Source organism: Acidaminococcus fermentans (assembly GCF_009696675.1).
Lineage (GTDB): Bacteria > Bacillota > Negativicutes > Acidaminococcales > Acidaminococcaceae > Acidaminococcus.
Window position 1 is genome coordinate 230,151 of record NZ_VULN01000001.1, and the last position, 48,258, is coordinate 278,408.

The 48,258-nt window shown below is 52.1% G+C and carries 42 protein-coding genes, 4 tRNA genes, 1 other RNA gene and 1 pseudogene (1 of these 48 cut by a window edge); 11 read left to right on the forward strand and 37 right to left on the reverse strand.

Annotation, left to right across the window (positions count from 1 at the left end; genetic code table 11):
• The 4 genes in view from FX155_RS00985 to FX155_RS01000 are tightly spaced (at most 16 nt apart) and all read right to left on the reverse strand, a layout consistent with a single transcriptional unit that may run on beyond the window.
• On the reverse strand, window positions 1-301 hold the beginning of the coding sequence (locus FX155_RS00985) for a TrmH family RNA methyltransferase (protein ID WP_154487384.1). Its footprint begins 482 nt before the window's first position; only the first 301 of its 783 coding nucleotides appear in the window; the start codon lies at window positions 299-301; its stop codon lies off the left edge, out of view.
• The gene (locus FX155_RS00990; protein ID WP_022487264.1) at window positions 298-957 is read right to left on the reverse strand and encodes a potassium channel family protein; all 660 of its coding nucleotides are present in this window, start codon (window positions 955-957) and stop codon (window positions 298-300) included. The genes FX155_RS00985 and FX155_RS00990 overlap by 4 nt, the downstream gene beginning before the upstream one ends.
• Window positions 958-973: 16 nt before the next feature.
• Window positions 974-2,302, reverse strand: coding sequence for a TrkH family potassium uptake protein (locus FX155_RS00995; protein ID WP_154487386.1), 1,329 nt, complete (start codon window positions 2,300-2,302; stop codon window positions 974-976).
• 12 nt (window positions 2,303-2,314) lie between these two features.
• The gene (locus FX155_RS01000; RefSeq protein WP_154487388.1) at window positions 2,315-3,328 is read right to left on the reverse strand and encodes an alpha-hydroxy-acid oxidizing protein; all 1,014 of its coding nucleotides are present in this window, start codon (window positions 3,326-3,328) and stop codon (window positions 2,315-2,317) included.
• A 231-nt stretch (window positions 3,329-3,559) separates the two neighbouring features.
• Between FX155_RS01000 and FX155_RS01005 the strand changes: the two genes are divergently transcribed.
• The 5 genes from FX155_RS01005 to FX155_RS01020 all read left to right on the forward strand — a co-directional run bounded on the left by FX155_RS01005 (window position 3,560) and on the right by FX155_RS01020 (window position 7,134).
• The gene (locus tag FX155_RS01005; protein ID WP_154487390.1) at window positions 3,560-4,711 is read left to right on the forward strand and encodes a sodium ion-translocating decarboxylase subunit beta; all 1,152 of its coding nucleotides are present in this window, start codon (window positions 3,560-3,562) and stop codon (window positions 4,709-4,711) included.
• A gap of 13 nt (window positions 4,712-4,724) precedes the next feature.
• Window positions 4,725-4,847, forward strand: coding sequence for a hypothetical protein (locus FX155_RS11610; protein WP_268234256.1), 123 nt, complete (start codon window positions 4,725-4,727; stop codon window positions 4,845-4,847).
• A 511-nt stretch (window positions 4,848-5,358) separates the two neighbouring features.
• A complete protein-coding gene (locus tag FX155_RS01010; protein WP_229778385.1) occupies window positions 5,359-5,670 on the forward strand; it encodes a DUF4258 domain-containing protein in 312 nt (103 codons plus the stop codon).
• Window positions 5,671-5,676: 6 nt separating this feature from the next.
• Entirely contained in the window at window positions 5,677-5,904 is a 228-nt protein-coding gene (locus tag FX155_RS01015) for a type II toxin-antitoxin system MqsA family antitoxin (RefSeq protein ID WP_022486611.1), read from the forward strand.
• Between the two features lie 456 nt (window positions 5,905-6,360).
• On the forward strand, window positions 6,361-7,134 hold the full coding sequence (locus FX155_RS01020) for an alpha/beta hydrolase family protein (protein ID WP_154487392.1): 774 nt from the start codon (window positions 6,361-6,363) through the stop codon (window positions 7,132-7,134).
• A 6-nt stretch (window positions 7,135-7,140) separates the two neighbouring features.
• On the opposite strand, the gene ftsY is transcribed toward FX155_RS01020, so the two are convergent.
• From ftsY to FX155_RS01055, 7 genes are all read right to left on the reverse strand, one after another.
• Window positions 7,141-8,064, reverse strand: a complete 924-nt coding sequence (ftsY, locus tag FX155_RS01025) for a signal recognition particle-docking protein FtsY (protein ID WP_022487720.1) — start codon at window positions 8,062-8,064, stop codon at window positions 7,141-7,143.
• Window positions 8,061-11,624, reverse strand: coding sequence for a chromosome segregation protein SMC (gene smc, locus FX155_RS01030; RefSeq protein ID WP_326831097.1), 3,564 nt, complete (start codon window positions 11,622-11,624; stop codon window positions 8,061-8,063). Before smc ends, ftsY begins: the two co-directional genes overlap by 4 nt.
• A 12-nt stretch (window positions 11,625-11,636) precedes the next feature.
• Window positions 11,637-12,188: a bifunctional pyr operon transcriptional regulator/uracil phosphoribosyltransferase PyrR gene (gene pyrR, locus FX155_RS01035; protein ID WP_022487722.1), complete on the reverse strand. Its 552-nt coding sequence runs from the start codon at window positions 12,186-12,188 to the stop codon at window positions 11,637-11,639.
• A 15-nt stretch (window positions 12,189-12,203) separates the two neighbouring features.
• Window positions 12,204-13,196, reverse strand: coding sequence for an RluA family pseudouridine synthase (locus FX155_RS01040; protein WP_229778386.1), 993 nt, complete (start codon window positions 13,194-13,196; stop codon window positions 12,204-12,206).
• Window positions 13,118-13,597 (reverse strand): signal peptidase II, encoded by a 480-nt coding sequence (gene lspA, locus FX155_RS01045; RefSeq protein WP_022487724.1) that lies wholly within the window; start codon window positions 13,595-13,597, stop codon window positions 13,118-13,120. The genes FX155_RS01040 and lspA overlap by 79 nt, the downstream gene beginning before the upstream one ends.
• A gap of 38 nt (window positions 13,598-13,635) precedes the next feature.
• A non-coding RNA gene (ssrS, locus tag FX155_RS01050) (6S RNA) lies at window positions 13,636-13,818 on the reverse strand.
• Window positions 13,819-13,868: 50 nt separating this feature from the next.
• Window positions 13,869-14,516, reverse strand: coding sequence for an HAD family hydrolase (locus FX155_RS01055; protein ID WP_022487725.1), 648 nt, complete (start codon window positions 14,514-14,516; stop codon window positions 13,869-13,871).
• Between the two features lie 198 nt (window positions 14,517-14,714).
• On the opposite strand from FX155_RS01055, the gene FX155_RS01060 reads away from it, so the two are divergent.
• A complete protein-coding gene (locus tag FX155_RS01060) occupies window positions 14,715-15,269 on the forward strand; it encodes a hypothetical protein (protein WP_154487394.1) in 555 nt (184 codons plus the stop codon).
• A gap of 49 nt (window positions 15,270-15,318) precedes the next feature.
• Here FX155_RS01060 and FX155_RS01065 read toward each other — a convergent pair.
• The 5 genes from FX155_RS01065 to FX155_RS01085 all read right to left on the reverse strand — a co-directional run bounded on the left by FX155_RS01065 (window position 15,319) and on the right by FX155_RS01085 (window position 16,190).
• Window positions 15,319-15,402 (reverse strand) — tRNA-Leu (locus tag FX155_RS01065).
• Between the two features lie 17 nt (window positions 15,403-15,419).
• Window positions 15,420-15,495 (reverse strand) — tRNA-Lys (locus FX155_RS01070).
• Window positions 15,496-15,498: 3 nt separating this feature from the next.
• Window positions 15,499-15,574 (reverse strand) — tRNA-Gln (locus FX155_RS01075).
• Between the two features lie 19 nt (window positions 15,575-15,593).
• Window positions 15,594-15,669 (reverse strand) — tRNA-His (locus FX155_RS01080).
• Between the two features lie 92 nt (window positions 15,670-15,761).
• The gene (locus tag FX155_RS01085) at window positions 15,762-16,190 is read right to left on the reverse strand and encodes a HutP family protein (RefSeq protein WP_022487727.1); all 429 of its coding nucleotides are present in this window, start codon (window positions 16,188-16,190) and stop codon (window positions 15,762-15,764) included.
• Between the two features lie 187 nt (window positions 16,191-16,377).
• Here FX155_RS01085 and FX155_RS01090 point away from each other — a divergent pair, with 187 nt between their 5' ends.
• Window positions 16,378-16,608, forward strand: coding sequence for a hypothetical protein (locus FX155_RS01090; protein WP_022487728.1), 231 nt, complete (start codon window positions 16,378-16,380; stop codon window positions 16,606-16,608).
• Between the two features lie 114 nt (window positions 16,609-16,722).
• Here FX155_RS01090 and FX155_RS01095 read toward each other — a convergent pair whose 3' ends face one another.
• The 5 genes from FX155_RS01095 to cdaA form a co-directional block, all read right to left on the reverse strand.
• Window positions 16,723-17,922, reverse strand: a complete 1,200-nt coding sequence (locus FX155_RS01095; RefSeq protein WP_154487396.1) for an NADP-dependent isocitrate dehydrogenase — start codon at window positions 17,920-17,922, stop codon at window positions 16,723-16,725.
• 187 nt (window positions 17,923-18,109) lie between these two features.
• Window positions 18,110-19,039: a manganese-dependent inorganic pyrophosphatase gene (locus tag FX155_RS01100; protein WP_022487730.1), complete on the reverse strand. Its 930-nt coding sequence runs from the start codon at window positions 19,037-19,039 to the stop codon at window positions 18,110-18,112.
• 447 nt (window positions 19,040-19,486) lie between these two features.
• A complete protein-coding gene (locus FX155_RS01105; protein WP_154487398.1) occupies window positions 19,487-21,121 on the reverse strand; it encodes an NAD(P)/FAD-dependent oxidoreductase in 1,635 nt (544 codons plus the stop codon).
• Window positions 21,087-22,058: a YbbR-like domain-containing protein gene (locus tag FX155_RS01110; RefSeq protein WP_154487400.1), complete on the reverse strand. Its 972-nt coding sequence runs from the start codon at window positions 22,056-22,058 to the stop codon at window positions 21,087-21,089. Before FX155_RS01110 ends, FX155_RS01105 begins: the two co-directional genes overlap by 35 nt.
• The gene (cdaA, locus tag FX155_RS01115; RefSeq protein ID WP_022487733.1) at window positions 22,045-22,914 is read right to left on the reverse strand and encodes a diadenylate cyclase CdaA; all 870 of its coding nucleotides are present in this window, start codon (window positions 22,912-22,914) and stop codon (window positions 22,045-22,047) included. The genes FX155_RS01110 and cdaA overlap by 14 nt, the downstream gene beginning before the upstream one ends.
• Before the next feature lie 162 nt (window positions 22,915-23,076).
• Here cdaA and FX155_RS01120 point away from each other — a divergent pair, with 162 nt between their 5' ends.
• Window positions 23,077-24,333, forward strand: coding sequence for a M20 metallopeptidase family protein (locus FX155_RS01120; protein WP_154487402.1), 1,257 nt, complete (start codon window positions 23,077-23,079; stop codon window positions 24,331-24,333).
• A gap of 37 nt (window positions 24,334-24,370) precedes the next feature.
• On the opposite strand, the gene argH is transcribed toward FX155_RS01120, so the two are convergent.
• The 5 genes from argH to argB are packed head-to-tail and all read right to left on the reverse strand — an operon-like array spanning window position 24,371 to window position 30,102.
• Window positions 24,371-25,789 (reverse strand): argininosuccinate lyase, encoded by a 1,419-nt coding sequence (gene argH / locus FX155_RS01125; RefSeq protein ID WP_154487404.1) that lies wholly within the window; start codon window positions 25,787-25,789, stop codon window positions 24,371-24,373.
• A complete protein-coding gene (locus tag FX155_RS01130) occupies window positions 25,789-27,009 on the reverse strand; it encodes an argininosuccinate synthase (protein ID WP_154487406.1) in 1,221 nt (406 codons plus the stop codon). The genes argH and FX155_RS01130 overlap by 1 nt, the downstream gene beginning before the upstream one ends.
• A gap of 36 nt (window positions 27,010-27,045) precedes the next feature.
• Window positions 27,046-27,987, reverse strand: a complete 942-nt coding sequence (gene argF, locus FX155_RS01135) for an ornithine carbamoyltransferase (RefSeq protein ID WP_154487408.1) — start codon at window positions 27,985-27,987, stop codon at window positions 27,046-27,048.
• Window positions 27,988-28,005: 18 nt separating this feature from the next.
• Entirely contained in the window at window positions 28,006-29,196 is a 1,191-nt protein-coding gene (locus FX155_RS01140) for an aspartate aminotransferase family protein (RefSeq protein ID WP_154487410.1), read from the reverse strand.
• A gap of 18 nt (window positions 29,197-29,214) precedes the next feature.
• Window positions 29,215-30,102, reverse strand: a complete 888-nt coding sequence (gene argB, locus FX155_RS01145) for an acetylglutamate kinase (protein WP_022487739.1) — start codon at window positions 30,100-30,102, stop codon at window positions 29,215-29,217.
• Window positions 30,103-30,426: 324 nt separating this feature from the next.
• On the opposite strand from argB, the gene FX155_RS01150 reads away from it, so the two are divergent.
• Window positions 30,427-31,221, forward strand: coding sequence for a transglycosylase domain-containing protein (locus FX155_RS01150; RefSeq protein WP_154487412.1), 795 nt, complete (start codon window positions 30,427-30,429; stop codon window positions 31,219-31,221).
• Between the two features lie 30 nt (window positions 31,222-31,251).
• Here the strand turns inward: FX155_RS01150 and FX155_RS01155 are convergent, their stop codons facing one another.
• Together FX155_RS01155 and FX155_RS01160 are read right to left on the reverse strand one after the other, a co-directional pair.
• Window positions 31,252-32,688 (reverse strand): glucose-6-phosphate isomerase, encoded by a 1,437-nt coding sequence (locus FX155_RS01155; protein ID WP_154487414.1) that lies wholly within the window; start codon window positions 32,686-32,688, stop codon window positions 31,252-31,254.
• Window positions 32,689-33,161: 473 nt separating this feature from the next.
• Window positions 33,162-34,673, reverse strand: a complete 1,512-nt coding sequence (locus FX155_RS01160) for a capsule assembly Wzi family protein (RefSeq protein WP_154487416.1) — start codon at window positions 34,671-34,673, stop codon at window positions 33,162-33,164.
• 674 nt (window positions 34,674-35,347) lie between these two features.
• Between FX155_RS01160 and FX155_RS01165 the strand changes: the two genes are divergently transcribed.
• The gene (locus tag FX155_RS01165) at window positions 35,348-35,551 is read left to right on the forward strand and encodes a hypothetical protein (RefSeq protein ID WP_195839591.1); all 204 of its coding nucleotides are present in this window, start codon (window positions 35,348-35,350) and stop codon (window positions 35,549-35,551) included.
• Window positions 35,552-36,537: 986 nt separating this feature from the next.
• Here the strand turns inward: FX155_RS01165 and FX155_RS01170 are convergent.
• The 9 genes from FX155_RS01170 to FX155_RS01210 all read right to left on the reverse strand — a co-directional run bounded on the left by FX155_RS01170 (window position 36,538) and on the right by FX155_RS01210 (window position 47,392).
• On the reverse strand, window positions 36,538-36,921 hold the full coding sequence (locus tag FX155_RS01170; protein WP_074707775.1) for a protein-export chaperone SecB: 384 nt from the start codon (window positions 36,919-36,921) through the stop codon (window positions 36,538-36,540).
• Window positions 36,922-36,932: 11 nt separating this feature from the next.
• On the reverse strand, window positions 36,933-37,193 hold the full coding sequence (locus FX155_RS01175) for a hypothetical protein (protein ID WP_022488212.1): 261 nt from the start codon (window positions 37,191-37,193) through the stop codon (window positions 36,933-36,935).
• 12 nt (window positions 37,194-37,205) lie between these two features.
• Window positions 37,206-37,727, reverse strand: a complete 522-nt coding sequence (locus FX155_RS01180) for a hypothetical protein (RefSeq protein WP_154487418.1) — start codon at window positions 37,725-37,727, stop codon at window positions 37,206-37,208.
• Window positions 37,728-38,449: 722 nt separating this feature from the next.
• Window positions 38,450-40,417: a hypothetical protein gene (locus FX155_RS01185; protein WP_154487420.1), complete on the reverse strand. Its 1,968-nt coding sequence runs from the start codon at window positions 40,415-40,417 to the stop codon at window positions 38,450-38,452.
• Window positions 40,418-40,551: 134 nt separating this feature from the next.
• Window positions 40,552-42,522, reverse strand: a complete 1,971-nt coding sequence (locus tag FX155_RS01190) for a hypothetical protein (RefSeq protein ID WP_154487422.1) — start codon at window positions 42,520-42,522, stop codon at window positions 40,552-40,554.
• 58 nt (window positions 42,523-42,580) lie between these two features.
• Window positions 42,581-43,021 carry a P-loop NTPase fold protein gene (locus FX155_RS01195; protein WP_154487424.1) on the reverse strand — a complete coding sequence of 147 codons (441 nt, stop codon included), beginning with the start codon at window positions 43,019-43,021 and terminating at the stop codon, window positions 42,581-42,583.
• A 76-nt stretch (window positions 43,022-43,097) separates the two neighbouring features.
• Complete coding sequence (locus FX155_RS01200) at window positions 43,098-43,958, reverse strand: abortive infection family protein (RefSeq protein ID WP_154487426.1); 861 nt, start codon at window positions 43,956-43,958, stop codon at window positions 43,098-43,100.
• 231 nt (window positions 43,959-44,189) lie between these two features.
• Window positions 44,190-45,710: a UvrD-helicase domain-containing protein gene (locus FX155_RS01205; RefSeq protein WP_154487428.1), complete on the reverse strand. Its 1,521-nt coding sequence runs from the start codon at window positions 45,708-45,710 to the stop codon at window positions 44,190-44,192.
• The gene (locus FX155_RS01210) at window positions 45,707-47,392 is read right to left on the reverse strand and encodes an ATP-dependent nuclease (RefSeq protein WP_154487430.1); all 1,686 of its coding nucleotides are present in this window, start codon (window positions 47,390-47,392) and stop codon (window positions 45,707-45,709) included. The genes FX155_RS01205 and FX155_RS01210 overlap by 4 nt, the downstream gene beginning before the upstream one ends.
• 495 nt (window positions 47,393-47,887) lie before the next feature.
• On the opposite strand from FX155_RS01210, the pseudogene FX155_RS01215 reads away from it, so the two are divergent.
• Window positions 47,888-48,258, forward strand: a pseudogene (locus FX155_RS01215) (IS21 family transposase); the annotation flags it as partial.

A 48,258-nucleotide genomic window follows, 5' to 3' on the forward strand; every position in this document is an offset into this window, starting at 1 on the left:
GGGGCCGGATCTCCACCAGAGCCGCCACACTCTGAGGGTCTTCGGTGGCGGTGATCTTCTGGAGCACCGGCAGGGGCACTTCATACCAGGGCAGGCTGCTTTCTTCCGCCTTTTGTTCCCAGCCTTCCGGCAGCCGGGTAAAGAACAGGGCCCGGATATTCCATTGGGAAGCCAGGGCTTCTTCCACTGCCCGTTTCCCTTCCAGCAGGAACAGGCCTTCCTTCTGGCGGTATTTTTTCATTTTCAGGGAAGCCGCCCGCTTCACCAGCTCATTTTTCAGCGAAGTGATGGTACTGATCATATGCCGTCCTCCAGGGCTTCCACACTTTTCCGGCTGCCGATGACCACCAAAAGGTCCCCTTCCGCAAGGGGCTTGGTGGGTTCCAGGGTCATTTCCGTGGAGCCGTCCTGGTGTTTGATGGCCACCACGTTCACCTGGTACTTCCGGCGCACGTCCATTTCCGCCAGGCTTTTCCCAGCCATTTTGGGGCTCAGGTTCACTTCCATCAGGCAGATGTTGTCGGACAGTTCCACAAAATCCAGGATATTGGTGTAGGCCAGGTTGTGGCCCACCCGGCGTCCCATGTCCCGTTCCGGATAGATGATCTTGGTGGCTCCCAGCTTCTTCAGCATCTTCCCGTGGATGGGATTGGAGGCCTTGGCCACAATGGTCTTCAGCCCCGCTTCCCGGAGCAGCATGGTGGCCAGCAGGCTGGGTTCCAGGGTGCCGATGGCCACGATCCCCACGTCGAAATTCCGGATTCCCAGGCTGTTCACCGTCTTTTCGTCGATCACGTCGCAGACCACCGCATGGGTCAGTTTGTCCGCCATGTTTTCCACCACATCTTCATTGTTGTCCACGCCCAGGACCTCGTGACCCAGGGCAGTGAGGGTTTCCGCCACACTGCTGCCGAACCGGCCCAATCCCCAGACGATAAATTGCTGTTTGTTTTTCATGATATCCCCATAACTCCTAACCGATGATGATATGTTCCTTGGGATAATGGATGTGTCCCGAAGGTTTGTTGGCCGCCAGAGCCAGGGCGAAGGTCATGAACCCTACCCGGCCTGCATACATGGACAAAATCAGGATGATCTTGCTGGCGGTGCCGATATGCTGGCTGAGCCCGGTGGACAGTCCCACCGTGGCATAGGCGGACACCACTTCGAAAGCCGCCGCCAGAAAGCTGGTGTCCTCCAGGCAGGTGAGAGCCAGGGTGGCAAAGGCCACCCACAAAAGGGACAGGCTGGTGATGGCGAAGGCCTGGAACAGGGTCTCCTCCCCGATCCGCCGTCCGAAGATTTCACATTCGCTTTTGCCCCGGACCACCTGCCAGATGTTCAGCAGCAGCAGGGCAAAGGTGGTGGTCTTGATGCCGCCCCCGGTGGATGCCGGGGATGCCCCGATGAACATGAGGAAAATGGTGAAGATCATGGTGGGCACCCGGAGGCTGTTCAGGTCCACAGAATTGAACCCGGCGGTCCGGGGGCTCACCGACTGCATGAAGCTGGCCCAGAAGGCATCCCCGGTGCTGAGGCTGCCCAGGGTGGCAGGATTCCGGCTTTCCAGCAGAGCGAACCCGATCATCCCGATGCCGATCAGAAGCCCGGTCACTGTCAGCACCATTTTGCTGTGGAGTTTCAGCCGCTGGAAGCACCGTTTCTGGAGCACATCCCGCATCACCGCGAACCCCAGGCCCCCCAGGATGATCAGCAGACCGATGGACAGGTTCACCACCGGATCCCCCACAAAAGCCGTCAGGCTCTGGTAGTGGCCGAACAGGTCGAACCCGGCGTTGCAGAAGGCAGACACCGCGTGCCAGTAGCCGTAGTAGATCCCCCGGAGGCCGTACTGGGGCCAGAACCGGAAGGCCAGCACCGTGCCGAAGAACCCTTCGATCACCGCCGTGTATTTGGCGATCCGCAGGCTCATCCGCACCACCCCATCCAGTTCGTCCTGGTTCAGGGAAGCCTGGATGTTCAGCCGGGATTGCAGGTCGATCTTTTTCCGCAGCAATACGGAAAACAACGTGGCGAACAGCACCAGTCCCAGGCCCCCCAGCTGGATCAGGGCGATGATCACCAATTGGCCGAAGGTGGAAAAATACGTCCCTGTATCCACCACCACAAGGCCGGTGACGCAGGAGGCGGAAGTGGCGGTGAAGAGAGCGTCCACAAAGGACAGCCCTGCCCCTTCCCGGCCGGCAAAGGGCAGCATCAGCAGCAGGGCCCCGGCCAGGATCAGCCCGGCGAAAGTCAGGGCGATCAGCTGGGAAGGGGAAAAATGTCTAATCTGGTTCAAAGCCCCTCCACCTTATTTCCGGACCATTTCCGAAGAGATTTCCTTCAGGGAAGCGGCGCCGCACATTTCCATGGTGTCCGCCAGTTCCGCCCCCAGTTTGTCCGCCAGGAGTCTGGCGCCTTCCTTGCCGCCCCCATAGACCGCGTTTACGAAGGGACGGGCAATGAGCACCGCGTCAGCCCCCAGGGCCAGGGCCTTGAACACATCCACCCCGCTGCGGATGCCCCCGTCCACAAAGATCTTCATGGTGCCGCCTACGGCTACGGCGATTTCTTCCAGGACTTCCGCCGTTGCCGGGCTCTGGTCCAGCACCCGGCCCCCATGGTTGGACACCACGATGGCAGAAGCACCGGCTTCCCGGGCCTTCAGGGCCCCCTTCACGCTCATGATCCCCTTGATGATGAAGGGCAGACCCGCGTCTTTGATGATGGCTTGCATTTCTTCCACGGATTTGCTGCCCGCAGGGGGGACGAAATTCTTCAGGAAGGGCAGCCCGGCCGCATCCACGTCCATGGCCACGGCAAAGGCCCCGGATTGTTTCACCAGGTCCATTTTTTCAGCGATCATCTGGGCGTTCCAGGGTTTCACCGTAGGCACCCCCACGCCTCCGCAGGCCTTGATGGCAGCGGTGGCTCCCTGCATCACCTGGGGATCCATCCCGTCCCCGGTAAAGGCGGCGATGCCCGCTTCCGCGCACCCGGGCACCAGTTCCGCATTGTAGGTCACATCATTGTATTTGTCGCTGTAGTGCATGGCCACAGCTCCCACCGGCCCGGCGAAAATAGGATATTTGAAGGTCCGTCCGAACAGTTCGATGGAAGTGTCCACCGGCCGTTTTTCGCAAAGGGTATCCATCACCACACGGATGTCCTGCCATTTGGCATAGTTCCGAATGGCCGTATCCCCCACTCCTTTGGCCCCGGGGCCGGGAATGGTGTTCCGGCAGGCAACCCCGTTGCACACCGGGCAGCCCTTGCATTTACCCAGACATTTTCTGGCATTTTCCATAACTTCCTTGAAATCCATTTCTGTCACTCCCCTGTAGTAGGAGGCACCGCCTCCAGATTCGAATCCTATTATACCACACTTCCCCCTTGCGCTCCCCCTCAAAATACGCTATAATACCCACATACAAATGGATAAAACCTTCCTGCGTATGGCACAGGGGCAGGAGGGATCATGAGGACCTGGCATTGAAAAATGTCCGGTCCTCTTTTTTGGTGTTCTACCTGGCACATTCTACAATGAGGTGATTGTATGTCAAACGCAAGCCAAGTACTGCAGGAACTGTTTTCCGGGGTCTTCGCCATGGGCGACTGGACCATCTGGGTCATGCTGGCCATCGGGGCCATCCTGATCTGGCTGGGGGTCCGGAAGGGCTACGAGCCGGTGCTCCTTTTCCCCATGGGGGTGGGCTGCATCCTGGCCAACATCCCCGGCCATTTTGCCGTCATGCCCACCGGGGGCGGTGAACCGGGCTTCCTTACCGTCCTGTACAACATGGGTATCGCCAACGAACTGTTCCCGGTGCTGATCTTCATCGGCATCGGCGCCATGTGCGACTTCACTCCCCTGATCCGGGCTCCCTACATGATGCTGTTCGCAGCCGCCGCCCACCTGGGGATTTTCGCCGCCACCCTCTGTGCCACCCTGGTGGGCTTCCCCTTCAACGAAGCCGCTTCCATCGGGATCATCGGCGCCGCTGACGGCCCCACCACCATTTTCGTGGCCCAGAAATTCGCCACCGAGATGCTGGCTCCCCTTACCGTCACCGCCTTCTGCTACATGTCCCTGGTGCCCATTATCCAGCCTCCTGTGGTGAAGCTGCTGACCACCAAAGAAGAACGGCGGATCCGGATGCCCTATCACGAAGAAAAGCCCGTATCCCAGACAGCCCTGTTCCTGTTCCCGCTTATGGTCACCCTGATCGCCGGGATCATCGCTCCCATTTCCGTACCCCTCATCGGGGCCCTGATGTTCGGGAACCTGCTGAAAGTGTCCGGCTGCTGCGACAGCCTGTCCAACTGTGCCCAGAATGAACTGACCAACCTGGTGACCCTGCTCCTGGGGATCACCGTAGGAGCCACCATGACCGCGGAAAACATCCTGACCCTCCAGGTGCTGAAGATCCTGGCCCTGGGTGCGGTGGCCTTCATCTTCGACACGGTGGGTGGCCTGCTGTTCGCCAAAATAGTCAACCTGTTCCTGAAAAAGAAGATCAATCCCATGATCGGGGCCTGCGGCATTTCCGCCTTCCCCATCTCCGGCCGGGTCATCGCCCGGATGGCCCTGAAGGAAGATCCCACCAACTTCATCATCCAGTCCGCCATCGGAGTGAACGTGGCCGGACAGGTGGCCAGCGTGGTAGCCGGCGGCCTGGCCATGGCCCTGATCCCGGTGTTAATGTAAAGGAGGCAGAAACATGGATTCCGTAACCGCAGCCCTGCAGCTTCTCGTCATCGCCTACCCCACCCTGTTCGTGGTCATGGCCCTGTTCGCCGGCCTGACATGGGGCCTGACGAAACTGTTTCCGGCGAAAGAATAAGGTGTGCTGCGAAGCAGCAGCCCGGTCAACGGTCAGCTGTCAACGGCAGCGGCCGAAGGTAAGAACCCGCCCTGTTTGGGCGGGTTCTTTTTGTATGGAAAAAGCCTTCCGGCCCCAACGGACCGGACTGTACTTCACGTCCCGGCAGCCCCTACCACGTTGATATCAAAGCGCCAATGAAAAAAATCAGGGAAACGGACTCATCGAAAAATCCGTTTCCCTGATCCTTCTATCCAACCTCTGACCCCAACGCCGTAGGGGCGGGCCCCAGGCACGCCCGTCCCGGCCGCCGTTTTTATACGTTCCCAGGAACCCGCCCCGTGGGTTCCCTCCTGCCGCTAGAGACTAGAGACTAGTGACTGTCAGCTCATGACCACCTGCCCCCGGCAGATGATTTCCATCGGCGTGAGACGTGAGACGGAAAAGCGGCCCTGTTCCCTTCTTCAGGTTACAAACTCATTCTGTTCCGATCCATGTTATAATATTAAAAATAACAGAAGGGAATAAAAAGATGCTGACCATAGAACTCATACAGTCATTATGTCATCAAGGTAAAATACAATGGACAAATCATGTAATGCAGCGTCTAATCAAACGCAACATATCTCGGGAAGATGTTAAAAATGCCATTGCCTCAGGAAAAGTGATTGAATATTACCCTGACGACTTTCCCTATCCCAGCTGTCTAATTTTAAGTCTTGCCTTGAAAGGTGGGCCTCTGCATATTGTTTGCGGAGTTGGAGATGGTATTCTCTGGATTATCACTGCCTATAGGCCTGACCCGTTGCAATGGGATGATACTTTCTCTCACAGAAAGGAGTAGTCTGAAATGAAATGTTTTTTATGCAAAGGAACCCTTGAAAATAAACTGACAACCTTCATGGTAGATTTGGGAAACTGCATTGTTATTGTCAAGAACGTACCCTCTCAAGTTTGTACACAATGTGGTGAAGTTTCTTATTCTGATGAAGTGGCCGCCCGTCTGGAACAACTTGTCGACCAGGTCAAAAATTCACTGACCGAAATTGCAGTAATCAATTATCCATCTGCTGCGTGAATAGGTTGGAAAAGGCCGCCGGAAAATCCGGCGGTCTTTTGGTTCATCGTGAGTCGTTCATCGTTTCGGATGCCAGATGTTGCCGCATCTGCCTTTGAACGTGAAACCCTCCGGCCGGGATGGGCTTCCCTTCGGGAAGCCCCTACCACGTTGGGGTCAGAGATGCAACAGAAAATCAGAGAAACGGGGTTGTCAAAAAATCCGTTCCTGTGACCGTTGTACTCAACATCCGACAGCAACGCCGTAGGGGCGAGCCGCAGGCCCGCCCATCCCGGCCTGCGGTTTTGATACGTTCCCAGGAACCCGCCCGGCAGGTTCCCTCCTGCCGCTAGAGACTAGAGACTAGTGACTGTCATCTGACCGGGGCTGCTGCCAACCAACAGCCCCTCCCCCTTGCCCCCGTCCCCCATCTGTTCTATACTAATACCCGTGACCAATAGGAAAGGATGCCTGTCAATGGAAAAATACATCGATATCAATGAAAACGGCCTGAGCGTCCGGTGCAAGCTGTTCTACCAGAAGGACTTCCGGAACATTCCCAACCTGGCCATCTGCACCCACGGGTTCGGGGGCAACAAGGAGAACCATTCCGCCGCCAAGTTCGCCCAGCAGCTGATCACCAAGTACAAGGGATACGGGGCCCTGGTGTTCGACTGGCCCTGCCATGGGGCGGATGCCCGGAAGAAGCTGGTGCTGGAGGAATTCATGACCTACCTGACCCTGGTGGTGGACTATGCCCATAAAGAACTCCACGCCACCACCCTGTACAACTACTCCACCAGCTTCGGGGCCTACCTGACCTTGAAATACATGGCGGAAGTGGGGAATCCCTTTAAAAAGGTGGCTCTCCGGTGCCCGGGGATCCACATGGCCCAGCTGGTAAAGAACTACCTGAGCCCGGAAGAAATGGAAAAGCTGGAAAAGGGCAAGGAAGTCCAGGTGGGCTATGAACGGAAGATGAAAATGGACAAACAGTTCGTGGAAGACCTGGAAAAATCCGATGTGCGGAAGTACGAGTACTTTGACTGGGCCGATGACATGCTGATTCTCCACGGGACCAAGGACAAGCTGGCCCCCATCGAGGATTCCCGGGAATTTGCAGAAAACAACGTAATTACCTTCATCCCGGTGGAAAATGCCAACCACACCTTCTCGGATCCCAAGACCAGCGATTTCGCCGCCCATACCATAGTAGAATTCTTCGGACCGGACACAAAAAAAGAGGACTGACTTTCGTCAGTCCTCTTTTTTTGTCTCAAACAAGGCTTCCACAAACTGCTGGGGATCGAAGGGGCGGAAATCCATCATCCCTTCTCCCACGCCGATCCACTTTACATCCAGCCCCAGTTCTTCCTTGATGGCGATCACCACGCCCCCTTTGGCGGTGCCGTCCAGCTTGGTGAGCACCACCCCGGTCACATGGGCGGTTTCCAGGAAGATCTTGGCCTGGCTGATGGCGTTCTGGCCGGTGGTGGCGTCCAGCACCAGCAAGGTCTCATGAGGCCCGTCGGGGATCTCTTTCCGAATCACCCGGTAGATCTTGTCCAGTTCCTTCATGAGATTGGTTTTGTTGTGGAGCCGTCCGGCGGTATCCACGAACAGCACATCCGCCTTCCGGGCAATGGCTGCCTGGACCCCGTCGTACACCACTGCCGCCGGGTCCGCACCGTCCCCGTGGGCGATCACGTCCACCTGGGCCTTCTTCCCCCAGATCTGGAGCTGTTCCGTAGCCCCGGCCCGGAAGGTGTCCGCAGCGCACATCATCACCTTGTAGCCCATCAGCCGGTAATAGTTGCTGAGCTTGCCGATGGTGGTGGTCTTCCCCACCCCGTTCACCCCCACCACCAGCACAATGGAGGGATGGCCTTTGAACCGCATCCGGGGCCCGTTGGTCTTCAGCAGGTCCGCAATGTAGTTTTTCAGGAAGGGCAGGGCCTCTGCCGGGGATTTGATCTGCCGGGTGGCAGCGGCCTTCCGAAGGGCGGCCATGATCTTTTCCGTGGTCTTGATCCCCACGTCCCCGGCCACCAGGATCATCTCCATCTCATCCATGAAGTCCTCGTCCAGGTCCACACTGGCCCCCACCAGGTCCTCCATCCGTTCGGTGAAGTTTTTCCGGGTCTTGCTGAGCCCGTCTTTCAGTTGTTCCATAAAACTCATGATTCGGCTACCTCCGATAATTTCACAGACAGCACCCGGGACACCCCGGATTCTTCCATGGTGACACCGTGGAGCACGTCCGCGGCTTCCATGGTCCCCTTCCGGTGGGTGATCACGATGAACTGGGTCTTCTGTCCGTATGCTTTCAGGAATTGGGCAAAACGGTCGATGTTGGTTTCATCCAGAGGGGCGTCGATTTCGTCCAAAATTACAAACGGCGCCGGCTGGTAGGTCAACAGGGCAAAGAGCAGGGCGATCACGGTGAGCGCCCGTTCTCCCCCGGAAAACAGGGACAGGTTCCGCATCTTTTTTCCTGGTGGCTGGGCCTCGATGTCGATGCCCGATTCCAGGAGATTCTTCTCATCCAGGATCCGCAGCCGGGCCCGTCCCCCGCCGAACAGCTTCTCGTAACAGTCGGCGAAATACCCGTTGATCTTGGCGAAGGCCTCCCGGAACCGGCGGGTCATGTCGCTGTTGATGCCGCTGATCACCGTTTCCAGCCGGTCCCGGGCCTGGACCATGTCCTCATACTGCTTCTTCAAAAAGTCGTACCGGTCTTTGGCCGCCCGGTATTCCTCCTGGGCCGCCTGGTTCACCGGTCCCAGGTCCGCCAGTTCCCGGGCCGCCCGGGCTTCCCGTTCCTTCAGTTCCCCTTCGGGCAGGTCATCGGGAAGGGCTTCCTGCCGGGCGGTTTCCTCCGTGAGCCCGTAGGCTTCCTGGAGCTGCTGCCGGCAGTGTTCCCCTTCTGCCGCCTTCTTTACCTGGTCCATTTCGCTGTTGTGGATCTTCTGGCGGAGGCTGGCCTCCTGGCCCTGGAAGATCACCCCCTGCTGGGTCAGCTCCTGGCGTTTCTGCAGCAGGGCTTCCCGTTCTTCCAGGAATTTCTGCCGGGCCCCGTCGCTGCCGGCCAGTTCCTGTTCCAGGGCGGAAATCTGCCCGCCCAGTTTATCCAGGGCCTTTTCACAGCTGCCGATGGTCTGTTCCAGCTGCCGGGATTCCTCTTCTCCCCGGGTGATCTCTTCCTGGGTTTTCTGGCCCATCCGGTCCATGGACTGGATCCGGTCGTTCAGGGCCTGGAGCTGGCTTTCCCCGGCATTTACGGCAATCAGGGCATCCTGGTGCCGGCGGGCGGCCCCTTCCAGTTTCGTCCGCTGTTCCACCAGCCCGTCGCTGAGGGCCTGGGCCGCTTTTTTCCCTTCCACATCGGCATTTTCCAGTTGTTCCACCTGGGGTGCCAGTTCCTTCACCTGCTGCTGGAGTTCCAGAAAAGCCTCCGCCCCCTGGCGTTTTTCCGCCAGGAGCAGTTCCAGGTTCTCCTGCTGGCGTTTTTTCTGGGTTTCTTCCTGCTGGACCCGGGCGGACGCCCCGGCCTTTTCCACTGCGATTTTCTGGAGGGCATCCAGGGCCTCCTGGCGCTTCTCCTTTACCCGGCGTCCCTTGTCCGCCAGGCCGTCCAGAGCCTGTTGGAACTCCTTCCCGGCGGTTTCCAGCTGGACTGTTTCTTCCGTAAGACGGCGGATCTCCTGCTTCCGGGACAGGAAGCTTTTCCCCTGCTGTTTCTGGCCCCCGCTGAGGGAGCCTCCGGCGTAGACCACGTCCCCTTCCAGGGTCACGATCCGCACCCGCATATCCGCCTTCCGGGCCGCTGCCAGGGCATGGTCCAGATTGTCCGCCACCAGCACCTGTCCCAGCAGGAACCGGACCGCCGGCTGGAGGGCAGGATCGCACCGGACCAGATCCCCGGCGATGCCGATGATCCCCGGACATCCCAGGGCCGCTTTTTCCCGGGCGCCCAGGGCCCGGGGCCGGAGGGTATCCAGAGGCAGGAAGGTGGCCCGTCCCCCCTGGACCTTTTTCAGATGGGCAATGGCTGCCTGGGCCGTGGGGGCATCCTGGGTGATGATGTTCTGGAGGGCACCTCCCAGGGCGGTTTCCAGGGCCGTCACATAGGCATCCTCCACAGTGAACAGCTCCGCCACCACACCGCAGATCTTTTCCCGGAAGGGTGCCCGGGCCTCCAGCACCGTCCGGACCCCTTTGCTGAACCCTTCATGCTCCCTCTCCATGGCGGCCAGCACCTGGAGCCGTGCCTTCTTCTGGTTCAGGGTCCGCCGGTTCTGTTCCAGGGCCCCTTCCTGTTCCCGGTAGGACCGGATGCTCTGTTCCAGGGCCCCGTTCAGCTGCCGGGCGGTTTCTTCCAGCTGCTGTTTCCGGTCTTCCAGGGTTTCCAGGCTGTTCTTTTCCCCCTGGAGGGCGGCGGTCACTTCCTGGAGAGCCTCTTCCGCCTCCCGGACCTTTTCCTTCAGGCTTTCCTGCTGCCGGTGGATCCGGTCCTGTTCCTGGCGGACCCCTGCCAGTTTGTTCCGGGTCATCACCAGGGTCCGCATGCTGTCAAAGGCCTGTTCCTGCCAGGCCTTCAGTTTTTCTTCCCCCTGCCGGACGGTTTCCGTCAGGGTCTCCTTTTCAGCGGCGGCGCTTTCCAGGAGCTTCTTGGCCCGGTACTGGGTTTCTTCCAGCCGGTCGTATTCCTCCGTCACCAGGTCCAGGTTCTCCTGGTTCCGGGCCAGTTCCTCTTCCAGGGCAGACCGGTTTTTGGCAAATTGGTCCATCCGGTTCCGGCTCTGCTGGATCCGTTCCTCCTGGACCGCCTTCTGGCTCCGGTACCCGGCGGCTTCCTTTTCCCGGGCCAGGATCTGTTCCTGGTAGGCGCTGTAGGCGTTTTCCCGTTCCTGGAGCCGCTGTTCCAGGGCTTCCTGCTGTCTACCCAGGGCCCCGGACAGTTCCGCCAGTTCCTTCAGCTGGGTTTCCAGCAGGGTGAGTTTTTCCGAGAGCCGGGCCTTTTCTTTTTCCAGAGAAGCCAGCTGGCCCAGCAGCCGGGTCACCTTCACCTGCCGGAGCCGGGCGCTGATGGCTTCATACTGCCGGGCTTTTTCCGCTGCTGCTTCCAGGGGCACCAGCTGGTTTTCGATCTCGCTCTGGATATCGTGGATCCGCAGCAGGTTGGCCGCCGTGTCGTCCAGTTTCCGGAGGGCTTCCTTCTTCCGGATCCGGTACTTGGCGATCCCCGCCGCTTCCTCGAAAATGGCCCGCCGGTCTTCCGGACGGCTGTTGAGGATCTCGTCGATCTTGTTCTGACCGATGATGGACAGGGACCCCCGTCCCAGCCCGGTATCCGCCAGAAGGGACACCACGTCCTTCAGCCGGCAGTTCTTCCCGTTGATGGAATATTCGCTGTCCCCGCTCCGGAACACCCGGCGCTGGAGGCTCACCTCGTCGAAATCCACCGGCAGGGTGTGGTCCGTGTTGTCGAACACCAGGTCCACTTCCGCCATGCCCATGGGACGGCGGCCGCTGCTGCCGGCGAAGATCACGTCCTCCATTTTGGTGCCCCGGAGGTACTTTACGCTCTGTTCCCCCATGACCCACCGGATGGCGTCGGAGATATTGCTTTTGCCGCTGCCGTTGGGGCCCACAATGGCGGTGATCCCCGGCTCGAATTCGATATTTACTTTGTCTGCAAAGGATTTGAACCCATGGGCTGAGAAACTTTTTAAACGCACGGCAGTCCCTTCTTATCCCTGGATGTCGGACAGGGCCACTTCGTCGCTGCCGTCGATTTCCGTCAGGGACACATCCACGGTCTCACTGTTGCTGGTGGGCACGTTCTTCCCCACATAGTCCGCCCGGATGGGCAGTTCCTTGTGGCCCCGGTCCACCATCACCGCCAGCTGGATGGCCTTGGGCCGGCCCATGTCGATCAGGGCGTCCAGGGCGCTGCGGATGGTCCGGCCGGTGAACAGCACATCGTCCACCAGGATCACCGTCTTTCCGTTCAGGTCGAAATCGATGTCCGTTTCACTGATCACCGGGTTGTACCCCAGGGTGGACAGATCGTCCCGGTACAGGGTGATGTCCAGGGAGCCCACCGGCAGCTTCACGCCCTCGATGGCTTCGATTTCCTGCCCCAGCCGGTTGGCCAGAGGCACCCCCCGGGTACGGATCCCCACCAGGGCCACATTGTCCACCCCTTTGTTCCGTTCCACGATCTCATGGGAGATCCGGACCAGGGCCCGGCGCATGGCATCGGCATCCATAATGGTTTTTTTCTTCACAGAAACGCTCATGTTACTTCCTCCTTGTCAATGGAACTGCCCGTTCCGGAGACGGGTCAGGATGGTCTGCATATCAGCCGGCACCGGGGCAGTGAAGGTCATCCACTCTCCGTTCCGGGGATGGCGGAAGGTCAGCTGCTCCGAATGGAGGGCCTGTCCGCTGATGGAAAAGCAGGTCTTCTGGGGGGCGTATTTGGGATCCCCCACCAGAGGGTGGCCGATATAGGTCATGTGGACCCGGATCTGATGGGTCCGCCCGGTCAGGAGCCGGCAGCGGACCACGGTGAATTTCCCGTACCGCTCCAGCACCTCATAATCAGTAGCCGCCCAGCGGCCCCCTGAGGGCACCACCGCCATCTTCTTCCGGTCCCGGGGATCCCGGTCCAGCTGGGTCTCGATATGCCCATGGTCCTCTTTCACGTTCCCCCGGACAATGGCCAAGTAGGTCCGTTTGGCTTCCTTTTTCTGGATCTGCTCCGCCAGGGACTGGTGGGCCAAATCGTTCTTGGCGCAGATCATCACCCCGCTGGTGTCCTTGTCCAGCCGGTGGACGATCCCCGGCCGGATCACCCCGTTGATCCCGGAAAGGTCCCTGCAGTGGTACAGCAGGGCGTTCACCAGCGTCCCGTCCGGGTTCCCCGCCGCCGGGTGGACCACCATCCCCCGGGGCTTGTTCACCACGATTACATCCTCATCTTCGTAGAGGATGTCCAGGGGGATGTTCTCCGGTTTGGCCGCCAGATCCACCGGCGGGGGCACCAGCACCTGGAACACGTCCCCTTCTTTCACTTTGGTATTGGCCTTGGCCGGTTTCCCCTGCCGGGTCACCCGGCCTTCCTGGATGTCATGCTGGACGGCGGACCGGGTGCAGTCCAGCCGGGCGGCCAGGAACACGTCGGTTCGGAGGCCCTTTTCTTCCGGCCCCGCCGGTTCCGTTACGATCAGACGGCTCCCGTCCCCGGTTTGTCCTTGGGTTCCGGTTGCCGGGTTTTCCCGGTTTCGTTCTCCAGCATACTCCATACGATCAGCCCCACTCCCACACAGATAAAGATATCGGCCACGTTGAACACCGGCCAGAAATGAAAGTCCACAAAATCGATCACATACCCGGTGGCGATCCGGTCGATCAGGTTCCCCAGGGCGCCTCCCAGGAACAGTCCCGTCCCCAGCCGGGCCTTGGGTCCCTCCCGGTGGATGTGGTCCCGGAAATAGAAGACGGCGCCTGCCGCCAGAAGGGTGATCACCACAAAGAAAACCCGCTGGTATTCCAGCAGGCCGAAAGCCGCCCCCGGGTTCAGCACATAGGTGCAGCTCACCACCCCGGGAATCACCGGGAAGCTCATGCCGACGGTCATGGTATGGGTAATGAAAAATTTGGTGATCCGGTCCAGCAGGACCACCAGGAAAATCTGGATGAGCATCCGCGTTCACGGCTCCTTTATTTTGGTATAAAAAAAGAAAGAGCCCTACAATGCCGTACCAATTCCGAGTTTTGAACCTGCCTAAGCAGGTGGGTGCCCTCCCTGTCATATCTGATGTCCCCTCGAAAGGGCATATCATCAACGGCCGGAGTTCACGGGCTCCCTTATAGAGAGTGTTGGCTCAAAACATATGGAATTCGACTCGCACATCGGAGGGTTGCTCTTTTATCTGTATTATACCGCCTGAACCTTATATTGTCCAGTGTTTTCCCTATCCCTTTATTTTCTCCAGGATTTGTTCCGGTCGGTCGATGAGGGCAGTGGGCCGGAGGGCTGCCAGTTCGTCCCTGTCCCGGAACCCCCAGGTCACCAGGAAGCAGTCCATCCCCACATTGTCCGCCGTCATTTTGTCCACTTCTGAATCCCCCACATACACCGCCTGGTCTTTGGGAATCCCCAGTTCCTCCAGAGCCCGGACCACCGTATCCGGAGCCGGCTTCCGGCGGACTCCCTGGCTTTCCCCCATGGCCACTTTCATGGTTTCCGGAAAATACCGGTCCCGGAGAGACAGCACCGCCGGATGGGCCTTGTTGGACACAATGGCCAGCTTCACCCCCAGGTCCTGGAGCTCTTTCAGCAGTTCCGGGATCCCTTCATAGGGCCGGGTGGCCTCATTGCAGTGCTTCAGATAATAGGCCCGGAAATCCTGGAACACCCGCTGGAATTTGTTCTCGTCCTCCTGGGGCAGGGATTTCCGCAGCAGGTTCTCCAAGCCGTTTCCCAGGGCCCGGCGCACCTGGAGCCTGGTCCTGGGGGCACAGCCGTATTCCCGGCAGGCCTCGTTCACGCTGTTCCACAGATCCGTCAGGGTATCCAGCAGGGTCCCATCCAGATCAAACACCACCGCCTGATATTTCACGTTATGCACACTCCTTGGTTTTGTTCATCGTTTATCGTGGATCGTTCATCGCTCATCGTTCGTCGTTGTTCAAAGCCAGCCTTGCCGGCTTTCGACCGCCGCTGACCGTTGACCGATTGTCCCCCACAGGGAAGATGATACCACATCCTGCCAAACTATGATACAATAAAAGGACCAAACAGAAGGAGAGTGCATTCCATGAAAATACTGCGTTCTTTGTTCCTGACTGCCGTGCTGGTGGTCAGCGGAATCTTCACCGCTTTTGCCTCCCCGGAAGCCCCTACGGATCAGGAAGTGATCCAGGCCTTCCAGGAAGCCAACACCGTCTATGAATGGTTCGAACATCATCCCCTGGAAACCGATGGGAAGGAAAAGAAGGACACCGGGTACATGATCTACTACACGGTGGCGGACAAGAATTATCCCACCATGATGGCCTTAAAGACCAAGGTCAACCAATGCTTCACCGAAGCCCTGGCCGGTTTCATCATCAGCGACAGCCGGATGTACCGGGAATTCGACGGAAAACTGTACGTGGCTCCCAGTGCCAAAGCCCGGGACCTGCGGAAAGGGACCTCCACCATCAACATCCTGCGGGAATCCCCCACCCGGATCAACCTGGAAGTATCCACTCCCATGATGGAAGACCCGGCCCATGGCAAAACCAACATAGTGGAAACCAGAAAGACCATTTTCCCCTATGTAAAGACCCTGAAGGGATGGAGATTCTCCTATTTTGAATCGCTGGAATAAAAAAAGAAAGGCTGTTGCCAACGCAACAGTCTTTCTTTTTTTATGATATTGGTGCGGCTGACAGGGCTTGAACCTGCACGTCTTGGACACCAGATCCTAAATCTGGCGCGTCTGCCAATTCCGCCACAGCCGCATTTGGGTATAAAAAAATGGTGATCCACCCGGGACTCGAACCCGGGACACCCTGATTAAAAGTCAGGTGCTCTACCAACTGAGCTAGTGAATCACTTGGTTGGGGCAGCTGGACTCGAACCAACGCATGCGGGAGTCAAAGTCCCGTGCCTTACCGACTTGGCTATGCCCCAAAAAGGTAAAAAAAAAAGGTGGGGTGGATAGTGGGGATCGAACCCACGCGTGCCGGAGCCACAATCCGGTGTGTTAACCGCTTCACCATATCCACCATATTACCTTGCCGCCATCCGACGACTCACTTATTCTAGCATAGGAAAGCGAAAAATGTCAACAACTTTTTTTCACTTTCTTATGCTTTTTTCAATCGATGCCTGCCAGGCTCCGGTGAGCCAGCCCCACGCCCAGTTCGTTCAGGTTCAGGACCCCCACACTCATGTACACCGCCACACAAAGGTGCTCCCCGTACCGGGCCACTCCGATTTTGCCCCCTACATTGAAGCCGATGGCCTTGTCCATCATCTGTTCCAGGGCTTCATGGGCCGCCCCGGCCACCGTGCCTGCTCCCACATGGGTGTCGGTGACGATGTTCTGCCGTTCCGAGGCCACCACCGCCCGTTCCACGATTTTCTTGATGGAAGGCAGGAACTCTCCTCCAAAATCTACAGCCGCCGCCCGGAACCCCTGTTCCCGGAGCCGCTCCTTCAGCCGGTCCTCTTCTTCCCGGGTGGCCGTCAGCGCCATCCGCAAAGCCGCCCGTCCCACATCGATACTGGCAATGGGTCTGTTCATACTCTCACATCCCTTTCCTGCAAATCTACTCCACCATTATACCAAAGAATCCCTTGTCAGGGAATGGCAGGGCTGTTAGAATGAGAAACGACACCCGTAGGGGCCCCACGCCGGGCGGCCCGCCTTTATGCACCGCCCGGTCCCCCCTTCCCGCTTCCCTTGATTATCCTGAAAGGAGGACATCATCATGTCCGTCATTATGTCCGAAGAACTCCGTGCCGGCATCATCCTGGGCGACCGGGACAACGACCAGTACCTGTATATGCCCGGCAGCGAAATCGGCGCCGACAACCCCATGTGCATCTTCGAAGAGCACGGGAACAAAACCGACCTGCACCTGGAAGAGGCCGTGGAACTGGCCAAGCGCCTGACCCTGAAGCCCACAGAACACCCGGTGTACGGGAAAAGGGCCTATTGAAAAAGGAGCTGTGAAAAAATGATTCTTCATTTTTTCACAGCTCCTTTTTGGTCACTGGTCTCTTGTCACTGGTCACTGGACGGGGGTGTGAATTTTTTCACACCCCCTTTTCCCTTATATCCTCTCCCGGATGGCTTCCAGGAATTCTTCGCTGTTGACCTTCTTTTTATCCGGCAGGGTGGATACAGCTACCAGATCCCCGGTCATGATCCCTTCTTCAAGGGTCTGGATGGTGGCTTTTTCCAGCCGGTCGGCAAAATCCACCAGGTCCGGCAGCTGGTCCATCTGGCCCCGTTTCCGCAGGGCCCCGGTCCAGGCAAACAGGGTGGCCACCGGGTTGGTGGAGGTCTTTTCCCCTTTCAGGTACCGGTAATAGTGGCGCTGTACCGTGCCGTGGGCCGCTTCGTATTCATAGCAGCCGTCCGGGGACACCAGCACGGAAGTCATCATGGCCAGGCTCCCGAAGGCGGTGGCCATCATGTCGCTCATCACGTCCCCGTCGTAGTTCTTGCAGGCCCAGATCATGCCCCCTTTGGACCGGACCACCCGGGCCACCACGTCGTCGATGAGGGTGTAGAAATATTCGATGCCGGCGGCTTCGAACTTTTCCTTGTATTCCCGGTCGTAGATATCCTGGAAAATATCCTTGAACCGGTGGTCATAGATCTTGGACACCGTGTCTTTGGTGGCAAACCACAGGTCTTCCTTCTGTTCCAGGGCATAGTTGAAGCAGGACCGGGCAAAATTGCTGATGGACTTGTCCGTATTGTAGACTCCCTGGACGATCCCGGCATCCGGGAAATCCATAATGGTCCGGCGGGTCACCTTCCCGTCCGCTCCGGTAACCACCAGTTCCGCCTTGGCCGGGCCCTCCACCCGGATTTCCGTGTTCTTGTAAATGTCCCCGTAGGCGTGCCGGGCAATGGTAATGGGCTTTTCCCAGGTAGGGATCAGAGGCCGGATGCCCTTCACCATAATGGGCTTCCGGAACACCGTCCCGTCCAAAATGGCCCGGATGGTGCCGTTGGGGCTGGCCCACATCTTTTTCAAGCCATATTCCTTTACCCGGGCTGCGTTGGCCGTAATGGTGGCGCATTTCACCGCCACCCCGTACTTTTTCGTTGCCAGGGCTGAATCGATGGTCACCTGGTCATCTGTATCATCCCGGTGCTTCATGCCCAGGTCGTAATATTCCGTTTTCAGGTCCACATAAGGAAGGATCAGGATATCCTTGATCATCTTCCAAAGGATCCGGGTCATTTCATCCCCGTCCATTTCCACCAGAGGGGTGGTCATCTTGATTTTATCCGCCATATCATATTCTCCTTTCCCAAACAAAGACAGCACTATGTACTGTATGTATCATACCACAGATGGGATAAAGGGAAAAATACGAAAAAACGGGGTACGGTATAGGATATATTGATGGGTAGGTGGGTAGGTGGTATTGACCATTGACAAAAAAGGTGCTGCACGCTTTTTGTGCAGCACCTTTACGCTCTTACCCCTTAAACGCGTCGGTCAGAGGCGGTACGATCTGTTTCTTCCGGGACAGCACCTTGGGCAGGTGGTAATGGCCGTCGGCTTCAGCCTTCCCGAAGGCCTTGTCCAGGATGTCCTTGTTCTTGCCGGCCCACAGCAGCTCGGTGACTTCATCCATAATGTCGGTGACCATCAGCAGGGTGGTGTCCGCTTCTCCTCCGTCCACCATGGCCTGGAGGGCTTTCTGGAGTTCCGGCCATTTGGCTTTGGCAGCTTCCCCGTTCATCACGTTCACCTGGGCCACAGTGACTTTCCCCTGAGGGAAGTCGAATTCCTTCATGTCCCCATGGCAGATTTCTTCCGCACTCATGGAGTTGATGGCGGAACCGGCCTGGAGCATTTCCAGGGCATAGGCCTGGGGATCAGCGATTTCCGCGATCTTGGCCAGGGCACCGGCAGCTTCCTTGTCCTTTTCCGTGGTGGTGGGAGACTTGAAGTACAGGGTGTCGGAACTGATGGCGGAGAACAGCAGCCCGGCGATTTCCTTGGGCAGGGTCAGACCGTTTTCCACAGCCACATTGTACAGGATGGTGGCAGTGCACCCTACCGGCTGCATCCGGACGAACAGGGGATTGGCGGTGACGATGCCCCCCAGACGGTGATGGTCGATGATTTCCAGCAGGTTGGCCTTGTCCAGCCCGTCCACAGCCTGGCTCATTTCATTGTGGTCCACCAGGATGATTTTCTGCCCTTCGTCCACCTTTTCCACCAGTTCCGGAGCCGCCACTTTCCAGTGGTCCAGCACAAACTGGGTTTCCGGGTTCACCTTCCCGGCCCGGCAGGCGGTGACCTTTTCCCCCAGCTGGGTCTTGATCCAGGTGTAGCTCAGGGCAGAGCAAATGGAGTCCGTATCCGGGTTCTTATGCCCGGTGATGATGATGTTTTCCATAAAAGCATCTCCTTGTATATTACTGTCAATCAATTTATTATAGCACAGTTTTGAAAGCCCATGGAAGCCAAACCCCATGGGCTTTTGGCATTGAACGAAAACGCAGCCCAAGGGCTGCTAACCCACCACCATTGCGCAGGCGCAACGGTCCCCAGCTGCGGCATAAGCGACCTCGCTATCCGCTAAAGCGGATGCTCCCTGCTTACGCCCTTGAAAAGGGCGGATAGTGGCACACAGGCCATGCTCTGGTGCCGCCTAGGCAATGGGCCCGAGCCCCCAGCGGCTATCCACCATACACATGGGAGCAGACTGTATAACTGTCGAGGCCCCAGCAGATATCCGCCCTTTACAAGGGCGGGGGACCAGCCGTCAGGCTGGTGGTGGATTAGCAGCGCCAGCTGCGTTTCCCTTCACAGGAACCCGCAAGCCGGGTTCCTTCCAATGGTTTCAACCTTCAGCCTTCTGACTCCCGACGGGTACCCCGAACCTCCCCATCAGCCTTCTGGCCTGATGGTACCCGTCCATGGCGGCGCTCATGATGCCGCCGGCGTAGCCGGCCCCTTCTCCGGTGGGGTACAGCCCCCGGCAGTTCACCGACTGGCCGTCCTCTCCCCGGAGGATCCGCACCGGAGCCGAAGTCCGGGTCTCCACCCCGATCATCAGCCCCTGGGTGCTGAACCCGGGCAGCTTCCGTTCAAAATCCCGCAGCCCATGTTCCAGGGATTCCGTCACAAAGTCCGGCAAAATCTTCCGCAGGTCCGCCGGCACAAGGCCCGGCCGGTAGCTGGGACGGAACTTCACCTTCAGGTCCGGAGCAGTCCGTTCCAGGAAGCTCCGGCTGGTCTGGGCCGGGGCCCGGTAATCCCGGCTCACCTTCCAGGCCAGGTGTTCGTACTTCCGCTGGAATTCCATGCCTCCCAAAGGACCGGCCGGGAAATCCCCCGGGTCCACGCTGACCACCAGGGCGCTGTTGGCCAGTCCCGTATCCCGTTTGAAGGGGCTCATGCCGTTTACCACCAGTCCCCCCTGTTCCGAAGCAGAGGCCACCACCTGGCCCCCCGGGCACATGCAGAAGGAATACACCGCCCGGCCCGTTTCCTTGTCATGGAAGATCAGGGCATAATCCGCCGCCCCCAGCTGGGGATGATTGGCAAACTTCCCGTACTGGGCCCGGTTGATGAGAGCCTGTTCGTGCTCGATCCGCACCCCCACTGCAAAGGCCTTGGCCTCCAGATGCACGGACCGTTTCAGCAGGGTTTCATAGGTGTCACGGGCACTGTGGCCGCAGGCCAGGATCACCCCGTTGGTGTCCACCCATTCTTTCCCGTTCAGTTCCACCGCCGTAAGGCCCTGTTCCGGATCCACCCGGAAGTCCGTCACCTGGGTCTCATACCGGATCTGGCCCCCGGCCTTTTTGATCCGGCTGATAAGCCCGGTGACCATAAGCCGCAGCTTGTCCGTGCCCACGTGGGGCTTCTGTTCCGTCAGGATCTCTTTGGGCGCCCCGGCTTCCACAAAAGTCCGGAGCAGGTGGCCCATAATGGGGTCGTTGACCCGGGTGGTCAGCTTCCCGTCAGAAAAGGTGCCGGCGCCTCCGGCGCCGAACTGCACATTGCTCACCGGGTCCAGTTTCCCGGTCTTCCAGAACTGTTCCACGTCCTTCACCCGGTGGGACAGGTCCCTGCCCCGTTCCACCACCAAAGGAGCGTACCCGTGCCGGGCCAGTTCCAGGGTTGCCACAAGGCCTGCCGGCCCCAGGCCGATCACCACCGGACGGCCCTGGAGCTTTTCGGTGCCGAACACCGCCGGAGGTTCCGGTTTTTCTTCCCACAGGGTCACCTGGGGATCCCGGAGGAGCTTCTGGAGCACCCCTGTGGGCACATCCACTGTGGCCTTCACATGGTATACCAGGCAGATATTGCTTTTCCGCCGGGCATCCACGGCCTTCCGGACCACTTCCACCTGCCGGAGGGCTTTTTCCGGCAAATGGTATTTCTTCCCTACGATCTGCACCAGGGAATGGCGGCTGTCCAGCCCCACCCGCAGGTTATTGATTCTGATTTCCGTCGGCTTTGCTGCCATCCTGCTTTTCCGTTCCTTTCTGCAAGGTAATTTCCACAATGACGCTGTGCTGGTCCGCCAGCACCTGATCCGGGATCTGGAGAGGCATCTTCAGTTCCACATCACTGGTCACATTGTTGAGGACAATGGGGGCGGTAAGGATTTCCCGGATGCCTCCCAGCACCTTGGGTTCCGCCGTAAGCCGCACACTGTCCGGAGTGATCTTCACGCTCTTTAAGGTGACCCCTTCCGGCAGCTGTCCGGACATGTTGGCCTTCACCGGGAAGTCGTTGGTCCCCAGCTGGCGCACAATGGTCACGGTGGTCTTGATCTTCCCGGGCACCACCTTCACGTCATACATTTCCCGTCCGGTCCGGTCCACTGCCACCGCTGTGGCATCTGTGGAGAAGTTCCGGTCGTGATGGCTGATATCCACCATCACCAGTACCTTGTCCACCTGGGAGATCCGGGCACTGGCCCCTTTGATAATCACCTGGGTGGGAGACAGATCCATCTGGCTTACGGTGACCCCGCTGTTGGGAACCCCTACGATCCGGGGTTCCAGGGTCATGGTCTTTTCCGCCAGGGAGTCCGTTTCCAGCTGGAGCAGGCTGGGGGTCACTTCCGCCACTTCCCCCATCCGGGTGGTGGCCTGGACGTTGTAGGTGTTCCGTCCCTTGGGGGCGTCGGTAAAGTCGATGAAGGCCTTGACGTCCCCTTCCCGGAGTACGGCGATCTGGGACCGGGTGCCGCTGACCTTCACATTCACCGTTTCCGGCAGGTCCTTCACCACCATGTCTTCCGCCAGGTTCTGGGCCGTCAAAGGAACCTGGAAGGTCTTGGTGGTGATGGGGTTCTGTTCGTTCATCACATACACCCACAGGATGCAGGCACAGACCACGGACATGATCCGCACCAGCCAGGAATTCCGGTTGGGGGTCTGGTTATTTTTCACCATGGCCGCTGCCTCCTTTCTGGTCGTCGGACGGGGCATGTTTCTTCCCCAGTTTGGCCAGGATGGTATCCTTCCAGTTCAGCATAGGAGTCTTCATCACCGGCCGCAGCAGGTCCTTCACATCCCGGTGGGTCAGGTACCGCTGGAGGGCGCCCCCCCGGGCCAGGGAAATGGTCCCGGTTTCTTCGCTGACCACCAGGATCAGGGCATCGGTCTGTTCGGAAAGGCCGATGGCCGCCCGGTGCCGGGTCCCCAGTTCCTGGCTCAGGTTCCGGGCTTCCGTCAAAGGCAAAAGGCAGCTGGCCGCTGCGATCCGGTCTCCCCGGATGATCACCGCCCCGTCGTGGAGGGGGGTGTTGGGGATGAAGATGTTCTCGAACAGGGCCGTACTGATCAGCCCGTCAATGGGGATCCCGGTTTCGATGTAGTCATCCAGCCCGGTTTCCCGCTCGAACACCATAAGTGCCCCGATCTTGTTCCGGCTCAGGTCGTCGGCAGTGGTGGCCACCGCTTCCAGCATGTTCTCCACCTGCATTTCGTTGAGCACCGTACTCCGGCGGAACAGTTTCCCCCGGCCGATCTGCTCCAGGGCCCGGCGGAGTTCCGGCTGGAACACCACCGGCAGGGCGATCATCACCACGGTCATGAATTTTTCCAGGATCCAGTTGATCACATACAGATTCAGCCACTTGCTGATCAGCATGATCGCCAGCAGCATCAACAGCCCTTTCACCAGGGACGCCGCCCGGGTGTTCTTCAGCATCTGGTACAGTTTATTGAGAAAAAACGCCACCACCAGGATGTCGATTACATCCAGCATGGTCACGGTGTGGATCAGGCCAATTACATGTCCTCCCATACTTCATCCTCCTTACCGTCAATTTCTCTATCTTCATGGGTACAGAAATCCACTTCAATATAATATTATAATTATACGCTGAAGACGAAAAAATGACAATCATCCGTGGTATACTGAAGGAAAATCCCATTTTCACAATCTGCTGTAGAAAGGAATCTGCTTATGAATATCCTTGCCCTGGCCCAGGCGGAATTTCCTGAAACCCTCCGCCTCCGCCGCCATTTCCATGAAAACCCGGAGCTCAGCTGCCGGGAAGTGAACACCATCGCTTTTTTGGAAGCCTACCTGAAGGACCTGGGGATCCCCACCATCAACGTCCCTGACGGAGGGCTCCTGGGAATCATCGACAGCGGAAAGCCCGGAAAGACCCTTTTGATGCGGGCGGACACCGACGCTCTCCCCATTGCCGAAAGTCCGGAAAATCTGAAAGGTCCCAAAGTCTGCCTTTCCCAGGTGCCCGGGGTGTCCCATGCCTGCGGCCACGACGGCCATATGGCCATGCTGCTTACCGCCGCCCGGATCCTGGTTGCCCACAAGGAAGCCTTTGCCGGGAAAGTGGTGCTGTGCTTTGAACGGGGAGAAGAAGAAAGCGGGGACATCCAGAACCTGCTGCCCTATATTGTGAAGGAATCCGGCCTCACCATCGACGGCTGCTACGCCACCCATGTGCGGTGGGACCTGCCGGCAGGGAAAGTGTCCATCACCCCCGGGGCGGTCATGGGAGGCGGCTGTTCCTTTGTGATCCGGCTGAAGGGGACCTTCGGCCACGGAGCCCGGCCGGACCTGGCCAACAATCCTATGGACTGCTTTGCCGCCCTGTACCAGCAGCTGAACGAATTCCGCCAGCGGAAGGTGGATCCCTTTGAATGCCTCACCTTCTCCCTGGGGTTCGTCCACAGCGGAGAAAAGTACAATGTGATCCCGGAAGACCTGACCTTCGGAGGCACCGCCCGGTTCTTCAACTACCAGAAGGCCGGGAAGCCCTTTGAGGACTTCCTGAAGAAGGCCTTGGCCGCCAACGCTGATATTTACGGCTGTGAAGGGGAAATCCTGCACATGCCCGAAGCCCTGTTCGAAGCCCGGAACAATACGGCTTGCGCCCAATTGGGCCGGAAGGCAGTGGCGGACGCCCTGGGACCGGATGCTCTTCAGGATCCCCAGCCCTGGATGGCCTCGGAATCCTTCGCCCTGTTCCTCCAGGAATATCCGGGAGTCCTGGCCTTCACCGGCATCGCCAACCCGGAAAAAGGCTGCGGGGCCAATCACCACACCCCGGAATTCGACATGGATGAAACCGGTCTCACCACTGGTGCCGCCATGGGAGTGGCCTACGCCCTGGCCTTTTTAAACACAGACTTCGACCCCCAGTTCACCCCCAACCCGGAACCCGTAGAGCGCCTGGCAAAACGGAATGTGTAAAGGGGTGCTGCACGCAATGTGCAGCACCCCTTTTTTCTTATATCCGTTCCTTCAATTCTTCCAGCACTTTCTTCTGCTCTTCCACCGCTTCTTTTCCCAGCTTCACCTGTTCGGCGTTGTTCTGGGGAGCAGGGCCGCCGTAGCTGGTCCGGGCTGCCACGCAGTTTTCCGGTTTCAGGCATTCCAAAAGGTCCGCCTCGAAGAGAGGACACATTTCCTTGTATTCTTCCAGTGTCAGCTGACCCAGCAGCTTGTGTTCGGCAATGGCCTTGGCCACGGCCTTCCCCACAACGGCATGGGCCTTCCGGAAGGGCATCCCCTTCCGCACCAGGTAGTCCGCCAGGTCCGTGGCGTTGGAATAGTCCTTGTGGACCGCTTCCGCCATCTTTTCCTCGTTGACCTTGGTGGTAAGGATCATGTCCCGGTACACCTGGAGGGAGAACTTCACCGTGTCGATGGCATCGAAGAACCCTTCCTTGTCTTCCTGGAGGTCCTTGTTGTAAGCCAGGGGCAGCCCTTTGAGGGTGGTCAGAAGGGCGGTCAAGTGGCCGTACACCCGGCCGGTCTTCCCCCGGACCAGTTCAGAGATGTCCGGATTCTTCTTCTGCGGCATCATGGAAGAACCAGTGGCAAAAGCGTCATCCAGCTCGATGAACCCGAATTCCGTGGAAGACCACAGGCACATTTCCTCACTGAGACGGGACAGATGCATCATGAGAAGGGAAGCAAAGCTGAGGAATTCCAGCACATAATCCCGGTCGCTCACCGCATCCATGCTGTTTCCGTACACCTGGGAGAAATGGAGTTCCTCCGCCACCTGGAACCGGTCGATGGGCAGGGTGGTCCCGGCCACCGCACCGGCCCCCAGGGGCATCATGTCCGCCCCGTCCCACACTCCCTGGAGTCGGCGGAAATCCCGGCGGAGCATGTTGAAGTAGGCCAGCATGTGATGGGCAAAGGTAATGGGCTGAGCCCGCTGGAGATGGGTATACCCGGGCATCAGGGCCTTCAGGTGCTTTTCCGCCATGGTCAGCAGGGCTTCCTCAAAGGCGATCAAAAGCTCCATGATCTCGGTGACTTCCCGTTTCATGTACATGTGCATGTCCAGAGCCACCTGGTCGTTCCGGCTCCGGGCCGTATGGAGCCGGGCCCCGGCGTCCCCGATCTTTTCCGTCAGGGCCGCCTCGATGTTCATGTGGATGTCTTCCAGCTCCGTGCTGAAGTTGAATTTCCCGGCCTGGATCTCCCCCAGGATCTCCTTCAGCCCTTTTTCAATGGCTGCGGCGTCTTCCTGGCTGATGATCCCCACCTTGGCCAGCATGTGGGCATGGGCGATGCTCCCCCGGATGTCCTCATGGTACAGCCGTTTGTCGTAATCGATGGAGGCGTTGAAGGCATCCACCAGGGCGTTGGTGTCCTTGCTGAACCGGCCTCCCCACAGTTTCGTCTTGCTCATTATTTCAGTTTCCCCTGTTTCATGAGGGCTCTTACCGTAAGAGGCAGCCCGAACAGGTTGATGAAGCCTTGGGCATCAGCCTGGTTGTACACTTCGTCTTCCCCGAAGGTGACGTATTCCTTGCTGTACAGGGAATAGGGGCTGGTGGTGCCGGCGGAGATGATGTTGCCTTTGTACAGCTTCATCTTCACGGTACCGGTGACGGTCTTCTGGGTTTCATCCACAAAGGCCTGGAGGGCTTCCCGCAGAGGAGAGAACCACATGCCGTCGTAAACCAGTTCCGCATACCGGATGCCGATCTGTTCCTTGTAGTTGTAGGTGGCCCGGTCCAGACACAGGTTTTCCAGTTCGTTGTGGGCGTAGTAGATGATGGTGCCGCCAGGAGTTTCGTAAACCCCACGGTCCTTCATGCCCACCAGCCGGTTTTCCACCATGTCGGCAATGCCGATGCCGTTCCGTTTGCCGATTTCATTCAGGGTTTCCATCATTTCCACCGGTTCCATCTTCTTGCCGTTGACGGCCACAGGAACCCCCTGTTCAAAGTCCAGGGTCAGGTATTCATCCTTGTCCGGAGCGGCTTCCGGAGTCTGGCTCATGATATAGATTTCAGATTTGGGTTCGTTGGAGGGATCTTCCAGGTCGCTGCCTTCGTGGGACAGGTGCCAGATGTTCCGGTCCATGCTGTAGTCTTTTTTCTTGGTCACAGGAACCGGGATATTGTGGGCGGCAGCGTAGTCGATGGCGTCATCCCGGGATTTGATCTGCCATTCTCTCCAGGGAGCGATGACTTTCAGCTGGGGAGCCAGGGCCTTGATGCCCAGTTCGAACCGGACCTGGTCGTTGCCCTTGCCGGTAGCCCCGTGGGCAATGGCGTCCGCCCCTTCCTTCAGGGCGATGTCCACCAGATATTTGGCGATGATGGGCCGTGCAATGGAGGTGCCCAGCAGGTATTTCTTTTCATAGACGGCACCGGACTTCACCATGGGCCAGGCGTATTCTCTCAGGAATTCATCCCGCAGGTCCAGGATATAGGCCTTGCTGGCACCGGATTTAATGGCTTTGTCATGGACGGGAGCCACTTCTTCCCCCTGCCCGATGTCTGCAGTCACCGTGATCACTTCACAGTTGTTGTAGTTTTCCTTCAGCCAGGGAATGATGCAGGAAGTATCCAGACCGCCGGAATAGGCCAGGACCACTTTTTTGATGTCTTTTCTATCCATTGTACGTCTCTCCTTTATTCGTTCTATCCTTCTATTTTACAGCACCGCGTCGCTCATCAGCAAGGCCATAATGGCTTTCTGCACATGGAGCCGGTTTTCCGCCTCGTCGAACACTGCAGAGTGAGGTCCTTCGATCACATCGTCGGTGATTTCCTCACCCCGGTGGGCGGGCAGGCAGTGGAGCACCATGGCGTCCGGACGGGCCAGGTCCAGCAGATGCTGGTTGATCTGGTAGTCGTGGAGAGCCTTTTTCCGCTCTTCCCGCTGGGCTTCTTCCCCCATGCTGGCCCACACATCCGTATAGAGCACATCCGCTCCTTTGGCCGCGTCTTCCATGTCTTCCTGGACGGTGATGGTGCATCCGGTAATGGCCGCATCCATCTTGGCCTGGGCCACGATGTGAGGATCCGGCTGGTAGCCTTTGGGGCTGGCGCAGACCATGTTCATGCCCACCTTGGCGCAGGCGAACATAAGGGAATGGGCCATGTTGTTCCCGTCTCCCACATACACCAGCTTCCGGCCCTTCAGCACATCCTTGTATTCCAGGATGGTGAACATGTCCGTCAGGGCCTGGCAGGGATGGAGCAGATCCGTGAGCCCGTTGATCACCGGCACCGTGGCGTAGTCCGCCAGTTCCTTCACCGCTTCATGAGAATAGGTGCGGATCATGATCCCGTCCACGAACCGGGACAGTACCCGGGCGGTGTCCTTGACCGGTTCCCCCCGGCCGATCTGGGAGGTGGCTTCGCTCATGTAGATGGGATGGCCCCCCAGCTGGTGGAACCCGGTTTCAAAAGACACCCGGGTCCGGGTGGACGCCTTGGAAAAGATCATGGCCAGGGTTTTCCCCTTCAGGTATTCATGGGGTTCTCCCAGCTTCTGTTTTTTCTTCAGTTTTCTGCTCACATCCAGGATGGTGGCCACTTCCCCCACCGACAGATCATGGATGGAAATCAAATCCTTGTTTCTCAAAGCCATAGTATACCTTCTTTTTTATCAGAATTCTGCCAGAAGCTCATCCAGTCCCTTCAGCAGTGCGTCGATATCTTTTTCACCGATGATCAGCGGCGGCACGAACCGCAGCACGTTCCCGGCGGTGCAGTTGATGATGAACCCTTTCTTCAGGGCTCCCTGTACCAGGCTGGCACCCGGTTTGGCCAGTTCCAGCCCCAGGATCAGTCCCAGGCCCCGGACGTCTTTTACCTTATCCGGATACTTGGCCTTCAGTCCTTCCAGGCCCTTCTTGAAATAGGCCCCGGTTTCCGCCGCCTTTTTGTCCAGTTCCAGGTCTTTCATGGCCTTGATGGCTGCATAGCAGGACGCGCAGGACAGGGCGTTGCCCCCGAAGGTGGAACCGTGGTCCCCGGGTGCGAACACATGGGCCAGTCTTTCCTGGACCACGAAAGCCCCCATGGGGAAGCCGCCGCCGATGGCTTTGGCCAGGGTCATGATGTCCGGTTTCACCCCGCTGTGCATCCAGGCGAACCAGTACCCGGTCCGGCACACCCCGGTCTGGATCTCATCGAAGATCAGCAGGGCATCGTGCTTTTCGCACAGTTCCTTCACCTTTTCCAGATAGCCGGCAGGAGGCACATGGACGCCCCCTTCGCCCTGGATCGGTTCCAGGAGCACCCCGCACACCTCATCATCCATAACCTTTTCCAGGGCTTCCGTATCCCCGAAGGGCACGTAGATGAACCCTTCCGGCAGAGGATTCAGCCCTTCATGGTAATGATCCTGACCGGTGGCGGTAAGGGTCTCCATGGTCCGGCCGTGGAAGGAATCCTTGGCAGTGACGATCTTAAACTTTTTCGGGTCCTTGCTGTTCCCGTATTTCCGGGCCAGTTTAATGGCCCCTTCGTTGGCTTCCGCCCCACTGTTGCAGAAGAACACCCGGTCGAACCCGGTGACTTCACACAGCTGCCTGGCGGCTTTGGCCTGGATTTCATAATAGAACAGGTTGGACCCGTGCATGATCTTGGCCGCCTGTTCGCTGACCGCCTTCACCAGAGGAGGATAAGCGTAGCCCAGGGCATTCACCGCGATCCCGGCCAGAAAATCCGTGTATTTGTTCCCGTCCGTATCATACAGGTAAACCCCTTCCCCGTGGTCCAGCGCAATGGGGCTCCGGCCGAACACCGGGAGATAATATTTATCAGTGGTTTCCATGATTTCTTTGGTATCCATTGTATCGCTTTTCCTCCTTCAGTCTCTTACGACTTCCGTACCCACACCCTCGTCGGAGAAGATCTCCTGGAGAATGGAGTGTTCCTGGCGCCCGTCGATGATGTGGGTCTTCACCGCCCCGCCGCTGAGGGCGGAGATGCAGGCCTTCACCTTGGGGATCATGCCCCCGTCGATGCTGCCCTTCACGATCAGTTCCTGAGCCTTTTCGAAGGTCAGGGTGGACAGGAAGGTGCTTTCGTCCTTGTGGTCCTCGTAGATGCCCTTTACGTCGGTGAGCATCAGCAGTTTTTCCGCTTTCAGGGCACCGGCCACTTCCCCGGCCACGCTGTCCGCGTTGATGTTGTAGGTTTCCCCGTCAGGGCCGATGCCTGTGGGAGCGATCACCGGGATGTAGTCGTTGGCCAGCAGCAGGTTGATCAGGTCCGTATTCACCTTTTCCACCGTGCCCACATAGCCGATGTCCACCAGGTTTACCTGGCCGTTTTCATACACATCCGCCAGATGCTTCCGGGCTTCAATGAGTTTGGCGTCCTTGCCGTTGAGGCCTACGGCCTTGCCCCCCAGGACATTCAGCCGGCGGACCAGATCCGTGTTGGTCTTCCCCACCAGGGCCAGTTCGGCGATTTCCACCGTTTCCTTGTCGGTGACCCGGAGGCCGCTGACGAATTCAGATTTCTTCCCGGCCGCCTTGAGCATGGCAGTGATTTCCGGACCGCCGCCGTGGACCACCACCGGACGCATGCCGGCGAAGCGGAGGAAGACGATGTCCTCCAGGACTTTATTCTTCAGATCATCGTTGAGCATGGCATTGCCGCCATATTTCACGACCACTGTTTTGCCCTTGAAAGCGCTTAAATATGGCAGTGCTTCAACTAATATGTTCATTTCGTTATTCTTGATCTGCATTGCATTTCCTCCTAATCCAAATTCAGGTATTTGGGATTTTTGTCCGGAATCCGGAACCATATAGAATACGCTTTATCAGGACACGCCTTCCATCCCTGCCTTATGTTGCATTATTATACGCTTCAATGTATAAATTTGCAACTCTTTTTCACAACTTTTTCCAGAGCAGGCCATGTCCTGATATGTGTCTTCATTATAGTACGAAAGAGAGTCTTACAGCCACCTTTTTTCCAAAAAGACCGTACAATTTTGTGAACCCGATTCCATTGGATTTTTCCCGCCATATCCATTACAATGGAAGGAGTAAAAAGGGGGAACATGCGTATGCGGAAACTGTTGTGCATCCTGGTGATCCTGGCGGGGGCCCTGTGCTGGCACATGACCCGGCCGGACACCATCCATGAAAAAGTGGGCGGGCCGGCCCGTCCTGCCTCCCAGGAGACCCGGACTTTCCCTGCCGGCACCCCCCGGCCCCCGGAAGAACTTCCTAGTTCCCTCCAGCTGGTGTGGGAAGGGTGGCACATCCGGGAAATCGCCCACAGCCGGATTCCCCGGGAAGACTGGGTGCCTCTGAAGCAAATGTCCCCCTGGCTGCCCAAGGCCCAGGTGGCGGTGGAAGACAAACGGTTCTACTCCCACCACGGAGTGGATCCTGACGGGATCATCCGGGCCACCCTGGTGAACATCCAGAACGACGAAGTGGTGGAAGGAGCCAGCACCATCACCCAGCAGCTGGTGAAGAACCTGCTGCTCACTTCCGACCAGTCGGTGAAGCGGAAAGCGGCGGAAGCGGCCCTGGCCCTGTTGGTGGAAGCCCGATGCAGCAAGGAGGAGATCCTGGAAATGTACCTGAACACCACCTTCCTGGGGTCCGGTGCCACCGGGGTGAAGCAGGCCTCCCAGGTATACTTCGGCAAAAATCCCAAAGACCTGAGCCTGCCCCAGGCCGCCACCCTGGCCGGTCTCCCCTATGCCCCCACCGCCCTGAACCCCTACGCCAACTGGCAGGGCAGCAAAAAGCGCCGGAACCTGGTTCTGAACCGGATGGCAGAACAGGACATGATCACCCCGGAGCAGCTGGAAGACGCATTGAACGAGCCTTTGGGAATAGGGAAATGAAAAGGGGTGCCGCTGGGCGGCACCCCTTGTTTATCTCTTCTTCAACTTTTCCCCCATCAGCCGCTTGTAGATTTCCACACCCGGCTGATCGTAGGCATCCACATTGGCCAGTTCCCCTTCGTAAGCGATGCTCAGCATCAGGAAGTAGAACAAATGGCCCAGCATGTATTCATTTACATCCGGCAGCCGGTACAGGGCGTTCAGCCGCTGGTCACTGGCCAGGGCCTCTTCGTTGGATTCCATGGCCACTTCCAGGGCCTGTCCCATATCCAGCCCCTCATACTTGTCATATTCCGTGATTTCCGGGAAGGGATTCCGGATATGGACCCGGCCCTTCTCGCTGTCCACAAACAGGAACTGGACCGCCTTGTCCCGGCGCCCGTCCTGGTGGAGCTGGGTCTGGGAATGCATATCCGTGGTGCCGATGGCCACCACCGGCGTCCGTCCGTAGAACACCGTGTTCCCGTCCCGGTCCTTCCGTTTCCCCAGGGATTCCGCCAACAGCTGCACATACCATTCTCCCAGCGCCTTCAGCCGCAGGCTGTAGGGCATGATCACTTCCATCACTGCCCCGTGGTTTTTGGCCCCCAGGTACTTCAGCACCGCATTCAGGAGAGCCGGGTTGGTGTCCAGGTCACTGCCCTGGCAGGCCTGGTCCATCTCCCGGGCACCCCGCAGCAGTTCCTCCAGGTCCATGCCCAGCACGGCCCCCACCACAAGGCCCGGTGTGGACAGGACGCTGAACCGTCCCCCCACCCCGTTGGGCACATCGAACATGGGCCAGCCGTACTTCCGGGCCAGCCGGTTCAGGGGCCCCTTTTCCATCCGCTTGTCCGTAACCACGGCACAGCTCACCTGGAACAGGCTTTCCTCACCTGTCAGGAAGCTGTAATAATGAAGGAAAGCAGCGGTGGGTTCCAAAGTGGTGCCGGATTTGGAAATGGGCACCAGCAGCACCCGCAACGGACGGTCCAGGTCCTTCCGGCATTTGTCCGCCAGTTTCACCAGCCCGTCCCGGATGTTGTCCGCATCTTCCGGATCCACATTGTTGCCCCCGAAGAACACCGCAGGCATAGGGTCCAAATGACGGTGCCAATAGCTGCTGGCACAGCAGTCCGCCAGCACCTTGCCCCCCAGATAGGAGCCGCCCACGCCGCAGAATACCACCGCATCCTGCTTTTCCCGGACCTGTTCCCCGAATTCCTTCAGTTCCTGGAGCAGTTCCGGGGTGTTGGGAGAATCCGGGCCCGGGTAAGGCAGCCGGGGAAACAGTACCGGTTCCGGAGTCCCATCCTTGGAAAGATGGTTTTTGGCCCGTCCTTCCTTCCGGATCTTGTCCACCCCTTCCGCCGCCTGCCGGATCCGGGGGGCCAGCGCCTCCACCTCCGCCGGCTGGATCCGGCCTTCGCCCAGCATGTTGGTCACATCAAAAGAAAATCCCGATGGTAAAACAATTGTCTGCTGCATGGGTATCAACTGCTCCTTCATCTGTAAAGTTATGACAGTTTATGTAAAATATCATACCATCTTTGCAAAAGAAGTGCAACAAAAAAATGTACAGCAAGTGATTATTTTTTAACGATTCCGAATATTCCGTTTGTTTAAATGAACCGGGTTTATTCCGTAGCAGACAAATGACAAGACAATAGAAAAATCGTTCATCGTGAGTCGTTTTGGTATCACAGATCCAACGAGAAATCACAGAAACGGGTTTCTCGTAGACACCGTTCCTGTGACCGTTGTATCCAACATCCGACCCCACCCACATATATCCGCCCTTTGCAAGGGCGGAGGACCATTGCGCTTGCGCAATGGTGGTGGGTTAGCAGCCCCCGGCTGCGTTCTCCTTCAAGAGCATCTGCCTCCGGCAGATGCTCTCCGACCGCGTAAGACGTGAGATGCCCCCTCGGCCAGAGGCCTGCTCTTCACTCTTCACTTGCCTATAAATTCCACTCTACCTCCGCACCGGCAAACAGCGCATGGTCCTTTGTCCCCTGTTTGATGGAGGCATACCCCAGCGTCCCGTTGAGATACACCGCGTCCTTCAGCTTCTTCCGTCCCGTAAGCCCGGTTTCCTGGATCACCGGCCCGTCACTGCCCCGGTCCTTCTCCGTCCGCTGGTAGTACAGCCCCAGCCGGTCCGCTCCCGGGAAATAATGGTTCACCCGGGCATAGTACTTCCGGGCGTCATTGCCCATCCAGTCCCCCAGCATGTCCCCGCTGTAGGTCCAGCCGTCCTGATAGGTGCCATGGACGTACCAGTCCTTGTTGGTGTGGGCCATTTCCGCCACCAGATCCCAGGATCCGTCCCGGGTCAGCTGAGGCAGGTACACTCCGCCCCGCCAGCCCCAGTCCGAGGGCAGTCCGTGGGCCTGGTCCTCCCCGTACATCTCTCCGTAGAACTGGATCCCGGGCAGCCGCAGCCGGAAGTCGAAGCCTCCGATATCGTCCCATTTGTCCTGGCTGTCCGCATTGTGGCCGTAAATCCATTTCCCCCAGTCGTGAGAAGAAAGACCGTTTTCATCCCCGCCCAGCATGGAGATCCGGGAAGCCCCCAAGGTCAGCCACCGGGTGGGAGTCACATCCAGCCGCAGCCCCAAAAGCCCAGGATGGTTGTAATCCTTCCGGCCCCACCGGGCCGCATCCTCCGCCCGGTCCCCGTCCAGACGGCCGTAAAAGGCATGGAAATCCACCTGGCCCAGGAACTTCAGGAAGCCCCCGGCCTGGATGGGTTCATTCAGATGGGCCTGGAGAGTGGTAAGAGGCTTCATCCCGTTCCCCAGCAGCAGATGGCCACTGGCCCCCTGTCCCCAGGTCATGGCCTGCCGGCCCAGTTCCCAGGCCCAGGCCCCAGTCCGGGTCTTCACATAGGCTTCCTCCAGGCTGGCCGTGCCTTCATTGTCCTTGTCCCAGGACGCCCGGCCCCGGATCCCCAGGGCCACCTCATGGCCCAGGTTCCCGGACGCCTCCACTTCCCCGGCCACACTGCCGTTCCGTCCCTTTTTGTGGCCGTTGGTCCCGGCAAACGGAGCCCATTCACTGGCCGTCCGGCTGTCCCGGTAGGAGAATCTGTCCCCATGGAGATACCCGGTTCCCACCTGGAAAGAGCGGAGCCGGAACCCGTCCCCGCCGGTGCCGCTGCCCTGGAGGGCCGCCACCTCCGGCGCCACATAAGATTCCAGATCCGCCAGATCCGCCTCCAGGTACCCGGGAAGAGGCTTCTCCGCCGCCTTTTCCTTCGCTTCCAGGGCCCATTGGGCCATCTGGAGACGGCTGTAGGGCCGGGCCCCGTTGGGCAGCGAAGACAGGTACCCCATCCCCGAAAGTTTATCAATGGTCTCATAATACCGGCTGTCCACCGGCACATTGGCCGCCACCTGAGCCAGCGCCGTCCCCGGCCCCCCAGCCAGGCCCAACCCCAAAGCAAGCAGCACAGCAAAAGTATGTTTCATAGCACAAAAGCCCCCTTTTTCAGCAAAATCATCCCAGTACTGGGATTTGTGTAGACAAGTAATTATACCATATATGCAGGTGAATGGACGAGGAATTGGAGGGGGGATTAAGTGATCACGGGTCCGTAGGGGCCGCACGCCGGGCGGCCCGCCAGGATCAGGAGCAAGATGGAACGGCCACCGTAAAATCCGGCGGCCGTTTGTTCATCGTTGGTCGTTCATCGTTCATCGTTTCGGATGCCAGATGCTGTGCATCTGCCTTTGAACATGAAACCCGGCGGCCGGGATGGGCTTCCCTTCGGGCAGCCCCTACCACGTTGGAATCAAAGGACCAACGGAAATTCACAGAAACGAAGTTATCGAAGATTCCGTTCCTGTGACCGTTGTATCCAACTTCCGACCCCAACGCCGTAGGGGCGCGCCGCAGGCACGCCCGTCCCGGCCTGCGGTTTTTATACGTTCCCAGGAACCCGCCCAGCAGGTTCCCTCCTGTCGCTAGAGACTAGTGACTGTCAGCTCATGACCATCTGCGTGAGACAGAAAAGCGGCCCTGCCGCTTTTCCCCTTCCTCCCATCCCCATCAAATATGATAAAATTAACAATATAGAAATCGTATTCTTTAGCTAAAATACAACATCCCTATGACCGTAGAGATGAAAAAGGAGGCGGAAACCATGTGCGGTATCGGACACGCCATTGCAAGAAAGAACCTGGAAAAAGGCCGCTTGGAAGGAAAACAGGAAGGCCGTCAGGAAGAACGGGAATCCAACATTGTCGCCATGCTGAAGGAAAAGATCCCCATGGAAACCATTTCCCGGATCACCCATTACTCTCTGGACCAGATCCAGAAACTGGGGAAACTGCATGGATTGCTGTAGGTTGGAAAACGCCCAGGGCGTTTTTCTTCCCAATAGAAAGGCCGCCGGAAAATCCGGCGGCCTTTTGGTTCATCGTTGGTCGTTCATCGTTTCGGATGCCAGATGCTCACGCATCTGCCTTTGAACATGAAAAACCGGCGGCCGGGACGGGCTCCCCTTCGGGAAGCCCCTACCACGTTGGAATCAAAGGACCAACGGAAATTCACAGAAACGAAGTTATCGAAGATTCCGTTCCTGTGACCGTTGTATCCAACTTCCGACCCCAACGCCGTAGGGGCGCGCCGCAGGCACGCCCGTCCCGGCCTGCGGTTTTTATACGTTCCCAGGAACCCGCCCTGCGGGTTCCCTCCTTCCGCTAGAGCCTAGTGCCTGTCAGCTCATGATCATCGGCATGAAACGTGAGACGCTGAGCGTGAGACTGAAAAGCGGCCCTGCTGCTTTTCACCTCCTAATCACTTTCTCCCCCTGTGTGACTCACTTTTTCATGATCACAGTGGCTCAATTTTTGGCAAGCGCGTGGCTTACTTTTTCTTTGACATTCACATCAGCGACAACCATTTTAGACAGATTGCTGCACCATGCACATGTGGTGAACACAAAACCGGGACACAATAAGGCCCCATCTGCTTTGTCAGTGGGAATTTTTGAAAGAGGCATGTACCATTATGTACTATGCCACTTTCAAAAATTCCCACTTTCGCGCATCTGGAACCTCCTTGCGCCCCGGGAACGAGTCGGAGGAAAGAAAACTGAAAAATGCCAACCGCCTGCCGGGCGTCCCGCCCCCCCCCGCACCTTTTCTGTCGAACACATGCTGTTCTATCGAAAATTCTCCATCCCTGTAGGGTGCCGCCCAACGGGCGTCCCTCCACCAGGCCGCCTAGTGGTCTGTATTCATTCGTTCGGCAATCACCTGATTCCTAAAAAATAAAAGAAAGCCCTTTAAAGATGGAAAATGATATTCCAGCTTTAAAGGGCTTTCCTGGTTATTTTACCAGATTATTAATATTAATAATTGGTAATATGATCGGTCTGAAATTTGGTTGTGATGTAACCAAGGTAACTTGACTTCTTAAGAATGGAAACATGATGGCAATCGCATTTTTTAGCATGCTTTCAACTGGAACATTCCCATCTGTCTCAAAATCAGCAGCTAATTTTACTTGCATTTGAGCAATTTCGGGAATATCAATATCACAACTTAATTCCACTGCCATTTTACTGTCAGATTGGACATTTTTATCCACATGAAATGCAACATTCATTTTAGTAGGTCGAACTGGTTCTTTTCCAGTTGCAGAGAACTTTATATCCTTGACATGCAAATGCTGCATCTGCAAACTGCTTAGCTGTTTTTCCTGAAAATCCATATTGTCTCCTTCTATGCGGCCTTTAAAATTTCATCTGTAGTATCTACTAAAATATCAACAGGCAAATCTGAATCCATCTCATTCCCATCATTTCCGTCAGGATATTCCAAAACTAAAGCAATATCCTTCGTATCAGGAAAAATGGTATGATCTTTGAAATACTCGTCTGCCTTTTGCCCATCTATCACAGCAGGACCCGGTTCATCTACCCATTCAATGCCCAATTCCAAACAGCATTCTTTTAATAATGCGTTAAGATCACTGTTTTTCATTTCGACTGCCTCCTATCGAAACTTTTTCACTTCCCCAATATTTTTATTACTGCTCACAGCATATTGTCTTTGTTTCAAACAAACACGAAACCCAAGTTTATTAACCATGATTCTTTTAGGAAAAGAATAGGCCAAAATTTTTATTCCTTTCAATTTCTTGTAGAAATTGCATGCTAGGCATCGCAGTTTTACACCGCTATTGTCGCCATTAATAACAGGATGTCCTTCTTCTCCTTTTTCCAAAAATGGAAGAATTGTTCTTTCCATTTCAGCCATATTCTCTTCTATATCCAAGTCAAGAAATTCGTCATCATTACAAAAGATATTAGCTTGCAGAAGACACGGTTTTGTTACTTTATTCTTTTTCTTCGCAGCCTCATTTTCTGCCCACAATTCAGCATCTTCCCGCTTGGCAAAAAAATAGATTCCTGTACCAAGCCATTCAATATCTTTACTGCTTTCTATGAATCCCTCTTTTACTATAGCGTCAGCTTTTTGCTGTATTGTTCCATGATAGACTGTTTCTTTGAACATTGCTGGCTCCTGAAATCATGAAAAATGCTTATACTGTTCCATTTAATTATTCTAACAAAGTTCTCTCATTTTGTAAACTCCGAACAGGTATTCTTGAATCAATTGATAAAGTAAGTTGATATTTTAAAATTTTCCCTACTAAAAGACCTCTATACAGACTCTCGATAAGCAAATCGGCTCAACGACCCAAATCACCTAGCCACTTATCCACTTAACCACCTAATCACTATTATTAGGGCCCATCTGAAATCGCCATTTTCAGCCCAACCAAGTCGCCACACCATACTTCCCCCATCCTATATGATCTTGGAAAGCAGCTGCCTGGCCACATTCCATTTAAAATGTCTCCAGGCAAATTGGCTGTTTTAATCCGACTGAAATTGGTCATTTTAACCCGACTCTACTTGGTCAAATTAACCCGACGCTAGAACCCTGGTGAAAATGGGGAATTTCCCATGATGACAATGGGGAAAAGTGGTTGATGAAGAACGCCTTTCTTTTATGCTGAACCTGTAATTATATCTCCGCCCTTTACAAGGGCGTAAGCAGGGCGCATCCGCTTTAGCGGATAGCGAGGTCGCTTATGCCGTAGCTGGGGTATCCATGCGCCAGCATGGGTGGTGGGTTAGCAGCCGCAGGCTGCGTTTCCGTTCAAAGGAATCCATTGGTGGGTTCCCTCCATTGTTGTAAGCATGAAAAGCGTCTCCCACTTTCACGCCCCATCAGCACCACTCAATAAAATTCTCCTCCGGATGCTTCAAACAGAACTCCTCATTGATTTTTAAGACCGTCACAATAACAATCAATAAAATCATCAGATAATCATTATATTGCGTGTTCCTATCTAGGGAATAAGTTCCATGAATATATTTATTTCGTAAATCAGTGCCATCACTGTATTGTGATTTATTCAAAATATAATTTAAAATATTTTGTTCCGGAATGCTAAATAAAGTATTCTCATATCTCACATCTTCAGTTGCTATCATATTTTCAATACATTGTTTTCTACGGGGATTTCGGTTATAGTAATATGCATTAATTACCCCATATTCATAAAGCTCCCATAAAATGCTGCACTTTATTTTATTCAATTTAATTAACCCATTCGAGGCTATTTCAATAACATTTTTCTTTTTCAGAAGCTGTAATGCGCCTCGTTGATAATTCTCAAAATCTTGATCAAATACTTGATGTTTCTTTATCAAAGAAACAAAATTTTCTTCATATGTATATTTTTCATCACTTTGTCCTTTCTTTGCTATTATTGTTAAATCACTTTGATCCGAGAAGAGTTGAACCATAGTATACTTTATTTCAGGGCTATTCGCATATAAATATTTATCCTTTAACAAAGAAGATATTGCTTTAATGGGAACAGGATTCGATGACATCTCCATAAGTTCTTGATTAATGGTACCATCCGAAGCATAATAATGAAATTCTTTCAATACCCGGTCAAATTGAGTCAATAATTGTATTGAGGAATCAGCATCAGCATCAATGATAGTTGGCACTCCAAATAAGAAACCCTCTGCTTGAAACTCATTTTTTAAGTACTCTTTAAAGAACCAGGGTATAACATCTTCCAATCGCACATGGAAGTTTTGTAAAAAATCTCGATAGGCTGCTAAAGATGAAACCATTGCATTTATTCTCATATGTTGAACAAGGCTCATTTGATATTCTTTTTTCCCTCTAACGCCTATAAATTTTAAAAAGCTTGGTTTATCAGTGGCATATTCAGTTAAAATACATCTTCCGTCCAAATCAATCAGCCCAACTAAATATATAAAATTATTAAGAATGGTTGGAAAATCTAAATATTTTTTCAGCCAACTTTCACTATAAATAATTTTTAAGTTTAGTGGAACTGAATATTCTGTATCTACAGGATTTCGGGTTTTTCCAATGCCTATTGTAATCGAGGTGTGTATTGCAGAATTTGGATCAAATATCTTTTTTTCGATATCTTCTATCCTTTTTTTTACTTTAAGTCTAATGTGCTCATCTATAGGAAATTCTCCTGAATTCGGCGCATTAAAAATAGCCCGCAAATAATTTAAATTAGCTCCAGGATAATCTATATATTTATTCAAGATTGTTTTATAATCATCGCCAGTAAATGTATCAGGTATATTTATTGTAGGTTGAGTCGGGGGCTTTTTTTCAATATATTTACGAATTAAGATTTCAGCGCTTTTTTCTGCTGCCAGCATATACTCCCGCAGGCATTTTCCATAAGATTGCGTGGTGTTCCTATTTTGCAGGATATAATAAATGGTTCGATTTTCACAATCTAAAAGTTGCCTGATAATGCTTTCATCAATAATTTTATATTTGTTGCGCTTTTCAAATAATCTCCAAAAATCATCTAAATATCTAATATTAATTGCTTCATAGATTTCCACCATATTTGTATTCGTTATTTGATTAAAGAAACGAAAGTACTGTTTTTTCAATTTTTCTTGTACTTCTTTTGAATTTTTTATACTCTTAATCTCAACATCCGGGTTTGATAATATTTTTCCCACATTATATGCTTCTATCGCATCATTAACATTTTTTACAGGTTCATCGAGCGATAGTTTTTGCAATAATTTTTCTGCTCTGGAAACATTCAAACCAAAAGACCAATCATTTCTATCATATGCTTTAACTCTATCATATTTATTTTCTCTGTCAGCCATTCCAATACTCCTTCGTATCGCATAAAAAAATATTAATTTATTTATAAGCCATTAAAACTGCCTGGAAACTGACTCAGGCTGCCTTTCGAAAGCAATCCCATGTTCCCAATTCCCCTAGTCACCTCCACTTCCCATCAGCACCACTCAATAGAATTTTCCTTTGGATACTTCAAACAAAACTCTTCATTAATTTTCAATATGACTGAAACAACAACAAGAAGGACAATCAGATAATCCCACTCTTGTTTTCTTTCATCTTTGGAATAACTGCCATGGATATATCTGTTTCTTAAATCTAAGCCATCACTATATTTGGATTTATTCAAAATATAGTTAAAGAAATCTGCCTCGGGTTCACTAAATAAAGTATCTTTATATTCCAATTCACCATTCTGAAGTAATTCTTCTATATACGCTTTGATCCGAGTATCTTTTTTCAAACAATAAAAATTAAGCACCCTATACTCATATAATTGCTTCAAAACCTGGCACTTCATTTCATTTAATGAAATCTTACCATCATCTTCAATTTGAAGAACTCCTTTATCTTTTAAGACATTAACTATTGCTCTAGGTCTCTGAAAAAAGTCATTGTAATAGATCGGATTCTTTCTGACCAATGAGTAAAAGTTATTTTCATGAATAAAATTATTACCTTTTGGGGTATCTCTAGCAATAGACGTTAACCCACTGCTTGCAGAAAAAATCCAAAAGAGCATATTCTTCAGATCTTCACTTTTAATATATAAATACTTTTTTTCCAAAATAGACGGTATTTGACCTATTGTTATAGGGCTGGAAGATATTTCAAATAATTCCTGGTTTATGAATCCATCGGTAACATAAAGGCAATATTTTCTTAATATCTCATCTAGCTCAATAAACATTAATTTTATCAGTTCTAAAATAGATTTTCCTTCGACTGAAACATTGAATGTAAAACCAGTTACATTAAATTCATTAGGCAAATAGTTTTCAAAAAACCATACGAAAACATCTATAAGGTTAATGCCTCTTTGTTTCAAAAAATTGTAATACGCTTGAAGAGATATCAACGACTTCGTAAGACGATGTTGCTGCGAAGGCTCCATTCTATATTCATATTTACCATGTACTCCTATAAAATATGAAAGACTGCCTTCATCGCATTTTTGCTTAACAAAATCTAATCTTCCCATATAGTCTGTAACTTCAAATACATGAATAAAGTTGTTTAATATAGTAGAAAAATCGGTGAATTTATTCAGCCAATTAGAATCATAACCAATTTTCACATCCAAAGGATTATCTAAATCTGTAGCACAAATTGAAGTTAATGGTTTTATTTCAACAGTAATAGAAGAAATAATCTCCTGATCCTTTTTAAAAATTGTTTTTCCCAATTCTTCCATTCTTTTTTTGCACTTATATTTGAATCGATCTGAAACAGGAAATTCTCGAGTTGATTTCGCTTTTGAAAGGACGTCCAAATAGTTCCATTTCACTGTTTCTGATTCAATGTACTTTTGTAAAATCAGCTCATATTCATTCGTTTTAAGCGTACTAGGTATATAAAATATTGGTTGAAAGGAATCACTTTTCTCTATAAATTTTTTAATCAGTATCTCTGCACTTTTAGGATGCGCAAGCATATACTCTCTTAACTGTACGTTATATTTTTCAACAATCTTCCTGTTCTGCAAAATATAAAAAAGAGCATTGCCATTTTCCATTGTGAGAATCCGTTCGATTAAATCAGAAGAAATTCGCTCATATACGCGTCCCTTTTCAAACATCTCCCAAAAATCATCAAAATAAAGACAATTGACCCTGCTATATTCTTCTATTATGTTACTATCATGGATCTCTTTAAAATACCGAAAGCATGCTGACTTTATTTTTTGTATCCAAGATTCGATATTATCCAAATCGGCAGTTTTGATTTCCGCTCTTTCTATAATTTTAACGATATTGTATTCTTCAAGTACATCATTGATATTTTTACATATTTTACCATTCGGAAATTGCTTTATATACGCAATAGATTCATCATAATAAATTTTAAATGCCAAATCAGTCCTGTCATAAGCTTTAATTCTTTCAGATTTCCTTTCCCGTTCATCCATGTCTATCACTCCTATTAGAACCCATCTATTTTGATTATTTGGCTACTTTACCCCTTGGCTACATCCCTTTTAAAATATCCCCAGGAAAATTATCTTTGTTCTTAAAATTTTTTTCATTAAAATGCTTATATCCTGCCGTGATACTGCAAATCAAAGAATAAATTGGATCCAGATCACAATCACTTTTCCATGCGTCGTAATAAATGCAGCATTGATTTTTAATTTGCTGATCTTTCAGTTTGAGGCTATCTTTTATTGCATTTCTTTTTTCATCTATCATATCGAAGTCTGTATTATAAGCATCCAAAACCATTTTTGCCTGTTTCACGAAGAATGTTTTTCCACTTCCCCAGCTTCCATTTACTGCGATACTATAGGGACCTTCAATACTGTTTAATAACTTTATGAAATACTGCAACTCCTGATTCCGTTCAAATATATCTTCTTGCAGCGATTTTAAAATATTCTCATCTGTTGGCATCAATTCCAGTCTCTTCATATTTATTTTCCCTCTCTGAGAAGCTATTATGCGAATGCGGTAGAAAGCACATCTACTGCTTCCTACCGCTCCCCTATTATCCTTGCTTTTGCTGTTTCCATGTACTCCATATAAATTCACAAAATGTTGCAGAACAGTCTACAGCAAGACGAGCATGCCTTGCTTCTAACCCTTTAAACCCATCTCCTTTTCCATGACCACTTCCATATACATTTCGAATTTCAGCGATTTTCGTAACGATGCCACGCAAATTTCCACAAATTGCTTTTAATTGCGAACTCACAGGACTATTACCATCTATCGTCTTGGGAGTTAATTTTAATAAATCTAAGGTCTTATTCGTTAAAATCGATAAGTCCCATTTCTTATCATAGTCTACATGCATTTCAGATAGAATTGTTTTACAGCAAGATTCTATAAGTTCTTTCGATTTTCCTATTGCATCCGTAGGATTTGATTGTATTTCACTTATCATCAAATCTATTTCATTCTTTAAATATGCACTGGTAAATAAATTCTTTTTGATTAAATCTGATTGAGCTATACAGCTTGTTCTTATTTTATTATGCTCTATTAATAACTTTTTACATTTAAAATATAAATTTCTATATCCTTTATTAAATTCTACTCCAAAAGCATGAACTCCAGGCACATAATCATCTGCCCCTAACTCTGGGTTATATTCCTGCTCATATTTTTGCTCATAATATTCTAATAAATCCGTTACCAATTTCCACTTTTCGTTTTCCTTAACACCTGGATCATACAAGTATTCTCTCAATGATTTGCCTTTTGATAATTTATATTTTGCTTGAATTGCCGTTCCTACACATTTGGCAGTAAATGTATCAAATCTGGCATTACTAAAATCAAGAACATATCCATCGCGATTAAATAACCCAATAAATAAGTCGAATTTATTTTCATTGTTTGTCATGATAATCCTCACTTTTAGAACCCTATTAAAGCCTATCTGTTTTAGCCAATTAGAACCAATCTGAAATTGCCATTTTCATTCCAACCAAACAGCCACATCCTATTTTTCATTACTCTTGCTTCTTTTAGAACTGAGGGTTTTAGACGCATTCATTTTAAAAAATTTCCTGGAAATTTAAAAATGTCTTTTTAACACTGTCTCCTATTCTCTTTTCTAAGCTCCTCTTCTTTTTTACTCAATAATTTGCATCACATCATCAGGACGAATTCCTGCCTTTTCAAACATCTTTGTCAGATTATCAAAATATTTCATCCCATTATATTGCTTATAATCACAAAGTTTAACGATTATTAGCCTTGATTTTGCTCTTGTTACAGCAACGTAATGATTGCAAATACTATCATTATCATCTAACTGATAGTCGTTCGCAAAAACAATTACCTGATCAAATTCAAGTCCTTTTGAAGAATGAAATGTTATAGAAACATGTTGCAATTCGTCCATTTTAAATGCTGCATGATATTCTTCATCATTAATTGTAGCTATCAATTTTTTTATATCATTTTCTGAACTAGTGTATCCGAAATAAGCTGCAATGTTTTCTACTTCTTGAATTACATCTCCATAAAGCTTATTATTCAATGCTTTCTCTATAAAATTTAACTTTTCCTTAAGATATTGTTTGATTTTTCTATCATCAATAGATTTTTCTGGTATTTCGTCCATAAAATCATAAATAGAATATTCTTTTAGGATAAAATACTGCGCAATTGCATTATATAACCAAGAAACATCTGTTGTAATATCCGAAATCGGAGTTCTTGGTATATATGTAAATGGAGTTCCCATTTGACTTAGTTCTTCTGCACCCATTTGAGCATTTCTATTACTAAATCGCAGCAAAGCACATGTCTTATTCAAATCTAAATGGTCACAGACTTTCCCAACCCAATTATACGAATTTGCGTTAACAAGCAAAATAGCACTTTTATCGCTACAAGGCGTATATAGACTTCGGGTTTCATCCGTCAGCAGATTGGAATAATTTTGTATTTGTTGGCAGGATCTATAGTTATCTCTTAATACTTTTTTCTGGAAATCGTCCATCAAAAAAATACTCCTAAAAGCCTCCGGATATGCTCCCCGCCAAATATAAATAGATTGTTTGGGATCCCCTACGACAAATAAATCTATCTTAAGTGTTTTACAGATATACATAAAAAATTCATGCATCATCTGGTCACAGTCTTGATACTCATCAACATAAATTTTGATATATTTCGCTTTTAAAAAGAGTCTGCATGCTTCTGATTGTTTTACTATCCTCAGGGCAAGGTCAAATACATAATTCTTTTTGTTGTCAGCATAAGAACAAATTGTTTTATACTCTGAAAGGTAAGCAAGACCATCTTCAAACGTATTTACTTTTATAGAGTAATCCGTATTTATGTCACCTTTGAATTCATCGCCATATACGTCCTTCGCAAATGGTTTTATGATTTCTTCGATAACAAAGCTATTATTTGTTCCAATAAAGTGATCAGAGCTATCTATTTTCAATCTTTCTTTTATTTCTTTTGCCGCTTTCACTGTAAAGGTAATTGCAGCAATCACCTTATGCGTATGATTGTCTTCAATTTCCTTCTCTATCTTGGCAACCATCGTATGTGTTTTACCTGTCCCTGCGCTTGCGCTCACAATCATATTACCAGGCGTATCTGCAATTTCCTGTTGGATTTCCGATAAGCTCATTTCAGGATTTCCTCCAAACATGCAAAATTATAATGATGGAAAATTTTATCACAATCTTCGTTTGTCAGCTTCTCTACAAGCTTTATCATATTATATTTCTTATGCCCTTTAAGATATGCTATGATATCTCCATCTGCTTCTGGTAGATATTGAACCATATTATCATGGAGGACTTCATCCAAATCTTCTTCCAAGCTTACTCTTGATAAATAGATATGGTGATTTTTCCTGATATCATCTAATTTTTCTTTGTTCAAATCATATAGATTTCTTCTACTTTCAATACCATCTTCATCAACAGGATCTTCGGGCAACTGCTCTTCGCCAATCATAGCATTAATTCTAGAAAATCCGATTGGTTTATACTTATCTTTATTTCCTGATTTTCGCAGATCATTATCTGTTTTAACTACGTACGGTATTTGTAGTTCCTTAAGAAGTTTTACATAAGGACTAAAATCAATTCCATTTACTGCCAATATATATACACCCATAATTGGGTATTTTGGCTCTTTTTCATCTAATACTTTTTCAAAAAGGACTTCCTCTGAAGGGCCTTCAACCAGTAACACTTTGTCCGCAAAAATTGCTTCAACAAGTCCTTTATTTAATTGTTTCTTTAACTTTTCGAATCCTTCCGGTACTGTATAAAATGAACTAGCTGAATCGACTTTTGTATCATTGAATATTCTCACCAAATTTACTTTATCCATTTCTGCTAAGATATATGAGGAATGAGTAGTCATGAAAGTATATTTATATTTTTTCCCAACAAAAATTTCATGGGATAGTGCTATTTGTATTGCTCTATGAAGATGGTTTTCCGGTTCTTCAATAAGAAAAAGGTTTATTTTGGTTTCATCTTTTTCTCTTGCCAATATATTGTAAATTGCATAAACCAATAATTTTTTCCGTCCCTCTCCTGAAGTTGGGTAGAGTTCTTCACTTCCTGCAACCTTTATATAAGGAACAACATTCGAATATAATCCATTAACAGCCAGTTCTGATTTTATAGTAACTTCGACATCATCACCACGAAAATTACCATAAATTGGAGTCACTTCTTTTTCAAAATTCTTTATCCCAGATAATGATGATATTTTGTTATTTAGCGTTTTAATTCCTTCATTAATTTCATTTAATGTATCTCGATCCTGATCTTCATCGTTTTTCAGTAGTATTGCGGTATTCTTCTTGAATAACCCATATAAATTAACGTAAGCATCTATATATATGACATTAAACACACTATCAATATCGAAAGTATAGCCTTTCGCTCTTATTGGCTCTAATTGGGTAACATCTCCGCCCCATGATAGTTCTATATTTGCGCTCATATCTTTAGAATCATATTGTGCTTTTAACTGGATTAAAACAGTGTTTTGACCGCTTCTCAAGGCGCCTTTTACTTTTGCCCGCAGTTTTTCACTATCTGGATCATTTATATCACTGATATCAATGCTAACCGTAATTTCAATAGGCTTATTTGTATGTTTTTTATAGAAATCCGTATCAATAAGATTCCTTTTTCGAATTTCTCTATCGAATAAATACCTTAGAGCATAGAGAAAGTTGGTTTTTCCCACATCGTTCATCCCAAAGAATACATTTTTATTGTCTAGTTTAATGGTAATATTATCGAAATTTCGGAAATTTTTAATAGTAATCGAATCGAATTTCATGAATTACACCTTCCTTTTTTCTATTACAATAAAAGGCCAAACTAAGTACACCATCCCTTAGATTATAAATGAACGATTATATAAATAGTCATTTGTATTTTTGTTTGCAATAAAAATATATCTCCGTTCATTATATCACGAGAAAACGTCCTTCTGTGGACAATCTAGTATATTGTTAGTATTTATGTAATAAAGAAAACTGCCACCGCTCATCCCAGCGGTGGCAGTCCCTTTTCCTCAATCTCTCCCAAACAAATCCCTGGTATAACCCTTCTCCTTCACATCATCCAAACAATAATCATACCGGTTGGCAATGATGCTGTGACTTGCGGTATTAGAGCCCATCTGAATTAGCCATTTTGAGCCCAGCTGATTTGACCATTTAGAGCCCAGCTGAAATCACCATTTTCAGCCCAAACAAATAGCCATTACATATTTTTCCGTTAGCCTTTACAATATAAGTTGCGATCAACAACTTAGAGTAAAGGAGGAAACGTGGAAAAATTGTTATGTAATGGCTTGGATACTATTGTATCACAAGCATTGAAAGAAATGGAAGAAGAGAGCGGGCAAGCCATAAGCCTTGATGAAGTCAACCTGGCAGAACTGTCTCGTAGGACTCATATCTCCCGTTCCAAGCTGCGTACATGGAAAAACAAAGGTGGTTCTTTTGTTAAAGAAAACAAGGGATACACTTCCCGTAATCCAGTTTTAAGAGGCTATACAAGCATATTGGATAATCTGCTTCGCAATGGGGTTTATAACTCTGCTGTATGTTTGAAGCGCCTTCAAGCAGCCGGATATACCGGAGGGATTTCCACCATTAAACGTTATCTCAACAGCCATAAGGATCTGATCCCTGCCAA

Coding starts and splice junctions, on each gene's coding strand:
- FX155_RS01015 (WP_022486611.1), top strand. CDS start 5,677: ATGAAATGTTTTTTATGCAAAGGAACCCTTGAAAATAAACTGACAACC.
- FX155_RS01095 (WP_154487396.1), bottom strand. CDS start 17,922: ATGGCGGATAAAATCAAGATGACCACCCCTCTGGTGGAAATGGACGGG.
- FX155_RS01120 (WP_154487402.1), top strand. CDS start 23,077: ATGAATATCCTTGCCCTGGCCCAGGCGGAATTTCCTGAAACCCTCCGC.
- FX155_RS01155 (WP_154487414.1), bottom strand. CDS start 32,688: ATGCAGCAGACAATTGTTTTACCATCGGGATTTTCTTTTGATGTGACC.
- FX155_RS01020 (WP_154487392.1), top strand. CDS start 6,361: ATGGAAAAATACATCGATATCAATGAAAACGGCCTGAGCGTCCGGTGC.
- FX155_RS01110 (WP_154487400.1), bottom strand. CDS start 22,058: ATGGTGAAAAATAACCAGACCCCCAACCGGAATTCCTGGCTGGTGCGG.
- argB (WP_022487739.1), bottom strand. CDS start 30,102: ATGCAGATCAAGAATAACGAAATGAACATATTAGTTGAAGCACTGCCA.
- FX155_RS01170 (WP_074707775.1), bottom strand. CDS start 36,921: ATGGATTTTCAGGAAAAACAGCTAAGCAGTTTGCAGATGCAGCATTTG.
- FX155_RS01205 (WP_154487428.1), bottom strand. CDS start 45,710: ATGAGCTTATCGGAAATCCAACAGGAAATTGCAGATACGCCTGGTAAT.
- FX155_RS01060 (WP_154487394.1), top strand. CDS start 14,715: ATGAAAATACTGCGTTCTTTGTTCCTGACTGCCGTGCTGGTGGTCAGC.
- FX155_RS01195 (WP_154487424.1), bottom strand. CDS start 43,021: ATGAAGAGACTGGAATTGATGCCAACAGATGAGAATATTTTAAAATCG.
- FX155_RS01180 (WP_154487418.1), bottom strand. CDS start 37,727: ATGTTCAAAGAAACAGTCTATCATGGAACAATACAGCAAAAAGCTGAC.
- ftsY (WP_022487720.1), bottom strand. CDS start 8,064: ATGAGTTTTATGGAACAACTGAAAGACGGGCTCAGCAAGACCCGGAAA.
- FX155_RS00990 (WP_022487264.1), bottom strand. CDS start 957: ATGAAAAACAAACAGCAATTTATCGTCTGGGGATTGGGCCGGTTCGGC.
- FX155_RS01085 (WP_022487727.1), bottom strand. CDS start 16,190: ATGAACAGACCCATTGCCAGTATCGATGTGGGACGGGCGGCTTTGCGG.
- FX155_RS01100 (WP_022487730.1), bottom strand. CDS start 19,039: ATGGAAAACATCATCATCACCGGGCATAAGAACCCGGATACGGACTCC.
- FX155_RS01185 (WP_154487420.1), bottom strand. CDS start 40,417: ATGGCTGACAGAGAAAATAAATATGATAGAGTTAAAGCATATGATAGA.
- FX155_RS01005 (WP_154487390.1), top strand. CDS start 3,560: ATGTCAAACGCAAGCCAAGTACTGCAGGAACTGTTTTCCGGGGTCTTC.
- FX155_RS01010 (WP_229778385.1), top strand. CDS start 5,359: ATGCTGACCATAGAACTCATACAGTCATTATGTCATCAAGGTAAAATA.
- FX155_RS01175 (WP_022488212.1), bottom strand. CDS start 37,193: ATGAAAAACAGTGATCTTAACGCATTATTAAAAGAATGCTGTTTGGAA.
- FX155_RS01140 (WP_154487410.1), bottom strand. CDS start 29,196: ATGGATACCAAAGAAATCATGGAAACCACTGATAAATATTATCTCCCG.
- FX155_RS01040 (WP_229778386.1), bottom strand. CDS start 13,196: ATGGAGTATGCTGGAGAACGAAACCGGGAAAACCCGGCAACCGGAACC.
- pyrR (WP_022487722.1), bottom strand. CDS start 12,188: ATGAGCGTTTCTGTGAAGAAAAAAACCATTATGGATGCCGATGCCATG.
- FX155_RS01200 (WP_154487426.1), bottom strand. CDS start 43,958: ATGACAAACAATGAAAATAAATTCGACTTATTTATTGGGTTATTTAAT.
- FX155_RS01000 (WP_154487388.1), bottom strand. CDS start 3,328: ATGGATTTCAAGGAAGTTATGGAAAATGCCAGAAAATGTCTGGGTAAA.
- argH (WP_154487404.1), bottom strand. CDS start 25,789: ATGAGCAAGACGAAACTGTGGGGAGGCCGGTTCAGCAAGGACACCAAC.
- FX155_RS01160 (WP_154487416.1), bottom strand. CDS start 34,673: ATGAAACATACTTTTGCTGTGCTGCTTGCTTTGGGGTTGGGCCTGGCT.
- FX155_RS11610 (WP_268234256.1), top strand. CDS start 4,725: ATGGATTCCGTAACCGCAGCCCTGCAGCTTCTCGTCATCGCCTACCCC.
- FX155_RS01190 (WP_154487422.1), bottom strand. CDS start 42,522: ATGGATGAACGGGAAAGGAAATCTGAAAGAATTAAAGCTTATGACAGG.
- FX155_RS01150 (WP_154487412.1), top strand. CDS start 30,427: ATGCGGAAACTGTTGTGCATCCTGGTGATCCTGGCGGGGGCCCTGTGC.
- argF (WP_154487408.1), bottom strand. CDS start 27,987: ATGGCTTTGAGAAACAAGGATTTGATTTCCATCCATGATCTGTCGGTG.
- FX155_RS01210 (WP_154487430.1), bottom strand. CDS start 47,392: ATGAAATTCGATTCGATTACTATTAAAAATTTCCGAAATTTCGATAAT.
- FX155_RS01105 (WP_154487398.1), bottom strand. CDS start 21,121: ATGGCAGCAAAGCCGACGGAAATCAGAATCAATAACCTGCGGGTGGGG.
- lspA (WP_022487724.1), bottom strand. CDS start 13,597: ATGCTCATCCAGATTTTCCTGGTGGTCCTGCTGGACCGGATCACCAAA.
- cdaA (WP_022487733.1), bottom strand. CDS start 22,914: ATGGGAGGACATGTAATTGGCCTGATCCACACCGTGACCATGCTGGAT.
- FX155_RS01130 (WP_154487406.1), bottom strand. CDS start 27,009: ATGGATAGAAAAGACATCAAAAAAGTGGTCCTGGCCTATTCCGGCGGT.
- FX155_RS01165 (WP_195839591.1), top strand. CDS start 35,348: ATGTGCGGTATCGGACACGCCATTGCAAGAAAGAACCTGGAAAAAGGC.
- FX155_RS01090 (WP_022487728.1), top strand. CDS start 16,378: ATGTCCGTCATTATGTCCGAAGAACTCCGTGCCGGCATCATCCTGGGC.